The following is a 55528-nucleotide window of genomic DNA, read 5'->3' as shown; positions in this document are numbered from 1 at the left end:
GGTTCGTTCGACGCCGTCACCATCTCCTTCGGGCTCCGCAACGTCGCCGACACCGTCGGCGCGCTGCGGGAGATGCGCCGTGTCGCCAAGCCCGGCGGGCGGCTGCTCGTGTGTGAGGTCAGTCACCCTCCGAACAGGCTGCTGGCACTCGGGCACAAGGCCCACCTGAGGTTCGGGCTGCCGCTGCTGGCGAAGGTCAGCTCCAACCCCGACTCCTACCACTACCTCGCCGAGTCCACGCTCGCCTGGCCTGACCAGGCGGCCCTGGCGGGACTCGTCCGGGACGCCGGGTGGACGAAGGTCCGCTGGCGCGACCTGACATTCGGTGTTGCCGCGATGCACCACGCGGTCAATCCCGGCTGACCTGGTTCGGTCGGGGCGGTACGCCCCATTCGGACCGGTCCAGATCCGAGGCGGCCGAGAGGTACCCACAGGCCGCTCCAAAGGAATAGACTCCCCAACGGATTCTTGTGAAGTACTTCACAAGCGAACGAGCTAAGAGGAACGCTGTGACCGACTCCACCCGACAGGCAGACGTGATCGTCGTCGGGGCCGGCCCCGCCGGATCGTCGACCGCCTACTGGCTGGCCCATGCCGGTCTCAAGGTGCTGCTGCTGGAGAAGGCGACGTTCCCCCGCGACAAGATCTGCGGCGACGGGCTCACCCCCCGCGCGGTCCGGGCGCTGATCTCCATGGGCGTCGACATCGACGACCCCGGCTTCAGCCGCAACAAGGGACTGCGGATCTACGGCGGCGGCGTGAAGATCGAGCTGCCCTGGCCGGAGCTGGCGAGCTTCCCCGACTTCGGGCTCGTGCGCACCCGCATGGACCTGGACCAGCTGCTCGCCCTGCACGCCGCCAAGGCCGGGGCCGAGCTGATCCAGGGCTGCACCGTCACCGGCCCGATCATCGACGACCGCACCGACCGCGTCACCGGCGTCACCGCCCGCCACGAGGGCGAGCAGGTCGAGTTCCACGCGCCGCTGGTCGTCGCGGCCGACGGGAACTCCTCCCGCCTGTCACTGGCCCTCGGCCTGCGGCGGCGCGAGGACCGGCCGATGGGCGTCGCGGTCCGCCGCTACTACGAGAGCCCCCGCCACACCGACGAGTACATGGAGGCGTGGCTGGAGCTGTGGGACGGGCAGCGCCTCCTGCCCGGCTACGGCTGGGTGTTCCCCGTCGCCGACGGCACCTGCAACGTCGGCCTCGGCCTGCTCAACACCTCCAAGTCGTTCCAGAACGTCGACTACCGCGCCATGCTCAAGGGCTGGACCGCGAACATGCCCGAGGAGTGGCGCTTCGACGAGGAGCACGCCACCGGGCCGACCCGCGGCGCGGCGCTCCCCATGGGCTTCAACCGCCAGCCCCACTACACCCGCGGCATGCTGCTGGTCGGCGACGCGGGCGGCATGATCAACCCGTTCAACGGCGAGGGCATCGACTACGCCCTGGAGGCCGGTCACCTCGCCGCCGACATCGTCGTGCAGGCGCTGGCGCGCCGCACACCGGCGCAGCGCGAGCGGACTCTGTACGAGTACCCGCGCATCCTGAAGGACGAGCACGGCGGCTACTTCACGCTGGCGCGCGTCTTCGTGCAGGCCATCGGGGACCCCCGGGTCATGAAGTTCCTGACCGCCCACGGCCTGCCGCACCCGACGTTGATGCGGTTCACGCTGAAGCTGCTGGCGAACCTCACCGACCCCAAGGGCGGTGACGCAATGGACCGCATCATCAACGCGATGCAAAAGGTGGCGCCAGCCGCGTAACCGATCCCCGAGGGGAGTGCTATTGATCACCTTGGCTAAGGTGGCGACCCTCATCCGTGACGCCCGTCACGGATGCGGAGCCGCCGAGGCGTGCCCCCCGAACGCCCGGCCGCCGGTCGTTCGGGGTCGCGCCCCGTACAGCGACGTACGAACCGAGGAGAGGCAGTAGAGGCGATGGATCTCTATATCCCCATCATCGTGCTGGGGCTGCTGGCGTTCGCGTTCGCCGCACTCTCGGTGCTCATGGCCTCCATGACGGGACCCAAGCGGTGGAACCGGGCGCGACTGGACGCCTACGAGTGCGGGATCGAACCGACCCCGCAGCCGGTGGGCGGCGGGCGTTTCCCTGTGAAGTACTACCTGACGGCGATGCTGTTCATCGTCTTCGACATTGAGATCATCTTCCTCTATCCCTGGGCCGTCGCCTTCGACAGCCTGGGGGTTTTCGCTTTGGTGGAGATGGTCCTTTTCATCCTCACCGTGCTGGTGGCGTACGCCTACATCTGGCGGCGCGGTGGTCTGGAGTGGGACTGATATGGGTCTAGAGGAGAAACTTCCCAGCGGCTTTCTGCTGACCTCGGTCGAGCAGGTCGCGGGCTGGGCGCGCAAGAGCTCGGTGTGGCCCGCGACGTTCGGCCTGGCCTGCTGCGCGATCGAGATGATGGCGACGGGCGACCCCCGGCACGACTTCTCCCGGTGGGGGATGGAGCGCGCCTCGGCCACCCCCCGCCAGGCCGACCTGATGATCGTGGCCGGGCGGGTGAGCCAGAAGATGGCCCCGGTCCTGCGGCAGATCTACGACCAGATGACCGAGCCCAAGTGGGTCATCGCGATGGGCGTGTGCGCCTCCTCGGGCGGCATGTTCAACAACTACGCGATCGTGCAGGGCGTCGACCACATCGTCCCGGTGGACATCTACCTGCCCGGCTGCCCGCCGCGGCCGGAGATGCTGCTGGACGCGATCCTCAAGCTGCACGACAAGATCCAGAACACCAAGCTCGGCCCGCAGCGGGCCAAGCAGATCCAGGAGCTGGAAGAGGCGAAGCGCCGCCGGCTTCCGCTGCTCGGCCAGGGGACGGTGTGACATGAGCTCTCAGCATCCAGAGCAGCAGGCCGAGCAGGCCGCCGACCGGGTCCCCGCGCCGCGTGACGCGGACCCGCGCGAGCTGCCGGTCGCCCGGCGCGGCATGTTCGGGGCCAGGACGACCGGCGACACCTCCGGGTACGGCGGGCTGGTCGTGCACAAGTCCCCGAAGGCGTCCTCGCCCCGCCCCTACGGCGGGCCGGAGGGCGCCGCCGAGTCCGGGGTCTTCGACGAGGTCGCCGACGAGCTGGAGCGCGTCCTGCCGGAGTTCGGCGACGCGATCGAACGGGTCGTCGTGCACCGGGACGAGATCACGTTCCACGTGCGGCGGGAGCACCTGGTCGAGGTCGCCCGGAAGCTGCGCGACGAGCCGCACCTGCGGTTCGAGCTGTGCAGCGGCGTGTCGGGCGTCCACTACCCGGACGAGCCCGGCGAGGAGCTGCACGCCGTCTACCACCTGCTGTCGATCACCCACAACCGGCGCATCCGGCTGGAGGTGAGCTGCCCCGACGCCGACCCGCACATCCCCTCGATCGTGTCGGTCTACCCGACCAACGACTGGCACGAGCGCGAGACCTGGGACTTCTTCGGGATCGTGTTCGACGGGCACCCGGCGCTCACCCGCATCGAGATGCCCGACGACTGGGTCGGCCACCCGCAGCGCAAGGACTACCCGCTCGGCGGGATTCCCGTCGAGTACCGCGGCGCCGAGATTCCGCCGCCGGACGAGCGGAGGAGTTACGTATGAGTCCCTCGACCAAGTACACCGAGTACGACGCGTACGCCGCCGAGGAGGCGGCCGAGGGCAGGGTCTTCGACGCCGGCGGGCAGGACTGGGACCAGGTGGTCGCCGCCGCCGAGGACCTCGGCGACGAGCGCCTGGTCGTCAACATGGGTCCGCAGCACCCGTCCACGCACGGCGTGCTCCGGCTCATCCTGACGCTGGACGGCGAGACGGTGACGGAGTGCCGGGTCGGCATCGGCTACCTGCACACCGGCATCGAGAAGAACATGGAGTTCCGCACCTGGACGCAGGGCACCACGTTCTGCACGCGCATGGACTACCTCGCGCCGATCTTCAACGAGACGGCGTACTGCCTGGGTGTCGAGAAGCTGCTGGGCATCACCGACCAGATACCCGAACGGGCCCAGATCATCCGCGTGATGATGATGGAGCTCAACCGGATCTCCTCGCACCTGGTCGCCATCGCGACGTTCGGCCTGGAGCTGGGCGCGACCACGGTCATGCTCAACGGCTTCATCGAGCGCGAGTACACCCTGGATCTCTTCGAGGAGATCACGGGCCTGCGGATGAACATGGCCTACGTGCGTCCGGGCGGCGTCGCCCAGGACCTGCCGAGCGGGGCGCTCAGCAAGATCCGCGACTATCTCGACCGGATGCCGAAGCGGATCCAGGCGCTGCGCAAGCTGATGGACGCCAACCCCGTCTACCTGGCCCGGACCAAGGACGTCGCGTACCTGGACCTCACGGGCTGCATGGCGATGGGGATCACCGGCCCCGTCCTGCGGGCGACCGGCCTGCCGTGGGACCTGCGCAAGTCGCAGCCCTACTGCGGCTACGAGACCTACGACTTCGAGGTCGCCACCGAGACCAGCGCCGACGTGTACGGCCGGTACCTGGTCCGGATGAAGGAGATGGAGGAGTCCCTCAAGATCGTCGAGCAGTGCGTGGAGCGGCTGCAGTCGGTCAAGGGGCCGGTGATGATCGAGGACAAGAAGATCGGCTGGCCCGCGCAGCTGGCGATCGGCGCGGACGGCATGGGCAACTCGCCCCGCCACATCGCGCACATCATGGGCACCTCGATGGAGGCCCTGATCCACCACTTCAAGCTGGTGACCGAGGGCTTCCGCGTGCCGGCGGGGCAGGCGTACACGACCGTGGAGTCGCCGCGCGGCGAGCTGGGCGTGCACGTGGTGTCCGACGGCGGCACCCGCCCCTACCGGGTCCACTTCCGCGACCCGTCCTTCACCAACCTGCAGGCCACCCCGGCGATGGCGGAGGGCGGCATGATCGCTGACGTCATCGCGGCCGTGGCCTCGATCGACCCCGTCATGGGGGGAGTTGACCGGTGACCGACCAGCAGACCTACCAGATCACCCGGCGGACCGCCGCCGAGTACGACCCGGAGGTCCGGGCGCGGCTCGAACGGGACGCCAAGGAGATCATCGCGCGCTACCCGAAGCCGCGGTCGGCGCTGCTGCCGATGCTGCACCTGGTGCAGTCGGTGGACGGCCACATCACCCAGGCCGGGATCGACTTCTGTGCCGAGATGCTGGACATCACGTCGGCGCAGGTGACGGGCGTGGCGACGTTCTACACCCAGTACAAGAAGGCCCCGGTCGGCGAGTACCACGTCGGCGTGTGCATCAACACGCTGTGCGCGGTCATGGGCGGCGACCAGATCTGGGACGAGCTGAGCGCGCACGTCGGCGTCGGCCACGACGAGGCCACCGAGGACGGCAGGGTCAGCCTGGAGCGGATCGAGTGCAACGCCGCCTGCGACTTCGCCCCGGTGATGACGGTCAACTGGGAGTTCTTCGACAACATGACTCCCGAGAAGGCCAAGGAGCTGGTGGACGACCTGCGCGCTGGTAAGCAAGTGCTTCCTTCGCGCGGGCCGAGCCGGCTGTGCACCTGGAAGGAGGCCAGCCGCGTGCTGGCGGGCTTCCCCGACGGGCTGGCCCACGAGGGTGTCCAGGCCGGACCGGAGTCGCTGCGCGGCCTGGAGCTGGCCCGGGAGCGCGGCTGGACCGCGCCGTCCGCCGACGGCGACCGCGGGCGGCCGCACGAGCCCGTCCAGGCGGGCGAGGTGAGCGACCCGCCGCCCAACGAGCCCGGCAAGCCCATCGGCGGCGACGTGAAGCCCGGATCCCAGGAGGGCCGCAACCAGTGACGACGCTGACACCCGTTCTCACGAAGACGTGGGACCAGCCCGACTCGTTCACCCTCGCCGGGTACGAGCGGGAGGGCGGGTACCGCACGCTGCGCAGGGCCCTGGACATGGAGCCGGACGACCTCGTCCAGACGGTCAAGGACTCGGGGCTGCGCGGACGCGGCGGCGCGGGCTTCCCCACCGGCATGAAGTGGGGCTTCCTGCCGCCCGACAGTCCCAACCCGCGCTACCTCGTCGTCAACGCCGACGAGTCCGAGCCGGGCACCTGCAAGGACATCCCGCTGATGCTGGCGAACCCGCACGTCCTGGTCGAGGGCGTCATCATCAGCTCCTACGCGATCCGCTCCAACCACGCGTTCATCTACGTGCGCGGGGAGGTGCTGCACGTCATCCGGCGCCTCCAGGCGGCGGTCGCGGAGGCGTACGAGGCCGGCTACCTCGGCAAGGACATCCTCGGCTCCGGCTACGACCTGGAACTGGTCGTGCACACCGGCGCCGGCGCCTACATCTGCGGCGAGGAGACGGCGCTGCTGGACTCGCTGGAGGGGTATCGGGGCCAGCCCCGGCTGAAGCCTCCCTTCCCGGCGGTCGCGGGACTCTACGGCGGTCCCACCGTCATCAACAACGTCGAGTCCATCGCGTCGGTTCCCGCGATCGTGGAGAACGGCGCCGACTGGTTCACCTCGATGGGCACCGAGAAGTCCGCCGGGTTCGGCATCTTCTCGCTGTCGGGGCACGTGACCCGGCCCGGCCAGTACGAGGCCCCGCTCGGCATCACGCTGCGGGAGCTGCTCGACATGGCCGGCGGGATCCGCGCGGGCCACCGGCTGAAGTTCTGGACGCCGGGCGGCTCCTCCACGCCGATCTTCACCGACGAGCACCTGGACGTGCCGCTGGACTTCGAGTCGGTCGGCGCGGCCGGATCGATGCTCGGCACCCGCGCGCTCCAGATCTTCGACGAGACGGTCTGCGTGGTGCGGGCCGTGCTGCGCTGGTCGGAGTTCTACGCGCACGAGTCGTGCGGCAAGTGCACGCCGTGCCGCGAGGGCACCTACTGGTACAAGCAGATGCTCAAGCGGCTGGAGGCGGGCCAGGGCTCCGAGGAGGACCTGGAGACGCTGCTCGACCTGTCCGACAACATCCTCGGCCGGTCGTTCTGCGCCCTCGGCGACGGCGCGACCAGCCCGGTGGTGTCGAGCATCAAGCTGTTCCGCGACGAGTACGTCCAGCACTTCGAGCGGGGTGGATGTCCCTTCGATCCGGCCAGATCCACGATTTGGGCGGGAGGCGAGACCCGATGACGGTTACTGTTAGTGGTGGCTCGGCGGCCTCCGGTGCTCCCCAGAACCCTGGGGGTGAACCCGTGGAGATGGTCCAGCTGACCATCGACGGCTTCGAGATCGAGGTGCCCAAGGGCACGCTGATCATCCGGGCCGCCGAGCTGCTGGGCATCCAGATCCCGCGGTTCTGCGACCACCCGCTGCTGGATCCGGTCGGGGCCTGCCGCCAGTGCCTGGTGGAGATCCCCGACGCCGGGAACGGCCGCGGCATGCCCAAGCCGCAGGCGTCCTGCACCACCACGGTGATGCCGGGCATGGTCGTCAAGACCCAGCTCACCTCGCCGGTCGCCGACAAGGCCCAGCACGGCGTGATGGAGCTGCTGCTCATCAACCACCCGCTGGACTGCCCGATCTGCGACAAGGGCGGCGAGTGCCCGCTGCAGAACCAGGCGATGTCCAACGGGCGGGGCGAGTCGCGGTTCGTGGAGACCAAGCGGACCTTCCCCAAGCCGATCCCGCTGTCCAGCCAGGTGCTGCTGGACCGGGAGCGCTGCATCCAGTGCGCCCGCTGCACGCGGTTCTCCGACCAGATCGCCGGGGACGCGTTCATCGACCTGTTCGAGCGGGGCGCCAAGGAGCAGGTCGGCGCGGCCGAGGACAAGCCGTTCCAGTCCTACTTCTCCGGCAACACGGTCCAGATCTGCCCGGTGGGCGCGCTGACCGGCGCGGCGTACCGGTTCCGGTCGCGGCCGTTCGACCTGGTGTCGCAGCCGAGCGCCTGCGAGCACTGCGCCTCGGGGTGCGCGCTGCGCACCGACCACCGGCGCGGGAAGGTCACCCGGCGGCTGGCCGGGGACGACCCGCAGGTCAACGAGGAGTGGAACTGCGACAAGGGCCGGTGGGCGTTCACCTACGCCACCCAGCCCGAACGGCTCACCCACCCGCTGGTGCGCAACGAGGACGGCGAGCTGGAGGTCGCGTCCTGGCCGGAGGCGCTGACGATCGCGGCGCGCGGCCTGGCGGCGGCGCGCGGGAACGCGGGCGTGCTCGTCGGCGGGCGCGTCACGCTGGAGGACGCCTACGCGTACGCCAAGTTCGCGCGGGTCGCCCTCGGCACGAACGACATCGACTTCCGCGCCCGGCCCGCGTCGCGGGAGGAGGCCGAGTTCCTGGCCTCCGGCGTGGCGGGGCGGCCCATCGAGGTGACCTACTCCGACCTGGAGCGGGCCCCGGCGGTGCTGCTGGCCGGGTTCGAGCCGGAGGAGGAGTCGCCGATCGTCTTCCTGCGGCTGCGCAAGGCGTTCCGCAAGGGGAAGCTGAAGGTGTTCTCGGTCGCGCCGTTCACCACGCGGGGCCTGGCGAAGGTGGGCGGCACGCTGCTGCCGTCGCTGCCGGGCGCGGAGGCGGACGTGCTGGGCGCGCTGGGCGGCGGGGAGCTGTTCCCCGAGGTCCGGTCGCTGCTGGAGACGCCGGGCGCGGTCATCCTGGTGGGTGAGCGGCTGGCGGCCAGCCCCGGCGCGCTGTCCAGCGCGGTGCGGCTGGCGCACATCACCGGCGCCCGGCTGGCGTGGGTGCCGCGCCGGGCCGGGGAGCGGGGCGCGGTCGAGGCCGGGGCGCTGCCCGACCTGCTGCCGATCGGCCGCCCGGCCACCGACCCGGAGGCGCGCGCCGAGGTCGCCCGCACCTGGGGCGTGGCGGAGCTGCCGAGCGTTCCGGGCCACGACGCCGAGGTGTTCCTGTCCGAGGGGCGCGGCGCGCTGCTGGTCGGCGGCGTCGACCCCTACGACATGCCCGACCCGGAGGCGGTGCTGGCGGCGCTGGACGCCGCCCCGTTCGTGGTGAGCCTGGAGCAGCGGCCGAGCGCCGTCACCGACCGCGCCGACGTGGTGCTGCCGGTCGCGGCGGTCGCCGAGAAGTCCGGCACGTTCGTGGACTGGGAGGGCCGCGGCCGTCCCTTCGACGTGGTGCTGAAGTCCGTCGGGAAGATGGCGGACCTGCGGGTGCTGGACGCGATCGCCGGTGAGATGGACGTCCATCTGGGGCTGCCCGGACCGGAGGCCGCCCGGCGCGAGCTGACCGAGCTGGGCGCGTTCCGCGGCGAACGCCCGCAGCCCCCGAACGTCCCCTCGGCCGTGCAGCCGCACCCCGGCCCCGGCCAGGCGCTGCTGGCGACCTGGCGGCTGCTGCTGGACCGGGGCACCCTGCAGGACGGCGAGCCGTTCCTGGCCGGGACCGCCCGGCCCGCCGTGGCCCGGCTGTCGGCCGGGACCGCCGCCGAGATCGGCGCGGTCGCCGGTCCGGACGGCGCGGTGACGGTGGCCGGGCCGCGCGGCGCCGTCACACTGCCGCTGGAGATCACCGCCGACCTGCCCGACCGGGTGGTGTGGCTGCCGACCAACTCGGCCGGGGCCGCGCTGTACCGGGACCTGGGCGCGACGGCCGGGAGCGTGGTCACGATTTCCGCTGGAGGTAAGGAATGAGCGCGCTCGCGCGGACCGCGGAGCTGACGCAGGCCGCGGTGCTCGCCGGTCCCGCGCCGTCCGACCCCACGCTGTCCAGCTTCGGCCGGGACCCGTGGTGGCTCATCGGCGGCAAGGTCCTGGTGATCTTTGTTTTCCTGGTGCTGACCGTGCTGATGTCGATGTGGGTGGAACGCCGCGTCATCGGCCGGATGCAGCTGCGCGTCGGCCCCAACCGGTGCGGGCCGTTCGGTCTGCTCCAGGGTCTGGCCGACGGCATCAAGCTGGCGCTGAAGGAGGACATCGTCCCCCGCCAGGTGGACAAGGTCGTCTTCGTCCTGGCGCCGATCATGTCGGCGGTGCCGGCGTTCATCTCGTTCGCCATCATCCCGTTCGGCCCGACGGTGTCGGTGTTCGGGCACCACACCGCGCTGCAGGGCACCGACCTGCCGGTCGCGGTGCTGCTGGTGCTGGCGATGTCGTCGATGGGCGTCTACGGGATCGTGCTGGCGGGCTGGTCGTCGATGTCGCCCTACTCGCTGCTCGGCGGGCTCCGCTCCTCCGCGCAGGTGATCTCCTACGAGATCGCGATGGGGCTGTCGTTCGTGGCGGTGTTCCTGTTCGCCGGGACGATGTCCACCACCGGGATCGTCAACGCCCAGGCCGACAAGTGGTTCGTGGTGCTGCTGCTGCCCTCGTTCCTGGTCTACGTGATCACGATGATGGGCGAGTCCAACCGCATCCCGTTCGACCTGCCCGAGGGCGAGGGCGAGCTGGTCGGCGGCTTCCACACCGAGTACTCGTCGCTGAAGTTCGCGATGTTCTTCCTGGCCGAGTACATCAACCTGGCCACCCTGTCGGCGCTGGCCACCACCCTGTTCCTGGGCGGCTGGCGCGCCCCGGCGCCGATCTCCACGTTCTGGGAGGGCGCCAACCACGGCTGGTGGCCGGTGCTGTGGTTCATGGTGAAGCTCTGGGCGTTCATCTTCTTCTTCATCTGGCTGCGCGGGTCGCTGCCCCGCGTCCGCTACGACCAGCTGATGAAGCTCGGCTGGAAGGTCCTGATGCCGTTCTCGCTCGGCTGGATCCTGCTGGTCGCGACCATCCGGGCGCTCCGCAACGAGGGCCTGGCGATGAACCGGATCATGCTCTACTCGGCCATCGCCATCGGCGTGGTGCTCCTGGTCACCGTGTTGTGGGAGACGCTGCGCGGCGGCAAGGACAAGAAGATCGTCCCGGATCCGGCGCAGGACCGGCCCACCGACGCGGTGGGCGGATCGTCGGCCGGGGGCTTCCCCGTTCCGCCGATGGACGCGCCGCACTACCACGGCGGACCCGTGGCCGCGGTGCCGCGACGCCAGACCGAAGCTTCCCGGAAGGAGGTCGTCCAGAATGGGATTCACTGACTTCCTGAACCCGGTGAAGGGGTTCGGGGTCTCGTTCCACCAGATGTTCATGAAGAGCGAGACCGTTCAGTACCCCGAGGTGAAGAAGCCGACCGCGCCCCGGTTCCACGGCCGCCACCAGCTCAACCGGTGGCCCGACGGACTGGAGAAGTGCGTGGGGTGCGAGCTGTGCGCGTGGGCGTGCCCGGCCGACGCGATCTACGTCGAGGGCGCCGACAACACCGAGGACGAGCGGTACTCGCCCGGTGAGCGCTACGGCCGCGTCTACCAGATCAACTACCTGCGCTGCATCCTGTGCGGGCTGTGCATCGAGGCGTGCCCGACGCGGGCGCTGACGATGACCAACGAGTACGAGCTGGCCGACGACAGCCGCGAGTCCCTGATCTACACCAAGGACATGCTGCTGGCCCCCCTGCGCGAGGGCATGGAGGCCCCGCCGCACGAGATGCGGCTGGGCGAGACCGAGGAGGAGTACTACCGCCTCGGTCTCCAGCCGGAGGAGAACGCGCCGACCGTCCCGTCCGAGGGCGGCGCGCGGGCGAGCGTCACGAAGGCCACCAGGCGTGAGCGGGGTGGAAAGAAGTGAGATCGCAGGTCCTCGCGCAGGTCGCCGACGCGCAGCCGGGGGAGCCGTTCCTCTTCTGGCTGCTGGCGGCCGTGTCGGTCTGCGCGGCCCTCGGCATGATCTTCATGCGGCGGGCGGTGCACTCGGCGCTGCTGCTGGCGGTGGTGATGCTGTCGCTGGCGGCGCTGTACGCGGTGCAGGACGCGCCGTTCCTGGCGTTCGTGCAGGTCATCGTCTACACCGGCGCGGTGCTGATGCTGTTCCTGTTCGTGCTGATGCTGGTGGGCGTCGCCTCCACCGACTCGCTGGTGGAGACGATCCGGGGCCAGCGGTTCTGGGCGGCGGTCGCGGGCCTCGGGTTCGCGGTGCTGCTGGTGGCCGGGCTCGGGAACGCCGCGCTCGGCGACTCGGTCGGGCTCCAGGCCGCCAACGCCCGCTACGACGGCAACGTCAAGGGCATCGCGGTGCTGCTGTTCGGCAAGTACGTATTCGCGTTCGAGGTGACCAGCGCCCTGCTGATCACCGCGGCGCTGGGCGCGATGGTGCTGGCGCACCGCGAGCGCCCCACGCCCAAGCCGACCCAGCGGGACCTGGCGGTGGCGCGGTTCGCCAAGGGCGGCCACCCCGGCCCGCTGCCGGGGCCCGGCACCTACGCGCGGCACAACGCCGTGGACATGCCCGCCCTGCTGCCCGACGGCACCCCGTCGGAGCTGTCGGTCAACCCGGTCATCGCGGCCCGCACCGACACGGCCGAGCGCCACGCCGACCTGTACGGCGAGACCGAGGAGCACGCGCTCGAAGAGGACATCGCGGCCGTGCGGGCCGCGACGCGGGAGGGCGGGGACGCCGGGGCCGAGGGCCGCGTCGTCAAGTCCGCCACCCCCGTCGCGGGCGGCGGCGCGACCGAAGGCGAGGCGAAGGAATGAGTCCGGGGCACTACCTGGCGCTGTCGGCCCTGCTGTTCACCATCGGCGCGATCGGCGTGCTGGTCCGGCGCAACGCGATCGTCGTGTTCATGTGCGTCGAGCTGATGCTGAACGCCACCAACCTGGCGTTCGTGTCGTTCGCGCGGATGCACGGCAACCTCGACGGCCAGATCATCGCGTTCTTCGTGATGGTGGTGGCCGCCGCCGAGGTCGTGGTCGGCCTCGCGATCATCATGACCATCTTCCGAACCCGCAGGTCGTCGTCGGTCGATGACGCGAACCTGCTGAAGTACTAAAGGGGCGCGGGGTGAAGGCTGAAGGTATCCAGGCCCTGGCCTGGCTTCTGATCGCCCTGCCCCTGGCGGGGGCGGCGGTCCTGCTGCTCGGCGGACGCCGCACCGACAGGTGGGGCCATCTGCTCGGGTGCGCGATGTCGCTGGCCTCCTTCGGGGTCGGCGTGGCGATGTTCGCGCAGATGCTCGGCTACACGCCGGGCGAGGAACGGCGGCGCACCGTCCAGCTCTGGGAGCTGTTCCAGGCGGGCTCGCTGAAGGTCGACGTGGACCTGCTGGTCGACCCGCTGTCGATCAGCTTCGTGCTGCTGATCACGGGTGTCGGATCGCTGATCCACATCTACTCGGTCGGGTACATGGCGCACGACCCGGACCGGCGGCGGTTCTTCGCGTACCTGAACCTGTTCGTGGCGGCGATGCTGCTGCTGGTGCTGGGCGGCAACTACGTCGTCACGTTCATCGGCTGGGAGGGCGTGGGTCTCGCCTCCTACCTGCTGATCGGGTTCTGGCAGCACAAGCCGACGGCGGCGACGGCGGCCAAGAAGGCGTTCGTGGTCAACCGGGTCGGCGACTTCGGGTTCCTCGCGGCGATCATGCTGATGTTCGCGACGTTCGGGTCGGTCGGGTTCGAGCAGATCCTCGGCACCGGCGCCGAGCACGTCGGCGGGGCGTCCCAGCTGAGCTCCGGCACGGCGACCGCGATCGGCCTGCTGCTGCTGGTCGGCGCGTGCGGCAAGTCGGCGCAGCTCCCGCTCCAGTCCTGGCTGCTGGACGCGATGGAGGGCCCGACCCCGGTGTCGGCGCTGATCCACGCCGCGACGATGGTGACCGCGGGCGTCTACCTGATCGTCCGCTCCGGTCCGATCTTCGAGATGTCCCCGACCGCGCAGCTGGTCGTGACGATCGTCGGCGCGGCGACGCTGCTGGCCGGTGCGATCATCGGTTGCGGCAAGGACGACATCAAGAAGGCCCTGGCCGGTTCGACGATGTCGCAGATCGGCTACATGACGCTGGCGGCGGGGCTCGGCCCGGTCGGGTACGCGTTCGCCATCGCGCACCTGATCGCGCACGGCTTCTTCAAGGCGGGCCTGTTCCTCGGCGCCGGGTCGGTCATGCACGGCATGAACGACGACGTGAACATGCGGCACTACGGCGCGCTGCGCGGCCTGATGAAGATCACCTGGGCGACGTTCGGGCTGGGCTACCTGGCGATCATCGGGTTCCCGGGGCTGTCGGGCTGGTTCACCAAGGACGGCATCATCGAGGCGGCGTTCAGCAAGGAGGGCACCTCCGGGATCATCCTGGGGTCCTGCGCGCTGGTCGGCGCGGGGATCACGGCGTTCTACATGTCGCGGGTCATGTTCATGACCTTCTACGGCACCAAGCGCTGGGAGGAGGGCGTCCACCCGCACGAGTCGCCGAAGGTGATGACCGTTCCGCTGATGATCCTGGCGGTCGGCTCGGTCTTCGGCGGCGGGTTCCTCATCCTGGGCGGGTTCTCCGACTTCCTCGCCCCGGTCGTGGGCGAGCCCAAGGAGCACCACGGCTTCAACCCGGTCACCCCGGCGGGCATCGCCACGTTCGTGCTGATGCTGGTCGGCGTCGGGCTGGCCTGGCGCCAGTACGGCGCGCGGGCCGTTCCGCGCGAGGCCCCCAAGGGCTCGTTCGTCACCGTCGCGGCCCGCAGGGACCTGTACGGCGACGCGCTCAACGAGTCCCTGCTGATGCGGCCCGGCCAGTGGCTGACCCGCCTGGCGGTGTGGTTCGAGGGCCGCGGCGTCGACGGCCTGGTCAACGGGCTCGCGGCCGGGGTCGGCGGGACGTCGGGCCGGATCCGCCGCGTCCAGACCGGCTTCGTCCGGTCCTATGCCCTGTCCATGTTCTTCGGCGCGGCGCTCGTCGTGGCGGCCTTGCTGGTGGTGAACGTATGAGAGCCCTGTCCATGCCGTGTTCTCGTGATGCCGCGGTCATCGTGGCGGCGCTGCTGGTGGTGAACGTCTGATGCAGGACTTTCCCTGGCTGAGCCTGCTTATCGCGCTGCCGTTGCTCGGCGCGGTGGGCGTGGCGCTGCTGCCGCGCGGGCGCGAGGCGCTCGCCAAGCAGACGGCGCTGGGCGTGTCGCTCGTGGTCGGGGCGCTGGCCCTGACGATGGCGGCCGCGTTCGACCCCGACGGCGAGCGGTTCCAGTTCACCGAGCAGTACTGGTGGATCAAGCAGTTCGGGGTCCACTGGGCGGTCGGCGTGGACGGCGTCGCGCTGACGATGGTCGCGCTGTCGGTGATCCTCGTCCCGCTGGTCATCCTCGCCTCCTGGGACGGGGCGGGCCGCTCGGGAGGCGTGGACGCTCCGGCCAGGAGCGGCGTGAAGACCTACTTCGCGCTGCTGCTGACGCTGGAGGCGATGATGATCGGCGTCTTCGCGGCGACCGACGTCTTCCTCTTCTACGTCTTCTTCGAGGCGATGCTGATCCCGGTGTACTTCATCATCGGGTACTACGGCGGGCCGCGGCGGTCCTACGCGGCCGTGAAGTTCCTGCTGTACTCGCTGTTCGGCGGCCTGCTGATGCTGGTCGCCGTCATCTGGCTGTTCCCGCTGTCGGCCAAGCCGGTCGCGCAGGGCGGGCTCGGGCAGGGCACGTTCCTGTTCACCGAGCTGGCCAGGATGAACATCGACCCGACCACCGCCAAGTGGCTGTTCCTCGGCTTCTTCGTCGCGTTCGCGATCAAGGCGCCGATGGTGCCGGTGCACACCTGGCTGCCCGACGCGGCCCAGCAGTCCCCGGCGCCCGCCCTGGTGCTGATCGTCGGCGTGCTGGACAAGGTCGGCACCTACGGCATGCTGCGGTTCTGCCTGGAGCTGTTCCCGGGGGCCGCGAAGTGGGCCGCGCCGGTCGTCATCGCGTTCGCGGTGCTGAGCATCGTCTACGGCGCGATCCTGGCGATCGGGCAGGTCGACCTCAAGCGGCTGGTCGCCTACACCTCGGTGTCGCACTTCGGGTTCATCGTGCTGGGCATCTTCGCGATGACCACCGCCGGGCAGTCCGGCGCGGCGCTGTACATGGTGAACCACGGCTTCGCGACCGGCGCGCTGTTCCTGGTCGTCGGGTTCATGATCGCGCGGCGGAGGTCGGCGCGGATCCCGGACTTCGGCGGCATGCAGAAGGTCACGCCGGTGCTGGCCGGGACGTTCCTGGTCTCCGGCCTGGCCGGACTGTCGCTGCCGGGCCTGGCGCCGTTCGTGTCCGAGTTCATGGTGCTGACCGGGACGTTCACCCGCCACCCCGTCCCGGCGCTGATCGCCACCTCCGGCGTCGTGCTGGCCGCGATCTACATCCTGTGGACGTACCAGCGCACCATGGGCGGCCCGGCCGCGGAGAAGGTCCAGGGCCTGCCCGACCTGTCGGCCCGGGAGAAGTGGGCGGTCGGCCCCGTCATCGCGTTGATCGTCGTGCTGGGCTTCGCCCCGCAGCCGGTGCTCAACGTGATCAACCCGTCGGTGAAGGTGACGCTGGAACGCGTGGACCAGCGCGACCCGCAGCCGAAGATCGGCAACGTCGCTGAGAACGGAGCCCGTCCGTGAGTCCGCTGAATCAAGGAGTGCTGGCGGCGGAGATCCCCGCCCCGCACATCGAGTACGGGCAGCTCGGCCCGATGCTGCTGGTGTTCGGCGTCGCCGTCGCCGGGGTGCTGGTCGAGGCGTTCGTCGGCCGCACCTGGCGCAACACGGTCCAGATCCCGCTGGCCGTGCTCGGTCTGCTCGGCGGGTTCGTCTGGACGATCGCCCTGGCCTGGCGGGGGACGCCGTTCCACGTCGCCGCCGAGGGCGCGCTCGGCGTGGACGGCCCCACCCTGTTCCTGCAGGGCACCATCCTGGTGCTGGCGCTGGTCAGCCTGCTGCTGATCGTGGAGCGGCGGCAGAGCCACTTCACCGCGCAGGCGTCGGCGCTGCCCGGCAGCGACGCCGAGCAGGAGACCATGGCGGCGGGCATCACCCAGACCGAGGTGTACCCGCTGATGATGTTCGCGGTCGGCGGGATGCTGATGTTCCCGGCGTCCAACGACCTGCTCACCATGTTCGTCGCGCTGGAGGTGCTGTCGCTGCCGCTGTACCTGCTGTGCGGGCTGGCGCGGCGGCGCCGCCTGCTGTCGCAGGAGGCGGCGGTCAAGTACTTCCTGCTGGGCGCGTTCTCCTCGGCGTTCTTCCTGTACGGCGCGGCGCTGCTGTACGGCTACGCCGGCTCGGTGCGGCTGTCGGTGATCGCCGCGCAGATCACCCGGGACGCCGGCAGCGAGACGCTGCTGCTGGCGGGCGTGGCGCTGCTGAGCGTCGGCCTGCTGTTCAAGATCGGCGCGGTGCCGTTCCACATGTGGAAGCCCGACGTGTACCAGGGCGCCCCGACGCCGGTCACCGCGCTGATGGCGTCCTGCACGCTGGTGTCGGCGTTCGGCGCGCTGCTGCGCGTCTACTACGTCGGCCTGGAGAAGATGGAGTGGGACTGGCGGCCCGCGATGTGGGGTGTGGCCATTCTCACAATGGTGATCGGCGCCGTGATCGCGATCACGCAGACCGACATCAAGCGGCTGCTGGCGTACTCGTCGATCGCGCACGCGGGCTTCCTGCTGACCGGTCTGGTCGCCACCTCCCGCGAGGGACTGTCGAGCACGCTGTTCTACCTGGTGGCCTACGGGTTCACCACGATCGGCGCGTTCGCCGTGGTGACCATGGTCCGGGACTCGGGCGGCGAGGCCGCGCACCTGTCGCGGTGGGCGGGGCTGGGCAAGCGCAGCCCCGTGGTGGCGAGCGTCTTCGCGTTCTTCCTGCTGGCCTTCGCGGGCATCCCGCTGACGAGCGGCTTCACCGGCAAGTTCGCGGTGTTCAAGGCGGCGATCGAGGGCGACGCGACCCCGCTGGTCGTGGTGGGCGTGCTGTCGTCGGCGATCGCGGCGTTCTTCTACGTCCGTGTGATCGTCGTCATGTTCTTCAGCGAGCCGGAGGCCGACGGGCCGACTGTGGTCGCCGCCCCGGCGACCGCGGCTGCGGTGGCGCTCGGGCTGACGGCTACTGTGGTACTCGGCGTGCTCCCCCAGCCTGTCCTGGACCTGGCGGGGACCGCCACGTCACAGATGTTCGTCCGGTAGGCCCGGTAGGGGGTTTGGGTGAGTAGCGCTTCCGCGGAGCAGGCGACGGGGCCGTTCGGATTGCCGATCGACGCGTCCCTGGCGGCGGACGTCCGCGTGGGACTGGACTCGGTGGAGCGGGTGCTCCTGGAGGCGGTCCAGAGCGAGGACCCGCTGCTCACCCAGGCCTCCAAGCACCTGGTCGAGGCGGGCGGCAAGCGGTTCCGGCCGATGCTGGTGCTGCTGGCCGCCCAGTTCGGCGACCCGGCCGCGCCGGGCGTGGTCCCGGCCGCCGTCGTCGTCGAGCTGACCCACCTGGCGACGCTGTACCACGACGACGTGATGGACGAGGCCCCGGTCCGCCGGGGCCAGCCGTCCGCCAACTCGCGGTGGACCAACACCGTCGCGATCCTCACCGGCGACTACCTGTTCGCCCGCGCCTCCGACCTGCTGGCCGACCTCGGCCCGGAGGCGGTGCGCATCCAGGCCCGCGCGTTCGCCCGCCTGGTGCGCGGCCAGATCCAGGAGACGGTCGGCCCCGCCGGGGACGCCGACCCGCTCAAGCACTACCTCCAGGTGATGGCCGACAAGACCGGCTCGCTGATCGCGGTGTCGGGCCAGTTCGGCGCCCTGCTGTCGGGGGCGGACCAGCGGATCGTGGACACGGTCACCTCCGCCTGCGAGAAGATCGGCGTCGCGTTCCAGCTGTCGGACGACATCCTGGACATCGCCTCGGAGGCCGAGCAGTCCGGCAAGACCCCGGGCACCGACCTGCGCGAGGGCATCCGCACCCTGCCGATGCACCACGTGCTGGCGGGCGTCGGCTCCGGACCCGACGACGCCCGGCTGCGCGAGCTGCTGGTCGCGGACCTGACCGACGACGCCCTGCACGCCGAGGCCCTGCGGCTGCTGCGGGCCCACCCGGCGATGGACCGCGCCCGCGCGGACCTGCGGGGCTGGGCGGAGGACGCCCGCGCCGAGCTGCTGACCCTGCCGGACATCCCGGCACGGGCGGCGCTGGTCGGCCTGTGCGACTACGTGGTGTCGCGCACCGGCTGATCCCCTGACCGTGACCGGCCCCCGCCCCGTACGGGCGGGGGCCGTCGTCGTGTCCGGGGCGGTCAGGCCTCCTGGGGCTCGGGCGCCAGGCCCCGCGTCTTCATGGCGTGCAGCACCATGGTGATGAGGATCTCCTTGCAGGACTCCAGGCTGCGGGCGTCGCAGAGCATCACCGGGACGTTCGGTCCCAGGTTCAGCGCCGCCTGGATCTCCGCCAGGTCGTACCGCCGCGCGCCCTCGAAGCAGTTGACCGCCACGACGAACGGCGTGCCGCGCCGCTCGAAGTAGTCGACCGACGGGAAGCAGTCGGCCAGGCGGCGGGTGTCGGCCAGCACGACCGCGCCCAGCGCGCCGAGCGCGACCTCGTCCCACATGAACCAGAACCGCTCCTGCCCGGGGGTGCCGAACAGGTACAGGATGTACTCGTCGCGGATGGTGATGCGGCCGAAGTCCATCGCGACCGTGGTGGTCGACTTGGCCTCGACCCCGGAGACGTCGTCCACGCCGACGCTCGCGTCGGTGAGGATCTCCTCGGTGCGCAGCGGCCGCGTCTCCGACACCGTGCCGACCATGGTGGTCTTGCCGACGCCGAAACCGCCCGCGATCACGATCTTGACCGCGGTGGGGATGCGCGGCCCGTCGGCCGGCCTAGAGCGCCCGAAGCCCATCGATCACCGCCTTGTAGAGCTGGAGGTCGTGCATGTCCGCCTCGGGTTCGGGTTCCTGGAGGGCGATGAGCCCGTGGTCGAGCAGGTCGCCCAGCAGCACCCGGACCGTGGCGACCGGCAGGTCGAGATGGCCGGTGATCTCGGCGACCGACAGGACCTGCTGGCACAGCCGCCAGATCGCCAGGTGCTCGGGGCCGAGGCCGACGGAGCTCTCCGGCTCCGGGCCGGTCGCGAGCACCAGCGTGATCAGGTCGAACTCGCCGCGGGTCGGCTCGATGCGGCCGCCGGTCATCACGTACGGGCGGAGCATCGGGCCGGCCGGCTCGTCCGGCGGCCCCTCCGGCTCGGGGGGCTCGAACGCGTTCGGCTCGTACGCGCGCTGCTCGAACGCGGGGAGGTCGGGGGCCGGGCGCTCCCGCCACTCCGGCGGGGTCTCGGGCCACCGCTCGCGGTCCGGCGGGGGGTAGGGTGTCGGATCCTCCGGCGGCATCATGAGACGGGCCGCTCCGTGTCCGCGATCTCGGCGCGCGTCGGGGTGGACAGGTGCTCGCCCATGCTGTTGACCAGCACCGCCATCTCGTAGGCGATCAGGCCCACATCGGCCTCCGCGTCGGCCAGCACCGCCAGGCACGCGCCCTTGCCGGCCACGGTGACCAGCAGGAACGCCGACCGCATCTCGACGATGGTCTGCCGGACCGGGCCGCCGCCGAACCGCGTCCCGGCGCCCTTGGCCAGGCTCTGGATGCCCGCGGCGACCGCCGCCAGGTGTTCGCCGTCGTCGGCGCTCATGCCGGCCGACGCGGCCATCAGCAGGCCGTCGGCCGACAGGACGACGGCGTTGTCGGCGTGCGGGACCCGGGCGACCAGGTCGTCCAGCAGCCAGCTCAGGTCCGCCGACGCGCCCGTCTTCTGCATCACTGATCGTCCTCGCCTTCCGGAGTGGTGGTGCCCTGGAACGGGCCGGAGTCCGCCGCGCGGCGGGCGGCGGACCGGCCGAGACGGGTGCCGCGTTGGTAGGAGCCCATGATCCGCCGCACCTCGGCGGGGGAGCGGGGCGGTTCGGCCTCGGGCTCGGGCCGCGCGGCGGTGAGCGGCTCGTCGGTGCGCAGCGCCGGCGCCAGGCCGGCCTGCGGCACCCGGACGGGCAGCCCGGAGGGGGTGGAGTCCTGGGGCACGGGTGACCGCGTCTCCTCGGCGTCGGGGTGCTCGACCCGGTGTGGCCCGGTTCCGCACGACCCGGTCCCGTGCCGCGCGACCCGGCGGGACGGCCCGCCGGGGGTGGTGGGCCGGACGGGGCCGGGGCGGTGCGCGCGCCGCGACGGGACCGCTCCCCCGCGCGGGGTCACCCGGGCCGCGGACGTCCACGGGACGCTCGCCGACACCGGCGGCACCGTGCCCTTCGCCCGCGGTCGGAAGTCGCGGAAACACATCGCTTTTCGCCCCAACGAATTGTCATGGTGTCGGCGCGCGGCGGGTGGAACCGGTTGCGAGACACGTGGCGGCGGGGTGGGGGCGCGGCGGCGATTCACCGCATTCGCGCACCGATGAACCTTACCAACGGGATCATTCCGTCTCAAGGCGAATGGTTACGCCACGTGTCCCGGTAATGCGCGTTTGTGAAAACGTCGCTTCCCTTCCGCCTCGCGTTCAGATGATTCTTCCTCCCAGCCGCAGCGCCCCCAGAACGGCGGCCCGCACGATCGCGAGAGGCCGGTAGAGGTCCTTGTCGTGCCACAGCGGCGGCCGGTCGGCGTCGATGTCGCTGGTGAGCGGGACCGCGCGCAGGAACGCCGTGCCGGACGCGACCGCCTTCCGCACCGCCCGCCGGGCCCCGGCGGGGACGCCGCGCGCGAGCGACAGCGTCTGCACGGCGTAGGCGGTCTCCTCGGCCGACCCGCCCCGGACGCCCCAGGACCCGTCGGCGTTACGGGTGTCCAGAATCCAGCGGACGGCGCGTTCGACCGCCGGGGCCGCCGCCGCGCCGCCGAACCCGTCGAGCGCGAGCGCGACGCAGAACGTCGCGTAGTACGGCGAGACGTGCCAGCGGTCCTGCCAGCGGCCGTCGTCCTCCTGCGCCGAGCACAGCCAGGAGGTGACCTTCGCGACCGTCGCCGCGTAGTGGGCGGCCGGTTCCCCGCCGCCGGTGCTGCGCAGGTAGTGGCCGAACGCCTCCAGCACGTGCGCGTTGGTCGTGACCGACCGGCCGTTCTCGCCGCGCCAGGTGAAGAAGTGCGTGTCGGTCTCGTAGTTCCACAGCAGGTCGGGCGGGTGCGGGGAGCCGAGCAGCGACAGCGTGTACAGCAGCCCCGAGGAGGAGTCGGCGTCGTGGGGCAGCCCCGGACCGCCGGGGGCGCCCGCCGGGCCGAGCGCCGCCCGCATCTCGGCGACCAGCGCGGCGGGCACCTCCACCGGGAACCCGGCGCGGACCAGCCAGCCCAATACCCAGCCGCGTTCGAAGTGGGTGATCGGGGCGGCGACGGGCACCGGGCCGCCGTACGGGCGGACGCACTCCTCCAGATAGCGCAGCGCGGCGGGATCGGGCGCGGCGGGGTCGAGCCAGGCGGCGGTCGCCGCCGGGGACGCCCCGACGCTCGCGGCGGCCGCGCCGGGGCCCGGCCCGCACGGCACCGGGCGCACCGCGAGCGCGCCGCGCGCCGCCGGACCGCCGATCTCCAGGGCGTGCAGCAGCTTGGCGGGCGGTTCCGCGCCGTGTCCCAGCAGGTCGGCCACGACGGGCAGCATCGCGCCGGTCATCCCCGGCGGCGGGGCCAGCGGCGCGGCGGCCGGCTCGGGGAGCGCGGCCAGATGCTCGTTGATCCGGGCGACCAGCATCGGGGTGATGTGCTCGATCGCGGGCATGTCGGGGATGCGCGCCAGGCGGGGCATCAGGTCGGCGAGCGCCCGCAGGCCGCGCGCGGCGCACCCGGTCAGGGCGGTGCGGGCCACGCCACCGGTGGCGCCGGCGCGCAGGACGTTCAGGACCGCCTCGACCGCGCTCAGCGACGGGGCCAGCGCGTAGCCGGGCGCGGGCGCGGGCCAGAGCCCGTCGGGGCCCTGGGTCTCCAGCAGGAACCGCAGCCGTTCGGCGTGCCCGGTCAGCCACGGGGCCAGCGACGTCAGCCGTCCGGTCTCGTACACCGACGGCGTCTCCTGGCCCCAGGGCAGGGTGACCAGCTCGTCGACCAGCGCGTTCGCGACGGCGTCGAGCGCCAGGTCCTCGGTGAGGACGGTCACAGCGGCCCCCGGCGCTCGACGGCCCGCGGGCCGGGCAGGCTCATGCGGCCCGTCCGCGTGGAGTGCGGCGCGCGGCGGGGGCGACGGTCTTGCGCGGAGGTGCCATGCCGACGTCAACAGTCATTCCTGGTGCCCTTTCGCGGGGTCTGGGCGTGTCGATCCGGCCGGCGGAGTCCGTCGGCTCTCTGTTCTATTTGTCCCTATTAGGGGTTGTCGGAGACGAGCGGCAGTGTGGCACGCTGAAAAAGCGCTATCAAGCGCGAGGTCACCGTGTATTTCACACTTCAACTGTGACAATCGTCACAGTCGGCAAATGTCTCGGCCCCTGAGATGCCTTACCGCCAGAAAATGATGGCGCAATTAATGCGAAACGTCCGCCCGGTGAACGGACGGACGTTCATGATCGTGAAAGTCGGGGGCGCAGGTCAGGGGGTGGGCGAGGCCGGCGGGCCGAGCGGGGACGGCAGCAGGCTCGGCCACGCTCCCTTCCCCACCACTCGGATCTTGCCGGTCGCCGTCCGGCCGCCGCAGTAGGCGGTGACCTTGTAGGTCCCGACGGTCAGCTTCCGCTTCAGGGTGGCGGTGCCCGCGCCCGCGTCGCCCTTGCCGCCCAGCGTCACGTCCGAGGTGAACGCCTTCGACCGCGCCCAGTGCCGCTTCGGGCCGACCGAGCAGTTCGGCACCCGCAGCTCCACCCGCTGTCCGGCCGCCGCGACGCTCGGGGTGACCGTGACGCGTCCGCCCGCGGCGGCCGTCGCCTCGCTCGCCACCGTCGAGGCCAGGCCCGTCGCGACGAGGGCCGCTCCCAACGCGGTGATGCTCAACAGGCGCAAGGGGGACTCCCGGGGTGAAGAGTGGCGGGGTGAGTGTGATGCTCGGCACTGTAACGGTTCGAAGTGCTTCACTCTAGAGATGTCGGGAAAACCCTGAAGGTTGCCTGAAACTAGGCGGAACTTCCCTCCGTGACCGGCAGGACGCGCTCCGGGGCCGTCCGGCGGGCCCGGTGGGAGGCGCGCAGCCCGTCCAGCGTCAGCATCGCCAGCGCGACCCACACCAGCCCGAACCCGATCCACCGGCTGGCCGGCATCGCCTCGTGCTGCACCAGCAGCCCGATCAGGAACTGCAGCACCGGCGCCAGGTACTGGAGCATCCCGATCACGCTGAGCGGGAGGCGCACCGCCGCCGCGTTGAACAGCATCAGCGGGATCGCCGTCACCACCCCGGCCCCGGCCAGCAGCACCGCGTGCCCGGCGCCCGAGTGCCCGAACGCCGCCTCGCCGCCGCCCTCCAGCATCAGCGCGAAACCGAGCGCGGGCACGAACAGCACGGCCGTCTCGACCGCCAGGCTCTCCGCCGACGGCATGTTCGCGAACTTCTTCAGCAGCCCGTAGACGCCGAACGAGAACGCCAGCACCAGCGCGATCCACGGCGGCCGTCCGTAGTCGACGGTCAGCACGCCCACCGCGACCGTGCCGAGCCCGACCGCCGCCCACTGCCAGGGGCGCAGCCGCTCCCGGAAGATCACCACGCCGAACAGCACGCTGATCAGCGGGTTGATGAAGTAGCCCAGCGAGCCCTCGATCGTGTGCCCGGAGTTGACCGCGTAGATGTAGGTGCCCCAGTTGACGGTGATGATCACCGCCGCGACCGTCAGCAGCGCCAGCCGCCGCGGGGTCAGCGCCCGGATCCACCGCCAGTTGCGCAGGAACGCCAGGATCGCCAGCACGGCGAGCAGCGACCACATGATCCGGTGCGCGAGGATCTCCACCGCCCCCGCCGGCTTCAGCAACGGCCAGTACAGGGGGAACAGGCCCCAGAGCACGTAGGCGGCAAAGCCGCATACCATCCCACGACGGTTCACCACGAACATCACGCTACCAGGACGTAATTACTCAAAGTGGGCCATGCTGCTGACCGGGGGACGAGGATGAGCGCGCGCGACAGCTACGACGAGGTGGCCGACGTCTACGCCGAACGGATGCTGGACGAGCTGGCGGGCAAACCGCTGGACCGCGCCCTGCTGGACCTGCTGGCCGACCGGGTGGGAGCCCTCGGCCCCATCGCCGACCTCGGCTGCGGCCCCGGCCAGGTGGCCCGCCACCTGCACGAGCGGGGCACGGCGACGCTGGGCGTGGACCTGTCGCCGCGCATGGTGGAGATCGCCGCCGCCGCCCATCCGGGGATCGGCTTCCATGTGGGGGACATGCGGGCGCTGCACGTTCCCGACCGGGCGTGGGGCGGGATCGCGGCGTTCTACTCGATCATCCATCTGTCCCCGGCGGAGGTGCCGGCGGCGTTCGCCGAGTTCCACCGCGTCCTGCGGCCGTCGGGCTCGCTGCTGCTGGGCTTCCACCTGGGCGACGAGGTCCGCCACCTGGACCGCTGGTGGGACCGCCCGGTCAACCTGGACTTCCAGTTCTATCCGCGCGCCGAGCTGGAGACCGCCCTGGAGGACGCGGGCTTCACCCTGGACGCCTACGTCGAACGTCCGCCCTATCCCGGCGAGGCCGAGACGACCCGCGCCTACCTGCTGGCCCACCGCTGACAAAATCCCCCAAAAATGACCTTGGACACTGCTTGCGTCCAACCAGCCACGGGTAGTGACCCCCTGAAATCGTGCGATTCCAGGGGGAGGAAACGCCATGACAACCCGCGAGCACCACCTTGTCGGCAGGCGCCTGGTCGGCAGCGACGGAGAGGAGCTCGGCACCGTGACCCGCGTGGTGCACGCCGAGAACTCCGAGGCCCCCGAGTGGCTGGTGATCCGCTACGGCCTGTTCGGGATGCGCGAGCGCCTCGTTCCCTATGCCGGGGCCCGCACCACCGAGGAGGAGATCTCCGTGCCGCTGGACCGGGAGATGGTGCGTTCCAGTCCCGACGTCGATCTGGAGCAGGGCCTGACCACCGCCGACGAGGAGGCCCTGGCCCGCCACTACCACCGGGGCCCGCACGGCACGCTGCCGGGATCGCCGCCCCCCGCGTCGTTCGAGAAGCACCGGATGACCGAGGCGAAGGCGACGGCGGACGGCACGCCCCCGCCGCAGGCCCGGCCCATGGCCACGGAACGCCCGGCGGCGACACCCCCGACGCCGAAGGCGGACAGGCCCGTCGCCGGCCAGCGCCAGTGGAAGACGGAGGAGACCCGCCCGTCCGCTACGAGCGACGACAGCACACCACGCCCCGAGAACGCCCGCACGGAGAACATGCGGGCCGAGAACATGCGGGCCGAGAACCGGGGGCAGGTCCGGCAGCCCGCCCCGGAGAAGCCGACGGCCGGGGAGCGCGACGGGAACGAGGTCGAACTGACCCGCTACGAGGAGCGGCTCAGCGTCGACAAGCGCGTCGAGGAGGCCGCCCGCGTCAAGATCCGGCGTGTCGTCGAGCGCCAGGAGCACGACCAGACGGTCGCGGTGCTGGCCGACGACTACGACATCGTCCGCCAGCCCATCGAGGGCGGCAAGGCCGAGCAGCACGCGATGGGCGAGGACGAGCAGGAGCTCATCCTGTACCGCGAACGGCTCGTCGTGACCAAGGTGGCCGTTCCGGTGGAGCGCGTCGTGCTGCGCCGCAAGAAGGCCGAGAAGCGGCAGACCGTCCGCGAGACCCTCGCCAAGGAGCGCATCGAGGTCGAGAAGGTCGACGTCCCGGTGCAGCCCGCCCAGGAGCGGGCCCGGGCCGGTGGACGGACCGCGCGGTGAACGAGGTTCCGGCCCCCGGCGTGCCCGCCGGGGGCCGCGCATGTGCCAACCGGGCGCGCGGCGCATAGCCTGCAAGTGTGTTCGGATTCGCGAAGACCGAGATGGTCTCACCCGACAAGGCGCTGCCCGGCCGTGACGAGCCCATGCCCGTCCCGCCCCGGCACGAGGTCCTCGGCGGCCCGCTGGCGCCGCCCTACCCCGACGGCGTCGAGGTCGCGGAGTTCGCGCTCGGCTGCTTCTGGGGCGCCGAGCGCAAGTTCTGGCAGACCCCCGGCGTCGTCTCCACCGCGGTGGGCTACGAGGGCGGGTACACCCCGAACCCCACCTACGAGGAGGTCTGCGGCGGCCTGACCGGTCACACCGAGACCGTCCGCGTCGTCTACGACCCGGTCGAGGTCTCCTACGAGACCCTGCTGCGCGTCTTCTGGGAGGCCCACGACCCCACCCAGGGCATGCGCCAGGGCAACGACGTCGGCACCCAGTACCGTTCGGCGATCTTCACCCACGACGAGGCCCAGCGAAAGCTGGCCGAGGCGTCCCGCGACGCCTACCAGAAGGTCCTGACCGCCGCCGGCCACGGCAAGATCACCACCCAGATCACCCCGGCGACGGACTTCTACTTCGCCGAGGACTACCACCAGCAGTACCTCTCAGACAATAAAAACCCGGGAGGCTACTGCGGCCTGGGCGGCACGGGCCTGTCCTGCCCGGTCGGCGTGGCCCCCGCCGAATAGAAGTCAACCAAGGTACGGGGAGTCCCGTCCTTCGAGGTAGTGAGCGATCCTGAGGCGCTGCGTGTGATGCATGGGCAGCGCCTCAAGCTCGTCTTCGGGCACCCACCGCACCTCTAGCGACTCGTCGCTGACCCGCAGCTCGCCACCCACCAACCGGGCGCGGAAGCAGACGTTGAACTGCCTCCGAACCTCACCGTCCGAGTAGGCGATGACATGGCGCGGGTCGGTGTAGGTCCCGATCAGTCCGGTGATCTCGACGTCGTACCCGGTCTCCTCCTTGACCTCGCGAACGGCCGTCCCCGGTAGGGAGTCGCTCATCTCCATCCCGCCGCCCGGCAGTGCCCAGAGCCCCGAGTCGGCGCGGCGCTGCATCAGGACGTCGCCGTTCTCGTTCGTGACCACTGCGGAGGCCGCGACGACGAGCGAGTTGGGCGTGGGCGCCTCCGGATCGTCGTAGTACTCGGTGCGGGCCATCTGATCACTCCTTGGTCGCCGGACGGGAGAGCGCCCACACTGCCTCGAAGCTCTCGGCGTATCCATCGAACACACCGCCCTCGGTCTCCTGCCTGAGATGCCAGAGCGGGGCGCCGTAAGCGTTCATCCCGAAGACGTGGGCGTTGACCAACATCTGATCATCGCCGCGATAGATCGAGTTGTAGAGCGTCGTCGCGTGGAGGTGCACCTCGATCCCCGGCGTTCCGATCAGCTGGGCATAGTGCATCAGGGCCACCCGGCATCGGCTCTCGATGCCGTGGCCGTAACTTCTCCTCTTCTCCTCGCTCGCTGACCGCAGCAGCGTCGGCGTCGCCCAGGAGGACGCGCACTCGGCATCCGGCGGCGGCCTTCACCTGCAAGAGGTCGTTGAAGTCGGGCCACTGCTCGTGCAGGAACACGGCTGCGTAGGCCAGGATCTCGATCCGCTCGTGAGCCTTCGTGAAGAGCGTTCGCCAGAGGTCGAACGGGGCGTCCGCACGAGTGTCGTGCAGCGCGATCAGCTCCGGGTGAAGCCCCCGTCTACGCCGTCCCTGCTCCAGCGATGGCCAGAGGTAAGCCATGTCCTCGCGTAGGGCACGGGCCGCCTTGTATGCCGTCGTTCGATGTGGCGTCCTGCCCGTGCTCACCCACCGCTCGGCGGTCTTGGGGTCCACTCCTACCGCCTCGGCGAACTGGGCGTAGTTGAGTCGCGCGTACGAGTGCGATGCGAGGTCGCTCGTTGGACGTGCTCGTGGACCAGGGCGGCCATGACCGGCCTGTGCGTCGGATGGGGATTTCAGTAGTATCGGCCGCTAACGGTCCTTACAGGAGTTCCCATGGCGCTGCTCGAACCTCCCTACATCGCCGTCTACATCACCTCGACACTCTCCGACGACCTGGACGGCTACGACGAGTTGAACGACCGGATGGTGAAGCTGTCCGAGGAGCAGCCCGGCTACCTGGGGCGCGAATCGCTGCCCGGCAAGGGGAACGAGGAACGCGTCGTCATCTACTGGGCCGACGAGGAGTCCCTCAAGGGGTGGCGGCTGCACCCCGAGCACCAGGTCGCGATGCGCGCCGGCCGCGAGCGTTACTACCTCTCGTACGACATCCGTGTCGCTCGGGTCGAACGCGAGTACGGATTCCGCGGCGCCGCGGCCGGTTGAGATCGGACATCCAGCGTCCCGGCCGGAGTCTCGCAGCTCGTGCGTGGATTCTTCGGGGCCGCTCAGGAACGTGAGGGTGGCTGAGCGGTCCTCGGGTGGGCCCGGCTGGACGGAGACCGTTCCCTCGGTGGCCTCGCCGCCGGGTTCGGGGCCGTACGCGCCGCCGCCGTCCAGGTCGTCGGTCGCCTCGACGGTCAGCCCGTGGTGGCCGTTCAGCACCCGCATCGTCGGCCCCTTCCCGATCAGCGGCCGACCTTGCAGGCCGGGTCGCGGCTGCTCACGATCACCCAGTAGAACGTGACCTTGTCGTTGGTCTTGATCGTGCGCTTCCCACCGCCCTTGGCCCGCTGGGAGTCGACCTTCGCGGCCGGGTGGTCCCGGCTGCCGGTGTACTTCTTGTTGCCGGGGGTGGTGAAGAACGCGCCGCCGCTCACCGGGACGCGGCCTGGGCGGGCCCGCAGTCGCACCGAGCAGCGTGGCGGTGTGGCGTTGAGCGATCACGGTTGCTTCCATCGTTCGTCGGGAGGTTCCGGGTCGGTTCAAGATCCGTAACGGCTCTGCCCGAAACCCGAGGACCATGGCGGCGAGGAGGTGTCAGGGGCCCGTCAATTTTCCGGGCGCCCCGGCGGCCCGGTCGTCGTAGTCTCCGCGAATAGACGAACAGGGTTGGTACGGAGTCCGCTGCGTCTTCCGCTGGCCGCGCGACGACGAGCAGCTTTACGAGGAGAACGTCACCGTCTGGCGGGCCGCCTCGTTCGATGGGGCCATCGCGAAGGCGGAGGTCGAGGCCCGCGAGTACGCGGCGACGTGTGACGGGCGGTACCTGGAGTTCGCCCAGGCGTACTTCATCGGCGAGGACGAGTCGATCGCCGAGGGCGCGGAGGTCTTCTCGTTGGTGCGCAGGAGCGGCCTCGCGGCCGACGACTACGTCACCAGGTACTTCGACACGGGTGGGGAACGCCAGCGGGACCTGACCGGGAACGGGGACGCCGGGGGTGAGATATCTCTTGGCCGGTAACGGCCACCACCGGCTGAGCCTTCCGCGACCTCTCCGTCCAGGGAGTGAGGAGACGCTTTCCTCTTGATTGCATGCGGAGACGCGGCTGGCCGGGCTGTGTCGGATCGCAGCGAGAGGTCAAGCCGTGGAGATATCTCCACGGCTCCTATGGCTATCTCTAGGCACTCTTGGGCATCTCATTAGAGGTACAGGGGTAGCTCAGGAGGAGTTCGGAATGTTGGACGTCACCGTGAAGGTGCCCGAGGAACGGCTGGCGGAGTTCTATGCCATGTACGCGCGTTGGCTGGCGGGGCCGGAGGTCCGGGAGGAGACCGGAGGTTCAGGCGGTCGGGAGCTGGCCGAGTGGACCGCCGCGGACGTGGAGCTCGCCGAAGAGGTCTGGGAGAAGTTCAGTGGAACGGCCAAGACCCTGTTCTCGGTCCTGATCGATGAACCGGAGCGCAGGTTCACCGGGGATGAGCTGGCGCGGATGCTGCACATCGAGAAGGGGCGGCACGGCATCGCCGGCGTGCTGGGGTGGCCGGGGCGGCACTGTGCCGCCGTCGGCCGCCATTACTGCTGGTGCTGGGAGTACGGGGATGAGGGGGCGCCCGTCATGTACTGGATGACCGATGAGGTCGCCGGCCTGTTCGGGCGGGTGCGCGACCGGAACGGGTGATCCTGGCCGATCCGGCGGTTCGCGGATGACGGTACGGACAAATGTCGATCCTTACGGCGTGTGCCGATGATCTCCGGGATACGCTCCCGAAACGATGGTGAGCGGGCCACGGCGCCCGGCCGAGCCGATCGGAGGAGGGGAGTGGGCATGACGGAGGACTCGGTGCGGTTCTGCTGCGAGCTCATGGCCGAGCAGGTGGAACACGAGTGCGAGCATCACCCCGACCGGTTCACCTGTCCGGACGCGCTGGTCTACTACAGCGCCAAGTTCGACGAGTACGGCCTGATCATCCATGACGGGTCGAGCTCGGTGAGCCGGATCCGCTTCTGCCCGTGGTGCGGCGCGAAGCTGCCGCCGTCCCAGCGCGCCGCCTGGTTCGCCGCCCTGGAGAGCCGCGGCATCGACCTGTGGAAGGACGAGGTCCCGCCCGAGTTCGAGACCGACGCCTGGCGCAGGTCGGTCATACCGTCGAACGGCAACCGCTGAGCCGCTCGCACAGCGCCCAGACGGCGTCGCGGGCGCGTTCGTCCAGGACGCTCTCCGGCCAGGAGCGCGGGCGGCGGTCCTGGCCGAAGTAGGTCCCGGTCGTGTCGGCCACCTCGGGGGAGGCGGCCAGATGGACGCTGGACCGGGCGGGCCTGGCCAGGTCGCCGAACAGGACCGGGGCCAGCAGCTTCACCAGGGGCGCGACGGGCCGGTAGGCGTAGGGGAACGCGCGGACGGTCACCGCCCGGTTCATCGGGGTGTGGCCGTGGCCGGGGTAGACGACGTTCACGCGGACGCCGTGCGGGCGCAGGCGTTCGGCGAGGCGGTGGCTCATCGCCATCAGGGCCGTCTTGGTGTGGTTGTACTGGCTGAACGTCCAGCCCAGGAAGCGCCGCTCGGCCTGGAGGTTGGCCGGGTCGATCGGGCCGCCGGGGATGCCGCCGGTGACGTTGACGACGCGGGCGCCGGGCGGCATGCGGTCCAGCAGCAGGTGCGTGAGGGCGAACGGGGCCAGGACGTGGGCGGCGAACATCCGCTCCACGCCGTCGGCGGTGGTCTCGCGCCGCGCCGTCATGGCGCCGACGTTGTTGACCAGGACGTCGATCGGGCCGGTCGGGCGGGCGGCGAGGGCGTGCAGGCCGGCGAGTGAGGTCACGTCGGCGGTGAACGCCTCGATCCGCGGGTTCCCGGTGTCGTCGGCGAGTTCGGCGGCGGCGGAGCGGGCCCGCCCGGGGTCGCGGCCGACGATGAGCACGCGCGCGCCGAGCCGGGCCAGGCCGCGCGCGGTCTCCTTGCCGATGCCCCCCGTGCCGCCGGTGACGAGCATCGTCCGGTTGCTGAGATCCATGCCCCGAACGTGTCACTCGGTGACACGTTTGTCAACGGGTGTAGGATGCGGGCGTGACAGGGTTGCGGGAACGGGCCAGGCAGGCGGTGCGGGCCGAGCTGACCGAGGTGGCGCTGCGGCTGTTCGCCGAGCGCGGCTTCGAGGAGACGACCGTCGACGACATCGCCCGCGAGGCCGGGATGTCCAAGCGGAGCTTCTTCCGGTACTTCCCGGCCAAGGAGGACGTCGTCCTCGGCGGGGTGGACCTGATGGGGGAGCTGATCGTGGCGGAGCTGGCCGCCCGGCCCCCGGCGGAGGACCCCTGGTCCTGCCTGCACGCGGTGCTGCGGGGCTGGGCGGAGCGGATCGACGCCGAGCAGCGGGCGCTGGAGAGCCTGCGGCTGATCGAGGCGACCCCGGCGCTGCGCGCCCGGTTCCACGCCAAGCGCGAGGAGACGCGGCTGCTCGTCGCGGACGCGCTGGTGGAGCGCGGGGTGGAGCCGTTCACCGCCGACCTGCTGACGGCGGCGGCGGGGGCGGCGCTGGAGTGCGCGTCGCGGGCGTGGGCGGGTTCGGACGGCGCGGACCGGCTGGCCCTGGTGGACCGCGCCTTCGCCGAGCTGCGCCCCGCCCGCTGAGGTCACTCCGCGACGTTGGTGTTGTGGAGGGCCGCGATCCACCAGGCGCCGTCCCGCCGGGTCACCACGGCGGTGCCGTGGTTGGCGAACGCGGAGTCCGGCGTCGTCATGCGCTGCTCGAACAGGACGACCGCCAGGTCGGGGGTCAGGGGCCTGATCTCGGTCACCGCGACGGCGATCCGCCAGTCGGCGGCCGCGTTGGCCAGGCGCCCGGTGTGGTAGGCGAACAGGGCGTCCCAGCCGCGGATGACGGTTCCGTCGGGAACGGTCACCACGGCGTCGGCGGTGAAGCCCCCGTCGAGGACCATCGGGTCCTTGGCGTTGAACCCGGTCTCGATCGTGGCGATCAGCTCCCTGATCAGCACGGTGTCCTTGTCGCTGGCAGAGGCGGTGTAGGCGGTGGGGCGCTGGGACATCTCGGTCTCCTTTCGACATCCCTCACGCTAGGGACGCCGCGGGCCCCGGGAATCCGTCGGCTGACTGGGACCGTGTCCTAGATTGGGGACATGGAGATCGGGTCGCGGGGTGTGGTTTCCACCGTCGTCGGGGAGGCGGACACCGCCCGGGAGCTGGGGAGCGGGGACGTCCCCGTACTGGGAACGCCCCGGCTGGTCGCGCTCGCGGAGGCCGCGACCGTCGAGGCGCTCGCCGGGCGGCTCGGGGAGGGGCGGACCTCCGTGGGGACCCGGGTCGAGATCGCGCACCGGGCGGCGAGCGCCGTCGGGACGCGCGTCACCGTCACCGCCGAGATCGTCGAGGTGGACGGGCGGCGGGTGGTGTTCTCCGTGTCCGGCGTCGACGAGCACGGGGTGAACGTCGGTGACGGCCGGATCGAACGGGTCGTCGTCGAGCGGGAGAGGTTCCTCGGACGCCTCTAGCCGGGGCGCCGCCGGCCGTAGACGTGGACCCGGCGGCCCCGGTAGGCGGTGTCGCGCAGGTGGCGGTGGCCGATGCGCTCCGCGACCGCCGCCGAGCGCGCGTTGCCCGGCAGGATCAGCGAGACGACCCCCGGGGCGTCCAGGGCCTCGAAGCAGTACGCCAGGGCGGCGCGGGCGGCCTCGGAGGCGTAGCCCTTGCCCCAGTGGGCGCGGGCCAGGCACCAGCCGACGCCCAGGCCGGGGAAGCCGTGCGGCCGCCAGGGGCCCGCGCGGCCCACGAACGCGCCCGTCCCCCTCTCCTCCAGCGCCCAGTGCGAGTAGCCGCGGATCTCCCGGTGGCCGATGAACGTCGCCAGGCTGCGCCACGGGTCCGCGACCGGTTCGGCCAGGCCGTCGGCGACCTCGGGGTCGGCCAGCATCGCGGCGTAGTCGTCGAAGTCGTCCCCGGTGAGCGGGCGGAGCAGCAGGCGGGGGGTCGTCAGGGTCGCCGAGCCGGACGGTTTGGGGGAGTTATTCATTCTTTGTCCGTTCTTTTCCGGTGAACGGAACCGGCGGCGGTCCGGATCCGGCCAGGCGGTCCACCATAGGGCACCGTCGGTGACGTGACCTGGACCACTGGAGGCCGCCCATGCCGTTGCGACCCTCTCCCGCCCGAGCGTGGGCGCTGCCGCTGTGCTGGGCGGCGGTGCTGCTGGACGGCTTCGACGTCGTGGTGCTGGGCACCGTGCTGCCCGTGCTGCTGCGCGAGCACGTGTGGGGGCTGACGCCGGGGACCGCGTCGGTGGTCACCACCGTGGGGCTCGTCGGGATGCTGCTGGGCGCGCTGGTGATCGGGTCGGTCACCGACCTGATCGGGCGGCGCCGGGCGCTGATGATCTCGGTGGCGATGTTCTCGGTGTTCACGGCGCTGTGCGCGGTCGCGCCGTCGGCGGAGACGTTCGGGGCGCTGCGCTTCCTGGCGGGGCTCGGCCTCGGCGGCTGCATGCCGACCGCGCTCACCCTGGTCGGCGAGCACGCGGCGGACGGCCGCAGCGGCCGCGCCACCACCATGATCATGACCGGGTACCACGTGGGGGCCGTCGCCACCGCGCTGCTCGGCATCGTCGTCATCCCGGACCTCGGCTGGAAGGCCATGTTCGTGATCGGGGCCGCGCCCGCGCTGGTGCTGCTGCCGCTGATGTTCCGCTACCTGCCCGAGTCCACCTCGTTCCTGGAGGGCCGGCGGGCCGAGAAGGGCGTGGCGGTCCGCACGCTGTTCCAGGGCGGGATGCTGCGGGCGACGCTGGCGTTCTGGGTGGCGTCGTTCATGGGTCTGCTGCTGGTCTACGGGCTCAACACCTGGCTGCCGGAGATCATGCGGCAGGCCGGGTACCCGCTGGGCGCGGCGCTCGGGCTGCTGCTGACGCTGAACGTCGGCGCCATCGTCGGCCTCGTCGTCGCGGGCCAGGTGGCCGACCGGTTCGGCGTCCGGGTCTCGGGGATCGGCTGGTTCGCCGGGGCCGCGGTCTTCCTGGCGCTGCTGAGCGTCCGGCTGCCCACGGTGGGGCTGTACGCGGCGGTGTTCCTCGCCGGGTGCTTCGTCTTCAGCGCCCAGGTGCTGGTGTACGCCTACGTGGTGCACGCCTACCCGGCCGTCAGCCGGGCGACGGCCATGGGCGGCGTCGCCGGGCTCGGGCGGATCGGGGCCATCGTCGGGCCGATGGTGGGCGGGATGCTGCTGTCGGCGGGGCTGGCCTACCCGTGGGGCTTCTACGCGTTCGCGGTCGTGGGCGCGTGCGGGGCGCTGGCGGTGGTGGCCGTCGGGCGGCGGGCCGGGCGGGCCGCCGAGGCGCCCGCGCCCGTCCGGGCCTGAAACGCGGCGGGGCCCGCCCGTGGGCAGGCCCCGTCCGGAGGTCGGTCGGTCTAGTACGGCAGGACTCGGCCGGACGGCGTCCGGAGGTCGATCGGGCTCGGTTGACGCGGTGGTCTCGGGCGCTTGATGAGCTGCTGCCGTGCCATGTGTGATCATCTCCCCCGTCGGACCGGGTCCTCAAACCCGGAGAGCGAGCGATGTCGGGCTCTTTTACGTTCGACGTGTCCGCCGAGCGCGAGGTTCGCTGAGCTTATGCGACATCCTCGGCCCGTTCGACCGTTTTTCGGGATGAGATCTCACTTTGGGTAGCGGTGACGGGCCCGCTCAGGAGACCACGTCCCGCCCCTGGAAGCGGCGGAACGCCAGCGCGAACAGCACCAGCGCGTACGCCACCGAGATCGCCGTGCCCTTGGCCATGCCGGTCCACTGGATCTGCGGCTGGAGCGCGTCCATCCACGAGTACATCCAGTGGGTCGGCAGGAAGTCGCGCCAGGAGCCGAGCGCGGTGACCGCGTCGAGGATGTTGGAGACGATCACCAGGCCGACCGCGCCGCCGACCGCGCCCAGCGGCGAGTCGGTGGTGACCGACAGCAGGAACGCCAGCGCCGCCACGACCAGCTGGCTGACCAGCGCGTACCCGATGACGATGCCCATCCGGCCGAGGGCGGTGCCGACCTCGACCTCGCCGCCGGTCGGCAGCCGCACATCGTCCCAGCCGAACGCGACCGTGCCCGCCACCAGCGACATCAGCGGCAGGCTGACCACCGCGACCACCGCGTAGCCGAGCGCCACGACCAGCTTCTGCCGCAGCAGCCGGGCGCGGGGGACGGGCGCGGCCAGCAGGTACCGCAGCGACGACCATCCGGCCTCGCTGGCGACGGTGTCGCCGCAGAACAGCGCCACCGCCACCACCAGCAGGAACCCCGTGGAGACGAACAGCGCGAACAGCGCGAAGTTCATCGCGCCCGACGTCGCCACGTCCACCAGGCTCGGGAACCCGTCCGGCTCCGGATCGCCGCCGATCTTGAACGCGGCCACCAGCACCCACGGGAGCAGCAGCAGGATCGCGAACGCCACCAGCGTGCGCCGCCGCCGGAACTGCCGGATCGCCTCGACCCGCAGCGGCAGCGTGCGGCCGACGTCGTAGCCCGCCGCGCCGCCGTCGGCGCGCGGATCCCCCGGCGGCCGGGGGCGGTCGCCGTTGAGTGCGGCCCCCGTGGTGAGCCCCGTGCTCATGGCGTCCCCTCTCCGATGATCTCCAGGAAGGCGTCCTCCAGCCGCCGCCCGGCGCCGGTGATCTCGGCGACCGGGCCGGTGGCGACCTGGTGGCCGCGCGACATGACGACCGCGTGCGTGCAGGACTGCTCGACCTCCGCCAGCATGTGACTGGAGACGATCACCGTGCGGCCCGTCGCGGCGTACCGGACCAGCACCTCCCGCATCTCGCGGATCTGGGGCGGGTCGAGCCCGTTGGTGGGTTCGTCGAGGACCAGCAGGTCGGGCAGGCCCAGCATGGCCTGCGCGATCGCCAGGCGCTGCCGCATGCCCTGCGAGTAGGTGCGCACCGGGCGGTCCAGCGCCGCGCCCAGCGCGGCGATCTCCAGGGCCTCCTCCAGGTGCGCCTCGTCCGGGCGGCGGCCGATCGCGCGCCAGTACAGGTCGAGGTTGTCGCGCCCCGACAGGTGCGGCAGGAAGCCCGGCCCCTCCACGAACGACCCCAGCCGCGACAGCACCGGAGCGCCCGGCGTGACCCGGTGTCCGAAGATCCGGATCTCGCCCTCGTCGGGCAGGATCAGGCCCATCAGCATCCGCAGGGTGGTGGTCTTGCCCGCGCCGTTCGGTCCGAGCAGGCCCAGGACCTGGCCCTTCTCGACGCGCAGCGACAGGTCCGACACCGCTCGGTAGCCGTTGGAGTAGGCCTTGGTGAGCCCGGTGATCTGGAGCGGCACGTCGGCCAGCTCCGGGTCGAACGCGTCGGCGGAGCGCCCGCGCCGTCCCCGCCCGGTCAGCACCAGGGCGGCGGCGACGACCAGCGCGACGCCCGGCAGCGCCCACACCCACGCGGGCAGCGGCGCGGCCTGCGTCCGCAGCTCCGGAACGGTCGGCACGGTCAACCCCGACACCGCCGCGACCCTGTAGGAGGCGGGCTGCGGCGGGGTCGCGAAGCCCATGTCGGTCGTGGTCAGCACCAGCCGCAGCCGGTGCCCGGCGTCGAAGCGGTAGTCCATGGCGGGCAGCGTGACGGTGACCTCGCGGCCGCCGTCGGCCCGGTCGACGCGCAGCGGCGCGGCGATGCGGCGGGCGGGCGACCCCTGGCCGCGCGGCCCCGGCCCCACGTCGTACAGCTTGGCGAACAGCGGGATCTCGCCCCGGCCCGTCACCCTGATCTTCACGGTGGTCGCGCCGGTGATCCGCAGCGGCTCGGTCAGCGGCGCGGTGTCGAACGCCGCGGCCTGCCCCGGCATGTCCACCGGCAGCCCCTCGCCCAGCGAGCCGCCGCCGAGGTCGCCGAGGTTGCCCAGCGCGCCCAGTCCGGGCAGCGCGGAGATCGACGCGGGGGATCCGCCGGCCGGGTTGTGGATCGTCTGCTCCGCGCCGGTGAGCGGGAGGGTGCGGGGCCGGTTGCCGAGCCCCGGGTAGCGTCCGGTGGTGGCGGCCTCGATGTTCACCGCCTGGGTGGAGGAGTCGATGCCGCCCGCGCGGGTCACGGTGAACGCCGGGTCGCCGCCGCCCTTGCCGTCGAGCCGCCGGTCGAAGAACGACCGCACCAGGCCCCGGACGCGGGTGGTCTCGCTGTCGCCGCCGTCGTGGCCGCCCTGGTGCCAGACGACCGAGACGGGGGCGCCGTTGCGGGCGATGGCGCGGGCGTTGGCGTCGCCGTGGTCCAGCGGGAACAGCGAGTCCGACTGCCCCTGCACGATCAGCGTGGGCACGCGGATCCGGTCGGCGAACGTCGCCGGGCTCGACCTGCGCAGGGTCTCGACCGCGTCGGGCGTGGCCCGCCCCTTCTCGGCGATCTCCTGGTACATGTCGCACAGCGACGGCAGGAACCGCCCGCAGGCGGTCTTCCCGGCCCCGTCGGTGAAGAAGAGCCCGGCCCACAGCTTCTTGAACACGCCCTTGTCCGGGCCCTCGCCGGTCGCGTTCGGGAACAGCGCGTCCGGCAGGCTGTTCCAGGTGATCTGCGGGGCGATGGCGTCGATCCGCCGGTCGTGCGCGGCGGTCATCAGCGCGATGGCCCCGCCGTAGGACTCCCCGGCCATCCCGACGCGGGGGTCGCCGGGCGCGTCGAGCCGCACCTCGGGCCGCTTGGCGACCCAGTCGACGAGCTGCCGGACGTCCTTGACCTCGTAGTCCGGCGAGTTCAGCGCGATCTCGCCGCCGCTGCGCCCGAACCCGCGCGCCGACCAGGTCAGCACCGCGTACCCGGCCCGCGCCAGCTCCTCGGCCTCGCTCCGGACGTCGTCCTTGGACCCGCCGAACCCGTGCCCGAGCAGCACCGCCGGGGCCCTGTCGCGCCCGACCGGCCGGAAGAACGTGGTGTCCAGCGTGACCCGCTGGTCGTCCTTCGGCCCGTCCACGACCTCGATCCGCTGCTGGACGGCGCTCACCGGCGGTTTCCCGTCGGCCGCGGCGCCCCAGGCGACGCCCCCGGCGGCCAGCACGGCGAGCGCCCCGCCCGCGGCCGTCCACCGGGTGGCCCGGCCCGCCGCGTCCCACCTCTCTCGGAGCTTTCGCGCTCCCCCCACCCTCATGCGGATCAGCCTATGTGGCGGGAAGTCGCGGTTTCTTCCGTCCCGGCGAGGATCACGGCTGCGCCCGGCGCGGTACGCCGCCCGCCCCGCATCCGCCGGACGGAGTACCCGGCCGCCGCGCCGCGGCCCCTCACCCGTTCGGAGGAGCCCGGCGCGGCCGGTTTATCCACATGGCTGTGGACAACTTCGTGGAACGCCGCCCGGCGGCGTCCTCCTCGCGGGGGAGGGGCGGAGCCCCGTCTGCCGCGGGAAGGAGCGGAGAAGTCCGATCCCCGGGGGAGGTCCGGCGGCCGTCGCGGGCGGAGCATCGATGTCATGGACCGCACCGACGCGAACCCGGGCGCCTCCCTCGCCGGCGAGCGCGACCCGGTGGTGGCGGCGCTGTCGGCCGTGCTGTTCACCAGCGACCTGCCGACCGGGGCGCGGCCCGCGTTCCCCGGGGCGCTGGCCGAGATCCGCGCGGCGGCGCGCCGGCACGGCGGGGTGGGCGGCTGCATGGAGCGTGCCGCCGACGGCGGGCGGGACTCCGCCGAGGCGCGGCGGCGGATGGAGTGGGCGCGGGAGTACGCCCGCTGGTTCTCCGCGCGCTGCCCGCGCCGGGCCCGGCCCGCCTGACGCCCTCAGGGAGGCTCCGCCCCGCCGGTCACGGGCGCAGGGCCGCCTCCAGCATCGCGGTCAGGCGGGAGGTGAGGTCCTCGGGGTCGGCCGAACGCAGGTCGGCCAGCCCCAGCAGCCGCCGCACCGGCCCGCCGCCCATGACGACCAGCGCGGCGAGGGTGGCGCGGGCGCGGGCGTCCCCGCCGGTCAGCTGGGCGGCGAGCGGCTCGACCAGCACCCTCTCCATGTGCTCGCCCAGGATGGCGCTCACCTCGGGGTTGCCCACCGAACGGTCCAGCATGCGCGGCAGCGGCAGGGGCGGGCCGTGGACCTGCCGGACGACGTGCTCGGCCAGCCGCCGGGGCAGCGGCGGCCCCGCCGTGTCCTCGATCACCCCCCGCATGGCCGACTCGCCGGCCAGGACCTCCGCGAACAGCGCGGCCTTGGTGCCGAAGTAGCGGTTGACCAGCGCGACGTTGGCGCCGGCGGCCGCGGCGATCATCCGGACGCTCACGCCGTCGTAGCCGTGCTCGCCGAACAGGTCCCGCGCCGCCTCCAGCAGCCGCCGCCGGGTCGCCTCCCGGTCGCGGCGCGGCCGCGGCGGCGGTCCGGTCCCCGTAGCGGCCGGATCCGTGTCCCCGTCAGCGCCCGCGTCCGCCCTGGCGTCCGTCCCGACCGATGTCTCCACGCGCACGATCGTGCCATGCCCTTCCCGTCGCGGGTGCCGCCCGAAATACCTGTGGGTTGCAAGTAAACGGATGTCTACATAGGATATATGCAAAACACAGGTAATTGATGGGGCGAGACATGGGGGCTCAGTGGCACAACCCAGCGTGGTGACGGGCGGGAAGCCGGGCGGGACGGGAGGACCCGGGCCGGCGGCCCCGGCGGTGCACTACACGCACCGGCAGATCCTGGAGATCCTCTCCGGCCTGATGATGGCGATGCTGACCGCCATGATCTCCACGTCGGTGGTCGGCACCGCGCTGCCGACGATCGTGGGAGACCTCGGCGGCCAGGACCAGCTGTCCTGGGTGGCGGCGGCCACCATGCTCACGATGACGGCCTCGACCCCGCTGTGGGGCAAGCTGTCGGACATCTTCGGCCGCAAGCTCATGTTCCAGAGCGCGCTGCTCATCTTCGTGCTGGCCTCGGTCGGCGCGGGACTGTCGCAGAACATGGGCGAGCTCATCGCGGCCCGCGCCGTGCAGGGCCTCGGCGTCGGCGGCCTGTCGGCGCTCGCCCAGGTCATCCTCGGCGACGTGGTGCCGCCCCGCGAGCGCGGCCGCTACTCCGGCTACATGGGCGCCGTGTTCGGCGTCGCGACGGTCGCGGGCCCGCTGCTCGGCGGGTTCATCGTGGACGCCGACGGCCTCGGCTGGCGCTGGTGCTTCTACGTCTGCATCCCGCTCGCCGTGGTCGCGTTCGCGGTCATCCAGAAGGTGCTGAAGCTCCCGAAGATCAAGCGGAACACCAGCCTCGACCTGTTCGGCGCGTTCACCATCACCGGCGCGGCGGCGCTGCTGATGCTGGTGCTGACCCTGGGCGACAAGGAGTTCGAGTGGAACTCCCCCTGGACCTACGGGCTGTCGGCGGGCGCGGTCGTGCTGCTGGCGCTGTCGGTGCTCGCCGAGCGGCTCGCCAAGGACCCGATCCTGCCGCCGCGGCTGTTCCGCAACCCGACGTTCGTGCTGACCTCGATCGCCTCGCTGCTGGTCGGCGTGGTGCTGTTCGGCTCGATGATCTACCTGCCGCAGTACCTGCAGATCGTCAAGGGCATGAGCCCGACCGCCTCGGGCCTGATGACCCTGCCGATGGTGCTGGGGATGTTCGTCACCTCCACCGTCTCCGGGCAGCTGGTCACCCGCACCGGCCGCTGGAAGATCTACCCGGTCGTCGGGCTGCTGTTCGTCGCCGGGGCCATGTACCTGCTGTCGCAGCTGCACGTGGACTCCAGCAGGACCGTCATCGGCGTGGACGTCGCCGTGCTGGGCTTCGGCCTCGGCCTGGTGATGCAGATCCTCATCCTGGCCGCGCAGAACTCCGCCGACCTGACGGACCTGGCCGCCATCACCTCCGGTGTCTCCTTCTTCCGGAACCTCGGCAGCGCGATCGGCGTGGCCGCGTTCGGCGCGATCCTCAACAACCGGCTCAAGGACGAGGTCGCCGAGGGCATGGCCGCCGCGCACATCCGGCCCCAGGGCGACGGCGAGCTGTCGCTCGGCACCCCCGAGGCGATCCACGACCTGCCCGAACCGCTCAAGGGAATCATCCTCAACGGGTTCACCAGCGCGCTGGAGACCGTGTTCATGGTCGGCATCCCGGTCGCGGTCGCGGCCTTCCTGGTCATGCTGTTCGTGAAGGAGCTGCCGCTGCGCGGGGCCCGCGCCGCCGCCGACGGCCCGGCCCCGGCGGGCAGGCACAGCCGCGGCGCGGAGCCGCGGCCCGCCACCGCGACGGCGACCGCTCCCGCCGCGGTCGCGTCCGTCCCGGCCGGGCCGCCGGCGACCCCGCAGGGCGGCGCGCCGATCAGCGGCCGCGTCACCAGCGGCGACGGCACCCCGGTCGCGGGCGCCGCGCTCACGCTGATCGACGTCGGCGGGCACCAGCTCGGCCGCGCCCTCACCCGCGAGGACGGCGGCTACACGCTGGCCACGCCCGGCCCCGGCACCTACGTGCTGATCGCCGCGACGGGCGAGCACGAACCGCAGGCCGCGACGCTGGTCGTCGGGGACCGGCCGGTCGACTTCGATCTGCTGCTGGCCGGCAACGGCGGCCTCGCCGGCGTCGTCCACGCCCCGGGCGGGGCCCCGATCGAGGGCGCGATGGTCGTGGTCACCGACGTGCGCGGCGAGGTCGTCGGCACCGTCCGCACCGGCTCCGACGGGACCTACCTGGTCAAGGACGTCACCGCCGGGGCCTACACGCTCGCCGTCAGCGCCCCCGCGTTCCGCCCGGCCGCGCTGCCGGTCGAGATCCCCGGCAACGGCCAGCTCCGTCAGGACGTGGAGCTGCCGCCCGGCGCGAAGGTGCGCGGCGTCATCCGCAACCGGGCCGGGCAGGCGGTCGCCGACGCGCGCGTCACGCTGATCGACGCGGCCGGGAACGTGGTCGCCGCCACGGTCACCGGCCCCGACGGCGAGTACGCGTTCGGCGACCTGACCGGCGGCCAGTACACGGTCACCGCCACCGGCTACCCGCCGGTCGCCGCCGCCCTGTCCCTGACGGACGGCGACAGCGACGGCAACGACCTGGTGCTCGGCCACCCGGACGAGTGACGGGGGGAGACATGGAAGGGCTGCGCGGAAGGGCGCGGACCAGGGACGGCTGGTCGGTGCCGCAGGCGATCGTGACCGTCACCGACCTGATGGGACGGCAGGTCGCCCGCGTCCGGGCCGACGCGAACGGCCTCTGGCGCGGCGGCCCGCTGCCCGCCGGGACCTACACGGCGATCGTCACGGCGGTCGGGTACCAGCCCGCCGCCCGCACGCTGATGGTGACCGGCTCGGGCGCCGCCGACCTCGGCGACACCGTGCTGGCCCGCGCGGGCGGCGCGGAGCTGCCCCCGCCCGGACCCTGGACCATCGACCCGGCGCACTCCAGCGTCGGCGCGGTCGCCCAGCACCTCGGCCTGTCCAGCGTGCGGGGCCGGTTCGGGACGTTCGGGGGACGGCTCCGGATCGCCGAGCCGGTGGAGCGGTCCGGCGTCGTCGCCCGCATCGACGCCGGGTCGATCGACACCGGCAACGCCATGCGCGACGACCACCTGCGTTCGCCCGACTTCCTGAACGTCGCCGAGCACCCGGTGATCGAGTACGCGGGCGACGGCCTGACCGCGCGCGGCCCCGGCCGCTGGACGGTCCACGGCCACCTGACCCTCAACGGCGTCACCCGCCCGGTGGACCTGGACCTGGCCTACCTGGGCACGGGCCCGGACCCGTGGGGCGGGGTGCGCGCGGCGTTCCGCGCCACCGCCGAGCTGCACCGCCGGGACTTCGCCATCAGGTACAACCAGATCCTGGAGGCCGGGATCTCGGCGGTGGGCGAGAGCCTGCGGGTCGAACTGGAGATCCAGGCGGTCCAGGGGGAGACCCTCCCCGGAGCCTGACCGCGCCCGCGCCGCGCCGCGTCCTCACCCCGCCCGAGGACGCGGCGCGTTCGCGTGTCCGGGCGGATTTCCGGAACGCCCCGCCAGCCCGGTCACCAACTGCTACTCATTGACTACGTACAGTCCTCGACCGGGAGCGTCGTCATGAAACGGACCCTCGCCCTCGCCGCCCTGCTGGGCGCGCTCGCCACCCCCGCCCTGACCGGCACGGCCACCGCCGCCGCCTGCCCCGACACGTGCGTCTGCACCAAGGAGTACGCCCCCGTCGTCGGCAGCGACGGCAAGGTCTACTCCAACGCGTGCCAGGCGAGGTGCGCCGGTGCCGAGCCCGTCGGCCCGGCCGCCCTGCGCGACTGATCCGGATCACTCCGGCCGGTCGCCGGCGCGGGCGGTCCGCTGGAGCTCCGCCAGCAGGCCGCCCAGCGCCGGGTCCCGGTCGCCGGACCGCCACAGCAGCGACCACTCGTACAGCGGGACCGGGTCCACCAGCGGGACGACCCGCACGCCCGCGTCGCCGGGGACCGGCAGCGCGGCGGGCAGCAGCGACACCCGGTCCGGGTGGTCGCGCAACCACTCCAGGAAGTAGGGCAGCCCCAGGTTCACCCCGCCGAACTCGCCGGTCAGCCCGTGCTCGGCGCAGAAGTCCCGCAGGAAGTCCAGCTTCTCGATCGCGGCCGGGAACCACATCGTCGTGGCGCGCAGGTCGGCCGGGCGCAGCCGTCCGGCCCCGGCCAGCGGGTGCGCCGCGCCCATCACCGCCGCCATCGGCTCCCGCCGCACCACCCGGCGCGCCAGCCCGTCGGGCGGCGGCCCGTGCACGCGCCCGAAGCCCGCGTCGGTCTCCCCGGCGCGCAGCGCCGCCACCGCCGCGTCCGGGCCGCGCCGCAGGTTCAGCTCGATCGGCAGGTCGGGACGGCGGTCCACCGCCTCCCGCAGGATCCGCATCGGGTCGAACAGGTGCCCCCACACGTCCAGCCGCAACGGCCGCCGCTCGTCCCGCGCCGCCGCCACCGCCGCGTCCGCCGCCGCCAGCGCCCGCCGGGCGGGCTCCAGGAACCGCTCCCCGGCCGGGGTCAGCCGCACCGCGTGACCGGTCCGGTCGAACAGCCGCACGCCCAGCGACTCCTCCAGCCGCGCGACCCGCTTCGACAGCGCCTGCTGGGTCAGGAACAGCTCCCCGGCGGCCCGCCCGAAATGCAGGTGCCCGGCCGTCACCACGAACGCCCGCGCCTGCCCCAGATCGAGTTCCACGCCGTTCACCTTGCCCGACAACCGGCGGGTGTCAAAACGGCCGAACGGTTGTTGGACGCCCGCTCTGACCTGCGGCTTTCCTGGTCCTGGCAAGGAGAGGGGATCATGAAGGCGTTCACACCGACCGGACGGGCGCACGAGCCCGTCGCGCTCGCGGAGCGGGACGTGCCCGTTCCCGCCCCGGACCAGGCGCTCATCCGCGTCGCGGCCTACTCGGTCAACCGGGGGGAGACGTTCAAGCTGGAGGACCCGGACGGCTGGCTGCCCGGCAAGGACGTCGCCGGGACCGTCGTGCGGGCCGCCGCCGACGGGACCGGCCCGGGGGAGGGGGAGCGCGTCGTCGCGCACCTGCCGGGCGGCGGCTGGGCCGAGTACGCGGCGGCCGCCACGGCCGACGTCGTGCCGCTGCCCGGCCACGTGGGGTTCACCGAGGCGGCCGCGCTGCCGCTGGCCGGGCTCACCGCCCTGCGGCTGCTGCGCGCGGCCGGGTCCCTGACCGGCCGCCGCGTGCTGCTCACCGGGGCGTCCGGCGGCGTCGGGCACTACCTCGTCGAGCTCGCCGCCGCCGCCGGAGCGGAGATCACCGCCGTGTCCGCCACCCCCGAACGCGGGCGGCGGCTCATGGAACTGGGCGCCGAGGCCGTGGTGTCCGACGTCGCCGCCGCGAACGGGACCTTCGACGTCGTCCTGGAGTCGGTCGGCGGCCGGTCGCTGCCCGCCGCGCTGGCCCGGCTCGCCCGGCACGGCACGCTGATCTGGTTCGGCCAGGCCAGCCGCGAGCCGGTCACGCTGGACTTCTTCGACTTCTTCGCCGGGCCCGAGGGCGCGACGATCCGGCACTTCCACTACGCCGACCCCGCCGACCCCCACGGCCCCGACCTGGCGACCCTCGTCGGCCTGGTCGCCTCCGGCCGCCTGCACCCGGAGATCGGCCGCGTCGCCGACTGGGCCGACACCGCCCGCGTCCTGACCGACCTGCGCGAACGCCGCGTCGTCGGCAACGCCGTCCTGACCCTGGGAGGGAACCCGTGACCGACCTGACCTACTTCCGGGACGCCAACCGGTCCCGCGTCACCGCCGCCGGAATCGACACCTTCCGCTACGAGCGGGTCACCGGCCGCCTGGACGCGCTCGACGAGTGGACCCCCGCGTTCGTGCGGACCGCCCGCGAGTGCCTGGCCGAGGCCGAGAACGCCGCCGGTCCCGTCTCCGCCGGGGACGCCTACCGGGAGGCGGCCCTGTGGTTCCACTTCGCGGCGATCCTGCCCGACCCGGACGCCCTCGCCGCCGAGGCCGAGGCCGACCGGGCGCTGGAGAGGGCGTTCGCCCTGCTGGAACCCACCGCCGAACGCGTCACCGGCGCGGACTTCACCGGCTGGCTGCGCCGCCCGGCCACCCCCGGACGCGCCCCGCTCGCCGTGGTCGTCCCCGGCATGGACTCCAGCAAGGAGGAGTTCACGCCCGTGGGCGACGCGCTGCTGCGCCGCGGCCTCGCCGTGCTGGCGATCGACGGCCCCGGGCAGGGCGCGCTCGCCACCGCGGGCCGTCTCGAACCCGACTACCACGAGGTCGTCGGCCGCGCCCTCGACGCGGTCTCCGGGCGCGACGACGTCGACGCCGACAACGCCGGTGTGATCGGCCTCAGCCTCGGCGGGTTCTACGCGGCCGTCACCGCCGCCCGCGAACCGCGCGTGCGGGCCGCCGCCACCGTCAGCGGCCCCTACCGCCTGACCTGGGACGACACCCCGGCATTCGTGCACGCGACGCTGACGCTGCGGGCCGGGGGCGAACGCGCCGCCCGCGCGTTCGCGGGCCGCGTGGACCTCGCCGGGACCGCCGCCGGGATCGGCGTCCCGCTGCTGGTCGTCGAGGGCGGCACCGACGTGATCCCCGGCGTCGTCAACGGCGCGCCGCTGGCCGCCGAGGCCCCGCGCGGCTCCTACCTGCTGGTCCCCGAGGGCGACCATCTGGTCGGCAACGTCCGCCACCGCTGGCTCCCGGCCGCCGCCGACCATCTGGCGAACGGGCTCAGCGGCCCCGCAGCTCCCTGATGATCCGGTCGGCGTCGGCGCGGGTCTGCGGGCCGGTGATGGCGACCTTGCCGTCGTTGATCGGCATCTCCACGCGCGGCGCGGTGACCAGCCGCTCGCGCACCACGAACGCCAGGTCGCGGCCCACCATCGCCCCGGTGAGCTGCGCGAACGCCTTGCGGTCGGCGGTGCGCAGCGTCACCGCCACGTCGTAGCCGTTGCCGCTGCGGGCCCGCTGCACCCGCAGGTCGGAGACCTGCCGGATCGCGATGCCCTGGTTGAGGTGGTAGCAGGTCGGGCCGGTCCCGGCCTGCGCGGAGATGCCCTGCGTCCCGGTCGGGCACTGCCCGGGCGTGGTCTGCGCCACCGGGTAGACGTGCAGCGGCGCGGCCAGCGTGACCGGCCGGGTCCGCATCGACGAGGCGATCATCCCGCCGGTCACCGCGACCGCCGCGATCAGCAGCCCCAGCGTGAGGATCATGGTGAGCATCGCCGCCCGGTGCTCGCGCGCCGACTCCTCCCGCCGCGTCTGCCGCACCCGGCCCCGCCGGTGCGCGGCACGGGCCCGCTTGAGCTCGGCCGCCGCGCGCTGCCGCTCGGCGGCCCGCGCCCGCCGCCGCTGCGCCTCGTCCATCGGCGGTGCGGCCTCCGCGGCGGGCGCCCCGGCGGACGCCGAACGCGCCGCCTTCCGCGCCTTCCGCCGCTCCCGCCGCCCCGGCTTCTTCCCGACCTTCTCCGGCGCGGCCTTCGCCTCCGGCGTCTCGCGCTCCGGGCTCTTGGCGTCTTCCCGGGAGGCGGGTGCCCTCGACCCCGCGGCGGGCTGGGGAGTCGCCGCCTGCTGAGCTTCGCGTCCCGGGCTTTTCACGGTTCCCCCGGACGCGGGTGTCTTCGACCCGGCGGCGGGCCGAGGGCCCGTGGTCTCCGGCGTCTGGCGTTCCGGGCTCCTTGCGGTCTCCCCGGACGCGGGCGGTGTCTGCGGCCCCGCGGCGGGCCGAGGGCCCGCGGCCTCCGGCGTCTCGCGTTCTTCCCGGCGTTCGGGGTCCTTCGTGGCCTTCTCGGGCGCGGCGGCCTCGTCGGCGGGCGGGGGGCTCGTCGCCTTCCGCGCCCTCCGGCGTTCCCGGCGGCCCGGTTTCTCCGGCGCCGGCCTCGTCTCCGGCACGGCCTTCGCCTCCGGCGCGGGTTCCGACGCGGGCTCGGGAACGGTCCGCGGCGCGGCGGCCTCCCGCTCCTGACGATCCTTGCTACGGCGCGGCACGACCCGCATCGTCACCTCCCCGGCGGCATGATCTACAAGTGTTCCAGCAACGGGCGGTCCCACGCACGGTGCGACCGGCCGAAGCCGGACACCGCCGGCTCCGGAGGGGAGACGCGCGAGGGCCCGGTTCCGTTGATCGGAAACCGGGCCCCCGAGGGTCGGGCCTGACAGGTCAGTCGATCCGCCAGGTGTCGCCGCTGCTCAGCAGCGCCGCCAGATCGCCCGCGCCCTGCTTGGCCACGGCGTCGTCCATCTGCGCCCGCATCTCCTCGTCGTAGGAGGGGCGGTCCACGTTACGGAAGACGCCGATCGGGGTGTGCGTGAACGCGGGCTGGTCCAGCCGCGACAGCGCGAACGCCTGCGACGGGTCCGGGTTGCCCGCGTCGTGCACCGCGATCTCCGACGGGTCCACGTCGGCGACGTTGACGACCTCGAACGCGCCGGTGCTGGTCCGGCGCAGCGCCTTCTCGCCGTTCGCGCCGAACACGATCGGCTGGCCGTCCTCCAGGCGGATGGTGACGTCGTCGCGGACCGCGGCGTCCTTCAGCGGGTCGAACGCCCCGTCGTTGAAGATGTTGCAGTTCTGGTAGATCTCCACCAGCGCGGTGCCCTCGTGCTGGGCGGCCGCGCGCAGCACCGACTGCAGGTGCTTGCGGTCGGAGTCGATGGTGCGCGCCACGAACGTGCCCTCCGCGCCGATCGCCAGCGAGATCGGGTTGAACGGCGCGTCCAGCGAGCCCATCGGCGTCGACTTGGTGATCTTGCCGACCTCGGAGGTGGGCGAGTACTGGCCCTTGGTCAGCCCGTAGATCCGGTTGTTGAACAGCAGGATCTTCAGGTTGACGTTGCGGCGCAGCGCGTGGATCAGGTGGTTGCCGCCGATCGACAGCGCGTCGCCGTCCCCGGTCACCACCCACACCGACAGGTCCGGCCGGGACGTGGCCAGGCCGGTCGCGATCGCGGGGGCGCGGCCGTGGATCGAGTGGAACCCGTAGGTGTTCATGTAGTACGGGAACCGCGACGAGCAGCCGATGCCGGACACGAACGTGATGTTCTCCCGGCGCAGCCCCAGCTCCGGCAGGAACGACTGCACGGCCGCGAGGATCGCGTAGTCACCGCAGCCGGGGCACCAGCGGACCTCCTGGTCGGTCTTGAAGTCCTTCAGCGTCTGCTTGGCGTCGGTCTTCGGCACCAGCGAGAGCGCCCGGTGGCCGTGGCCGTTCACGCCGTTCACGCCGTTCTCACTCACTGTCGATCACATCCTGGATGACGCCCGCCAGCTCCTCCGCCTTGAACGGCAGGCCGCGGACCCGGTTGTAGCCGATCACATCGACCAGGAACCGGCCGCGCAGCAGCAGCGCGAGCTGGCCCAGGTTGATCTCCGGCACCACGACCCTGTCGTAGGAGCGCAGCACCTGCTCGATGTTGGCCGGGAACGGGTTGAGGTGGCGCAGGTGGGCCTGCGCGACGTGCTGGCCGGACCGGCGCACGCGCCGCACCGCCGCCGAGATCGCGCCGTAGGTGCCGCCCCACCCCAGGACCAGCACCCTCGCCTCGCCGGACGGGTCGTCCACGGCGAGCGGCTCGATGTCCCTGGCGATGCCGTCGACCTTGGCCTGGCGGAGCCGGACCATCCGGTCGTGGTTGGCCGGGTCGTAGGAGATGTTGCCCGAGCCGTCGGCCTTCTCCAGACCGCCGATCCGGTGCTCCAGGCCGGGCGTGCCCGGGATCGCCCACGGCCGCGCCAGGGTCTCGGGGTCGCGCTGGAACGGCTGGAAGTCCTCCTGGTCGGCGGGTGCGAAGTCCGGCTCGATGCGCGGCAGCGCCGCCACGTCCGGGATCTTCCACGGCTCCGAGCCGTTGGCCAGGTAGCCGTCCGACAGCAGGATGACCGGGGTGCGGTACTTGACCGCGATCCGGCCCGCCTCCAGCGCCGCGTCGAAGCAGTCCGCCGGGGACCGCGGCGCGATCACCGGGACGGGGGCCTCGCCGTTGCGGCCGTGCATGGCCTGGAGCAGGTCGGCCTGCTCGGTCTTGGTGGGCATGCCGGTCGAGGGACCGGCGCGCTGCACGTCCACCACGACCAGCGGCAGCTCGGTCGCCACCGCCAGGCCGATGGTCTCGCTCTTGAGCGCCAGCCCCGGCCCGGAGGTGGTGGTCACGCCGAGCGAGCCGCCGAACGAGGCGCCGAGCGCCGCGCCGACCGCCGCGATCTCGTCCTCGGCCTGGAACGTCCGCACGCCGAACCGCTTGTGCCTGGACAGCTCGTGCAGGATGTCGGAGGCCGGGGTGATCGGGTAGGAGCCCAGGTAGATCGACAGGCCGCTGAGCTGGCCGGCCGCGACCAGGCCGTAGGCCAGCGCGGTGTTGCCGGTGATGTTGCGGTACAGGCCCGGCTCGTGGTCGGCGGGCTTGATCTCGTACTGGACCGAGAACGCCTCGGTCGTCTCACCGAACGACCAGCCCGCCTGGAACGCGGCGATGTTGGCCTTCATGATCTCGGGCTTCTTCGCGAACTTCTTCTCCAGGAACGCGAGCGTGCCCTCGGTCGGCCGGTGGTACAGCCACGACAGCAGGCCCAGCGCGAACATGTTCTTCGCGCGCTCGGCGTCCTTCTTGGAGATGTCGAAGTCCTCGAGGGCCTTCACGGTCATCGAGGTGAGCGGCAGCGCGTGCACCCGATACTCGCTGAGCGACTCGTCCTCGACGGGGTTGGACGCGTACCCGACCTTGGCCAGGTTGCGCTTGGTGAACTCGTCGGTGTTGACGATCAGGTCGGCGCCGCGCGGCAGGTCGCCGAGGTTGGCCTTCAGCGCCGCCGGGTTCATGGCCACCAGCACGTTGGGCGCGTCGCCGGGGGTCAGGATGTCGTGGTCGGCGAAGTGGAGCTGGAAGCTGGAGACGCCGGGGAGGGTCCCTGCCGGGGCGCGGATCTCGGCGGGGAAGTTCGGCAAGGTCGACAGGTCGTTGCCGAATGCCGCCGTCTCCTGGGTGAAGCGGTCACCGGTCAGCTGCATGCCGTCACCGGAGTCACCGGCGAAGCGGATGATGACGCGGTCGAGTTGCTGGACCTGTTTGGTCACAGAGGATGACCTCCTCGACGCGCAGCGTCCGTCCTGGGGGAGGCACCCAGGATCGTGGCGCTACTTAGGCTTACCTTCATTAGGTTACGTCCGGGAACGAATGCTCTTATCGGGGAACGGGAACTCCGAGGGTCCCCGGTGGTGAGAGGGCGAGGCGGGGCGGCGGCTCGCGGGCACCGCGTCCGGTGCGCGTCGCCGTGGCTGGTGTCGTGGCGCGGCGGTAAGGCGCCGCCGTGGCCGGTCGTTCCGCCCGTCATGTCGACGTCCCGCTTCCAGCGAGTCGTAACCCCGTACTTCCAGAGGTATCACCTCAAAAACGAGTTCATGCGTCTCGCCGGAATTCGGGCGGGTCCTATCGGGTGGTACGACCTGTGCGGCCCCTGCCGTTCATGCCGGTCCCGCGCCGTGGCGGGCACGGCTCGTCACGGGCACGGGGTCACTGCGGGCACGGGGTTCACTACAGGCACGGAGTTCACCGCGGGCGCGGGCTCACCGCGGACACAGGCAGCTCGCGAGGCGGCACAGGTCGACGTGCAGCCGGCGCACGAGCCGCGGGTGGACGCGCGAGAAGCCGGAGCCTCCCGGGGGGACGGTGTTCACGCGACGAACGATAGCGAGGCCGAAACCCGTCGCGGCGCACCGCCCCCCGGCACTCACGGTCGCCCTGACGTGGGAACGGAAGTGGGTACTGACGCGCTCGGGGTGGGACGCGCGGTCCCGCCGCCCGCCGCGGTCCGTTCCCTGTCGACCGCCGCGACCAGCCTGGCGACCTCGCCGGGCGCGACGGCCTCGCCCAGCACGCGGGCGCTGGCCTGGTAGGCGTGCCTGCCGGGCTCGTCCATCGCCCGCTGCATCCAGGCGCGCCAGCCCGGGCCGACGACCGTGCAGCGCAGCGTCACCGACCGGCCCTCGGGCACCTCGCCCGACGTCCGGCAGCGGCCCAGCGCCCGCCCGTCCGCCGTGATCGTCACCCACAGCCCCGCCCGCGCGCCGGACGGCACCCGGCCGGTGGGGGCGGTGAGGGTGGCGGGGACGCTGACGGTGCAGCCGTTGACGTTCTCGTTGCAGTTCACGAAGGTCGGCTTGCCGGGGGCGAAGCGCAGCGCCGGGTCCACGGCCCCGCCGAGCGCCCGCGCCCTCGGGCGCGCCTCGGCCAGGAGCGGCCCGGCGTCGGTGAGTTCCGTCACGTCGAACCGGGGGTCGCCGGGTCCGGCGGTCTGCACCCGCAGCAGCCGGTGCGGCGCGGCCGTGGCGAACAGGTAGTCGGCGCGCGGGGTCTTCACGCGGTAGGCGGGGGTGCCGCCGACGTTCTCGGCGGCGGGCCCGGCCGGGGCCTTGGCCAGCAGCCTCGCGATGGCCTTGGGGCTCAGCAGGTCCCGCACGTCCACGCCGAACAGCGCGGCCGGGGCCTTGGTCCAGCGGCCCGCGTAGTCCCCGGCCCGGGTGGGCTCGCCGCCCTGGTCGCGCCAGAACGCCTGGCCGGCCTTCACGTACGTGGCCCCGCCCGCGGTGACCAGCAGCGCCGTCGCCGGCCCGGCCGTGAGCGATCCGCTGGCGACGCCCTCCCGCGACACCCGCAGTCGCAGCCGCAGGGACCGGCCGTGGGCGGTGACGGTGCCGGAATAGGCCAGTCCGGGATCGGCCAGCAGCCGCTTGCCCGCCGCCACCGCCCATCCCGACGGCGCGACGGTCTTCGGCCTGCGCTTCTCCTCGCCGCCGGTCAGCACCACGGCCCCGGCGACCGCGCCGGCCAGCACGACCACGGCCCCGGCGGCGATAGCGATCTTGGGCAGTGGCCGCTTCCCGGGCGGCTCGCCCGGCCCCGCCGTTCCCGGACCCGGCATGCCCGGCCCCGCCGTTCCCGGACCCGGCATGCCCGGTCCCGGCGCACCCGGTCCCGGCATGCCCGGCGATCTCGGCGGCCCGCCCGGCCCCGGCGCGACCGGCGGTCCGCCGGACGCGAGCCGCCCGGCCACCGGAACGTCGCCGTGCGGAACGCCCGCCCCCCGCGCGGGAGGAGGACCGACGGGCGGACCGTCCTGTTCAACGCTCACTGAACCCTCACAGTGCTCTACGGGATCCGGGACACCGCTTCGGGAAACGGTCCCGGACACAAAAGAGTGCCGGACGGGAGGCGATGGTGTTGCCACAACGCGCTCTCGTCCGGCACCCGTAGCCGGGATCACGTCCCGGAGATCACTCCTGGCTCAGGCCGTTCTGCAGGGACTGGATCTCCGAGTCGGACGCGCCGCTGACCTTGAAGTCGGCGTTCTGGTAGTAGCTGCGGCTGCCGCTGCGCGACCAGCTCGACCAGGCTCCGCCGGACACCCGGCACTCCGCCCACACGCCCTCCGAACCGCGCAGCGTGACGTCGGTGGTGCAGTTGCCCAGGTCCCGTCCGGTCGACGACCCGGCGGTCAGCCGGAACCGGACCTCCACCTTCACCGACTCCGCCGAGGAGGACAGCATCCGCACCTTGCCGCGCACCCGGCAGCTGGAGCTGTTGGTCTGGCACAGGCCCTTGGCGTACTCCGCCACCATCGGCCGCACCGACGCGTCGAAGGAGTCCTTCAGCTCGCCCGCCCGGGTCCGCATCTCGCTGATCTCCGAGGACGCGTCGCCGCCGCTCCGGGTGGTGATGTCGGCCGACACGCGCGGCAGCGTGCTCTCGTAGCGCAGCAGCTCGGGGTCGTCGGAGTCGCTGAGGTAGAACGTCCCGCCGAGCACCCCGGAGATCCGCTTGGCCTTGCGGCCCGACACGGTCGTCTCGGTCGCCTTGGGCTTGTACCGCGCCGCCTGCCGCAGCTTGGACGCCAGCGTGCCCGGGGTGAGGTCCTTGAAGTCCAGCGTGAGCTTGCTGGTGCCGAGCTTGCCCCACTGCGGGCCGCTGCCGAGGAAGTAGGGCTCGTTCGCCGAGAGCGTCTGCCGCTTCCAGTAGGTGCCGTCGGCCTTGACGTACAGCTTGCCGTCGGCCGACAGCAGCGTGACGTCGTCGCCGTTCCACGACACCTGGCCGGAGGCGCGGGCGCCCTTGGTCACCGACAGCTCGCCGTTCAGGGTGTCGCCGCCGCCGCTGACCGACCCCTTGTACGACACGACCCGGGCCGCGTCGATCTTGGCCGCCGCCGCGGTCAGCAGCTGCTCGGGGGTCTTGCCGCCGCCCGCCAGCGCCACCACCACGATCGCGATCAGGATGATCACGACCAGGCCGCCGCCGACCAGCGCGGCGATCAGCGCGCCGTTCGACCGCTTGGGCGGCATCCCCAGCGGCGCGCCGGGGGGCGGCGGGAACGGCGGCTGGCCCATGCCGGGACCGCCGAAACCGGGGCCTCCGGGCGGCGGCGGGGGCGCGCCGGGGCCGCCGAAACCGGGCCCACCGGGAGGCGGCGGGCCATAACCCCCAGGAGGGGGAGGCGTACCGGGAGGCGGCGGGCCATAACCCCCGGGAGGGGGAGGCGTACCGGGACCGCCACCGCCCGGCGGCGGGGGCGGCGGCCACGAGGGGCCTGCTGGGGGCTCCCAGCCCGGGGGTGGCGGGGTGTTGCTCATCCGGTCACGTCCTTCCAGGTCAAAACGACCTCAAATGCCCTATCCAGTGTGCATTAAAGGAACGACAGTGTGATCCCTGATCTGACGTAACCGGGGAGGGCGGCGTTCCGGGGGATACTTGACGGGAGGCGTGCGGGCGGCTCCGCGCGCCAGGGAGGTTCGGGTGCAGGACTACTTCGACAAGTACCTGGTGGTGCTGGCGTTGCTCCTGGTGGGCGGCGGTATCGTCGGCGGCGGGCTGGCCGCCAACCGGCTGCTGCGCCCGCACCGTCCGACACGCGAGAAGCTCACCACCTACGAGTGCGGCGTCGATCCGGTCGGCGCGCACTGGGCGCAGTCCTACGTCCGCTACTACGTGTTCGCCTACCTGTATGTGATCTTCGCGGTGGACGCGGTGTTCCTGTTCCCGTGGGCGACGGTCTTCGCCGCGCCCGGCTACGGCATGACGACGCTGGTGGAGATGTTCGTCTTCCTGGGCTTCCTGGCCACGGGCCTGCTGTACGCCGGGAAGAAGGGCGTGCTGTCCTGGGTGTGACGGGCCTGTAAGAATGCTCGGGTGAGCACTGTCGATCTGCCCCCGCCGAGCGTCGGCCCGCTGTCGCGGCTGGCGCCCAAGCCGGTCAAGTTCGTGCTCAACTGGGGCCGCCGGTACTCCCTGTGGGTGTTCAACTTCGGGCTGGCCTGCTGCGCGATCGAGTTC

Annotated in this window: 57 protein-coding genes (2 of these 57 only partly in view); 34 read left to right on the top strand and 23 right to left on the bottom strand. The window is 72.2% G+C overall.

Going from position 1 to position 55528, the window contains the following annotated elements; genetic code table 11:
- The 17 genes from HNR61_RS27955 to HNR61_RS27875 form a co-directional block, all read left to right on the top strand.
- Positions 1-363: the 3' portion of a demethylmenaquinone methyltransferase gene (locus tag HNR61_RS27955; RefSeq protein WP_182846174.1), read on the top strand. The gene continues 339 nt to the left of window position 1, outside the view; the window shows 363 of its 702 coding nt (coding positions 340-702); its start codon lies off the left edge, out of view; its stop codon occupies positions 361-363.
- 146 nt (positions 364-509) lie between these two features.
- Positions 510-1766, top strand: coding sequence for a geranylgeranyl reductase family protein (locus HNR61_RS27950; protein WP_182846173.1), 1257 nt, complete (start codon positions 510-512; stop codon positions 1764-1766).
- Positions 1767-1940: 174 nt separating this feature from the next.
- Positions 1941-2300 (top strand): NADH-quinone oxidoreductase subunit A, encoded by a 360-nt coding sequence (locus HNR61_RS27945; RefSeq protein WP_182846172.1) that lies wholly within the window; start codon positions 1941-1943, stop codon positions 2298-2300.
- A gap of 1 nt (position 2301) precedes the next feature.
- Positions 2302-2850 (top strand): NuoB/complex I 20 kDa subunit family protein, encoded by a 549-nt coding sequence (locus HNR61_RS27940; RefSeq protein WP_182846171.1) that lies wholly within the window; start codon positions 2302-2304, stop codon positions 2848-2850.
- A 1-nt stretch (position 2851) separates the two neighbouring features.
- Entirely contained in the window at positions 2852-3598 is a 747-nt protein-coding gene (locus tag HNR61_RS27935) for an NADH-quinone oxidoreductase subunit C (RefSeq protein WP_182846170.1), read from the top strand.
- A complete protein-coding gene (locus HNR61_RS27930; protein WP_220509893.1) occupies positions 3595-4944 on the top strand; it encodes an NADH-quinone oxidoreductase subunit D in 1350 nt (449 codons plus the stop codon). The genes HNR61_RS27935 and HNR61_RS27930 overlap by 4 nt, the downstream gene beginning before the upstream one ends.
- Positions 4941-5765 (top strand): NADH-quinone oxidoreductase subunit NuoE, encoded by an 825-nt coding sequence (gene nuoE / locus HNR61_RS27925; RefSeq protein ID WP_376770280.1) that lies wholly within the window; start codon positions 4941-4943, stop codon positions 5763-5765. Before HNR61_RS27930 ends, nuoE begins: the two co-directional genes overlap by 4 nt.
- Complete coding sequence (gene nuoF, locus HNR61_RS27920; protein WP_182846169.1) at positions 5762-7066, top strand: NADH-quinone oxidoreductase subunit NuoF; 1305 nt, start codon at positions 5762-5764, stop codon at positions 7064-7066. The genes nuoE and nuoF overlap by 4 nt, the downstream gene beginning before the upstream one ends.
- The gene (locus HNR61_RS27915) at positions 7063-9525 is read left to right on the top strand and encodes an NADH-quinone oxidoreductase subunit G (protein ID WP_182846168.1); all 2463 of its coding nucleotides are present in this window, start codon (positions 7063-7065) and stop codon (positions 9523-9525) included. Before nuoF ends, HNR61_RS27915 begins: the two co-directional genes overlap by 4 nt.
- Positions 9522-10910: an NADH-quinone oxidoreductase subunit NuoH gene (gene nuoH, locus HNR61_RS27910; protein WP_182846167.1), complete on the top strand. Its 1389-nt coding sequence runs from the start codon at positions 9522-9524 to the stop codon at positions 10908-10910. Before HNR61_RS27915 ends, nuoH begins: the two co-directional genes overlap by 4 nt.
- On the top strand, positions 10897-11496 hold the full coding sequence (nuoI, locus tag HNR61_RS27905; protein WP_182846166.1) for an NADH-quinone oxidoreductase subunit NuoI: 600 nt from the start codon (positions 10897-10899) through the stop codon (positions 11494-11496). The genes nuoH and nuoI overlap by 14 nt, the downstream gene beginning before the upstream one ends.
- A complete protein-coding gene (locus HNR61_RS27900) occupies positions 11493-12401 on the top strand; it encodes an NADH-quinone oxidoreductase subunit J (protein ID WP_067824921.1) in 909 nt (302 codons plus the stop codon). Before nuoI ends, HNR61_RS27900 begins: the two co-directional genes overlap by 4 nt.
- Positions 12398-12697: an NADH-quinone oxidoreductase subunit NuoK gene (nuoK, locus tag HNR61_RS27895; protein WP_067824924.1), complete on the top strand. Its 300-nt coding sequence runs from the start codon at positions 12398-12400 to the stop codon at positions 12695-12697. Before HNR61_RS27900 ends, nuoK begins: the two co-directional genes overlap by 4 nt.
- A gap of 11 nt (positions 12698-12708) precedes the next feature.
- Complete coding sequence (gene nuoL / locus HNR61_RS27890; protein ID WP_182846165.1) at positions 12709-14625, top strand: NADH-quinone oxidoreductase subunit L; 1917 nt, start codon at positions 12709-12711, stop codon at positions 14623-14625.
- A 70-nt stretch (positions 14626-14695) separates the two neighbouring features.
- Positions 14696-16273: an NADH-quinone oxidoreductase subunit M gene (locus HNR61_RS27885; RefSeq protein ID WP_182846164.1), complete on the top strand. Its 1578-nt coding sequence runs from the start codon at positions 14696-14698 to the stop codon at positions 16271-16273.
- Positions 16270-17832: an NADH-quinone oxidoreductase subunit NuoN gene (nuoN, locus tag HNR61_RS27880; RefSeq protein ID WP_376770279.1), complete on the top strand. Its 1563-nt coding sequence runs from the start codon at positions 16270-16272 to the stop codon at positions 17830-17832. The genes HNR61_RS27885 and nuoN overlap by 4 nt, the downstream gene beginning before the upstream one ends.
- 18 nt (positions 17833-17850) lie before the next feature.
- Positions 17851-18870, top strand: a complete 1020-nt coding sequence (locus HNR61_RS27875; protein ID WP_312898129.1) for a polyprenyl synthetase family protein — start codon at positions 17851-17853, stop codon at positions 18868-18870.
- A gap of 62 nt (positions 18871-18932) precedes the next feature.
- Here the strand turns inward: HNR61_RS27875 and HNR61_RS27870 are convergent, their stop codons facing one another.
- From HNR61_RS27870 to rarD, 7 genes are all read right to left on the bottom strand, one after another.
- On the bottom strand, positions 18933-19538 hold the full coding sequence (locus HNR61_RS27870) for a GTP-binding protein (RefSeq protein WP_182846163.1): 606 nt from the start codon (positions 19536-19538) through the stop codon (positions 18933-18935).
- Positions 19519-20031, bottom strand: coding sequence for a DUF742 domain-containing protein (locus tag HNR61_RS27865; RefSeq protein ID WP_182846162.1), 513 nt, complete (start codon positions 20029-20031; stop codon positions 19519-19521). Before HNR61_RS27865 ends, HNR61_RS27870 begins: the two co-directional genes overlap by 20 nt.
- The gene (locus HNR61_RS27860) at positions 20028-20453 is read right to left on the bottom strand and encodes a roadblock/LC7 domain-containing protein (RefSeq protein WP_182846161.1); all 426 of its coding nucleotides are present in this window, start codon (positions 20451-20453) and stop codon (positions 20028-20030) included. The genes HNR61_RS27865 and HNR61_RS27860 overlap by 4 nt, the downstream gene beginning before the upstream one ends.
- On the bottom strand, positions 20453-20920 hold the full coding sequence (locus tag HNR61_RS27855; RefSeq protein ID WP_182846160.1) for a hypothetical protein: 468 nt from the start codon (positions 20918-20920) through the stop codon (positions 20453-20455). The genes HNR61_RS27860 and HNR61_RS27855 overlap by 1 nt, the downstream gene beginning before the upstream one ends.
- A 265-nt stretch (positions 20921-21185) precedes the next feature.
- Positions 21186-22772 (bottom strand): prenyltransferase/squalene oxidase repeat-containing protein, encoded by a 1587-nt coding sequence (locus tag HNR61_RS27850; protein ID WP_182846159.1) that lies wholly within the window; start codon positions 22770-22772, stop codon positions 21186-21188.
- Between the two features lie 425 nt (positions 22773-23197).
- Positions 23198-23605 carry a hypothetical protein gene (locus HNR61_RS27845; protein WP_182846158.1) on the bottom strand — a complete coding sequence of 136 codons (408 nt, stop codon included), beginning with the start codon at positions 23603-23605 and terminating at the stop codon, positions 23198-23200.
- Positions 23606-23715: 110 nt separating this feature from the next.
- Positions 23716-24618 carry an EamA family transporter RarD gene (gene rarD / locus HNR61_RS27840; protein WP_182846453.1) on the bottom strand — a complete coding sequence of 301 codons (903 nt, stop codon included), beginning with the start codon at positions 24616-24618 and terminating at the stop codon, positions 23716-23718.
- A gap of 81 nt (positions 24619-24699) precedes the next feature.
- Between rarD and HNR61_RS27835 the strand changes: the two genes are divergently transcribed.
- The 3 genes from HNR61_RS27835 (at position 24700) to msrA (ending at position 27204) form a co-directional block, all read left to right on the top strand.
- Positions 24700-25317 carry a class I SAM-dependent DNA methyltransferase gene (locus tag HNR61_RS27835; protein ID WP_182846157.1) on the top strand — a complete coding sequence of 206 codons (618 nt, stop codon included), beginning with the start codon at positions 24700-24702 and terminating at the stop codon, positions 25315-25317.
- A 97-nt stretch (positions 25318-25414) separates the two neighbouring features.
- The gene (locus HNR61_RS27830) at positions 25415-26470 is read left to right on the top strand and encodes a DUF2382 domain-containing protein (protein ID WP_182846156.1); all 1056 of its coding nucleotides are present in this window, start codon (positions 25415-25417) and stop codon (positions 26468-26470) included.
- Between the two features lie 77 nt (positions 26471-26547).
- Positions 26548-27204, top strand: a complete 657-nt coding sequence (msrA, locus tag HNR61_RS27825) for a peptide-methionine (S)-S-oxide reductase MsrA (RefSeq protein ID WP_182846155.1) — start codon at positions 26548-26550, stop codon at positions 27202-27204.
- A gap of 3 nt (positions 27205-27207) precedes the next feature.
- On the opposite strand, the gene HNR61_RS27820 is transcribed toward msrA, so the two are convergent.
- Positions 27208-27678, bottom strand: coding sequence for an NUDIX hydrolase (locus tag HNR61_RS27820; protein ID WP_182846154.1), 471 nt, complete (start codon positions 27676-27678; stop codon positions 27208-27210).
- 4 nt (positions 27679-27682) lie between these two features.
- A complete protein-coding gene (locus tag HNR61_RS48295) occupies positions 27683-27925 on the bottom strand; it encodes a hypothetical protein (protein ID WP_246443866.1) in 243 nt (80 codons plus the stop codon).
- Positions 27926-28514: 589 nt separating this feature from the next.
- Here HNR61_RS48295 and HNR61_RS27810 point away from each other — a divergent pair.
- Entirely contained in the window at positions 28515-28844 is a 330-nt protein-coding gene (locus HNR61_RS27810) for an antibiotic biosynthesis monooxygenase family protein (protein WP_182846153.1), read from the top strand.
- A gap of 242 nt (positions 28845-29086) precedes the next feature.
- Here the strand turns inward: HNR61_RS27810 and HNR61_RS27805 are convergent, their stop codons facing one another.
- Complete coding sequence (locus tag HNR61_RS27805) at positions 29087-29311, bottom strand: hypothetical protein (RefSeq protein WP_182846152.1); 225 nt, start codon at positions 29309-29311, stop codon at positions 29087-29089.
- A gap of 765 nt (positions 29312-30076) precedes the next feature.
- Here HNR61_RS27805 and HNR61_RS27800 point away from each other — a divergent pair.
- Positions 30077-30520: a DUF6416 domain-containing protein gene (locus HNR61_RS27800; RefSeq protein WP_182846151.1), complete on the top strand. Its 444-nt coding sequence runs from the start codon at positions 30077-30079 to the stop codon at positions 30518-30520.
- A 147-nt stretch (positions 30521-30667) separates the two neighbouring features.
- Positions 30668-31006: a DUF6980 family protein gene (locus tag HNR61_RS27795; protein ID WP_067830539.1), complete on the top strand. Its 339-nt coding sequence runs from the start codon at positions 30668-30670 to the stop codon at positions 31004-31006.
- On the opposite strand, the gene HNR61_RS27790 is transcribed toward HNR61_RS27795, so the two are convergent.
- Entirely contained in the window at positions 30981-31853 is an 873-nt protein-coding gene (locus HNR61_RS27790; protein WP_182846150.1) for an SDR family NAD(P)-dependent oxidoreductase, read from the bottom strand. The two genes, HNR61_RS27795 and HNR61_RS27790, sit on opposite strands and share 26 nt — an antisense overlap.
- Positions 31854-31906: 53 nt before the next feature.
- Here HNR61_RS27790 and HNR61_RS27785 point away from each other — a divergent pair, with 53 nt between their 5' ends.
- Positions 31907-32470: a TetR family transcriptional regulator gene (locus tag HNR61_RS27785; protein WP_220509892.1), complete on the top strand. Its 564-nt coding sequence runs from the start codon at positions 31907-31909 to the stop codon at positions 32468-32470.
- 2 nt (positions 32471-32472) lie between these two features.
- Here HNR61_RS27785 and HNR61_RS27780 read toward each other — a convergent pair whose 3' ends face one another.
- Complete coding sequence (locus HNR61_RS27780; protein WP_182846149.1) at positions 32473-32886, bottom strand: SgcJ/EcaC family oxidoreductase; 414 nt, start codon at positions 32884-32886, stop codon at positions 32473-32475.
- Between the two features lie 90 nt (positions 32887-32976).
- Between HNR61_RS27780 and HNR61_RS27775 the strand changes: the two genes are divergently transcribed.
- Complete coding sequence (locus tag HNR61_RS27775) at positions 32977-33348, top strand: thioesterase family protein (RefSeq protein ID WP_182846148.1); 372 nt, start codon at positions 32977-32979, stop codon at positions 33346-33348.
- On the opposite strand, the gene HNR61_RS27770 is transcribed toward HNR61_RS27775, so the two are convergent.
- Positions 33345-33866 (bottom strand): GNAT family N-acetyltransferase, encoded by a 522-nt coding sequence (locus HNR61_RS27770; RefSeq protein WP_182846147.1) that lies wholly within the window; start codon positions 33864-33866, stop codon positions 33345-33347. The genes HNR61_RS27775 and HNR61_RS27770 overlap by 4 nt on opposite strands.
- A 110-nt stretch (positions 33867-33976) precedes the next feature.
- Here HNR61_RS27770 and HNR61_RS27765 point away from each other — a divergent pair, with 110 nt between their 5' ends.
- Entirely contained in the window at positions 33977-35200 is a 1224-nt protein-coding gene (locus HNR61_RS27765) for an MFS transporter (RefSeq protein ID WP_182846146.1), read from the top strand.
- 324 nt (positions 35201-35524) lie between these two features.
- Here the strand turns inward: HNR61_RS27765 and HNR61_RS27760 are convergent, their stop codons facing one another.
- Complete coding sequence (locus HNR61_RS27760; RefSeq protein ID WP_182846145.1) at positions 35525-36436, bottom strand: ABC transporter permease; 912 nt, start codon at positions 36434-36436, stop codon at positions 35525-35527.
- A complete protein-coding gene (locus HNR61_RS27755; protein ID WP_182846144.1) occupies positions 36433-38955 on the bottom strand; it encodes an alpha/beta fold hydrolase in 2523 nt (840 codons plus the stop codon). The genes HNR61_RS27760 and HNR61_RS27755 overlap by 4 nt, the downstream gene beginning before the upstream one ends.
- Before the next feature lie 315 nt (positions 38956-39270).
- On the opposite strand from HNR61_RS27755, the gene HNR61_RS27750 reads away from it, so the two are divergent.
- Positions 39271-39570 (top strand): hypothetical protein, encoded by a 300-nt coding sequence (locus tag HNR61_RS27750; RefSeq protein ID WP_182846143.1) that lies wholly within the window; start codon positions 39271-39273, stop codon positions 39568-39570.
- Positions 39571-39598: 28 nt separating this feature from the next.
- Here the strand turns inward: HNR61_RS27750 and HNR61_RS49420 are convergent, their stop codons facing one another.
- Positions 39599-40240, bottom strand: coding sequence for a TetR/AcrR family transcriptional regulator (locus HNR61_RS49420; RefSeq protein WP_182846142.1), 642 nt, complete (start codon positions 40238-40240; stop codon positions 39599-39601).
- 130 nt (positions 40241-40370) lie between these two features.
- On the opposite strand from HNR61_RS49420, the gene HNR61_RS50115 reads away from it, so the two are divergent.
- The 3 genes from HNR61_RS50115 to HNR61_RS27730 all read left to right on the top strand — a co-directional run bounded on the left by HNR61_RS50115 (position 40371) and on the right by HNR61_RS27730 (position 44017).
- A complete protein-coding gene (locus HNR61_RS50115) occupies positions 40371-42830 on the top strand; it encodes an MFS transporter (RefSeq protein WP_220509891.1) in 2460 nt (819 codons plus the stop codon).
- An 11-nt stretch (positions 42831-42841) separates the two neighbouring features.
- Complete coding sequence (locus tag HNR61_RS27735; protein WP_182846141.1) at positions 42842-43660, top strand: YceI family protein; 819 nt, start codon at positions 42842-42844, stop codon at positions 43658-43660.
- Between the two features lie 144 nt (positions 43661-43804).
- A complete protein-coding gene (locus HNR61_RS27730; RefSeq protein WP_182846140.1) occupies positions 43805-44017 on the top strand; it encodes a Kazal-type serine protease inhibitor family protein in 213 nt (70 codons plus the stop codon).
- A 6-nt stretch (positions 44018-44023) separates the two neighbouring features.
- Here the strand turns inward: HNR61_RS27730 and HNR61_RS27725 are convergent, their stop codons facing one another.
- Positions 44024-44911: a LysR family transcriptional regulator gene (locus tag HNR61_RS27725; RefSeq protein WP_182846139.1), complete on the bottom strand. Its 888-nt coding sequence runs from the start codon at positions 44909-44911 to the stop codon at positions 44024-44026.
- 105 nt (positions 44912-45016) lie between these two features.
- Between HNR61_RS27725 and HNR61_RS27720 the strand changes: the two genes are divergently transcribed.
- Positions 45017-45943: a zinc-binding dehydrogenase gene (locus HNR61_RS27720; protein ID WP_182846138.1), complete on the top strand. Its 927-nt coding sequence runs from the start codon at positions 45017-45019 to the stop codon at positions 45941-45943.
- Positions 45940-46962 (top strand): alpha/beta hydrolase family protein, encoded by a 1023-nt coding sequence (locus HNR61_RS27715; protein ID WP_312898127.1) that lies wholly within the window; start codon positions 45940-45942, stop codon positions 46960-46962. Before HNR61_RS27720 ends, HNR61_RS27715 begins: the two co-directional genes overlap by 4 nt.
- On the opposite strand, the gene HNR61_RS27710 is transcribed toward HNR61_RS27715, so the two are convergent.
- The 6 genes from HNR61_RS27710 to HNR61_RS27690 form a co-directional block, all read right to left on the bottom strand.
- Positions 46940-47806, bottom strand: coding sequence for a SecDF P1 head subdomain-containing protein (locus HNR61_RS27710; protein ID WP_182846137.1), 867 nt, complete (start codon positions 47804-47806; stop codon positions 46940-46942). The genes HNR61_RS27715 and HNR61_RS27710 overlap by 23 nt on opposite strands.
- 562 nt (positions 47807-48368) lie before the next feature.
- Entirely contained in the window at positions 48369-49445 is a 1077-nt protein-coding gene (locus tag HNR61_RS27705) for a 2-oxoacid:ferredoxin oxidoreductase subunit beta (protein WP_312898126.1), read from the bottom strand.
- The gene (locus HNR61_RS27700; protein WP_182846136.1) at positions 49438-51279 is read right to left on the bottom strand and encodes a 2-oxoacid:acceptor oxidoreductase subunit alpha; all 1842 of its coding nucleotides are present in this window, start codon (positions 51277-51279) and stop codon (positions 49438-49440) included. Before HNR61_RS27700 ends, HNR61_RS27705 begins: the two co-directional genes overlap by 8 nt.
- A gap of 489 nt (positions 51280-51768) precedes the next feature.
- Positions 51769-51879 carry a putative leader peptide gene (locus tag HNR61_RS50530; protein WP_376770278.1) on the bottom strand — a complete coding sequence of 37 codons (111 nt, stop codon included), beginning with the start codon at positions 51877-51879 and terminating at the stop codon, positions 51769-51771.
- Positions 51880-51932: 53 nt separating this feature from the next.
- Complete coding sequence (locus HNR61_RS27695) at positions 51933-53123, bottom strand: LolA-like protein (protein ID WP_182846135.1); 1191 nt, start codon at positions 53121-53123, stop codon at positions 51933-51935.
- A 352-nt stretch (positions 53124-53475) separates the two neighbouring features.
- On the bottom strand, positions 53476-54585 hold the full coding sequence (locus HNR61_RS27690) for a hypothetical protein (RefSeq protein ID WP_246443863.1): 1110 nt from the start codon (positions 54583-54585) through the stop codon (positions 53476-53478).
- Between the two features lie 406 nt (positions 54586-54991).
- On the opposite strand from HNR61_RS27690, the gene HNR61_RS27685 reads away from it, so the two are divergent.
- Both HNR61_RS27685 and HNR61_RS50715 read left to right on the top strand, forming a co-directional pair.
- Positions 54992-55363 carry an NADH-quinone oxidoreductase subunit A gene (locus HNR61_RS27685; protein WP_083998863.1) on the top strand — a complete coding sequence of 124 codons (372 nt, stop codon included), beginning with the start codon at positions 54992-54994 and terminating at the stop codon, positions 55361-55363.
- A 21-nt stretch (positions 55364-55384) separates the two neighbouring features.
- Positions 55385-55528, top strand: partial view of an NADH-quinone oxidoreductase subunit B gene (locus HNR61_RS50715; protein WP_182846133.1) — the start only. It continues 969 nt past the right edge of the window; only the first 144 of its 1113 coding nucleotides appear in the window; its start codon is at positions 55385-55387; the stop codon falls past the right edge of the window.

This window comes from Actinomadura kijaniata (assembly GCF_014138665.1).
Classification (GTDB): Bacteria; Actinomycetota; Actinomycetes; order Streptosporangiales; family Streptosporangiaceae; genus Spirillospora; species Spirillospora kijaniata.
The sequence above is the reverse complement of the archived record's forward strand: the minus strand, read 5'-3'. Positions and strand labels throughout refer to the sequence as shown.

What these genes read in the sequence shown, in the direction of transcription:
- HNR61_RS27695 (WP_182846135.1), bottom strand. Translation starts at nt 53,123, where the DNA reads ATGCCGGGTCCGGGAACGGCGGGGCCGGGCGAGCCGCCCGGGAAGCGG.
- HNR61_RS27945 (WP_182846172.1), top strand. Translation starts at nt 1,941, where the DNA reads ATGGATCTCTATATCCCCATCATCGTGCTGGGGCTGCTGGCGTTCGCG.
- HNR61_RS27790 (WP_182846150.1), bottom strand. Translation starts at nt 31,853, where the DNA reads ATGGATCTCAGCAACCGGACGATGCTCGTCACCGGCGGCACGGGGGGC.
- HNR61_RS27770 (WP_182846147.1), bottom strand. Translation starts at nt 33,866, where the DNA reads ATGAATAACTCCCCCAAACCGTCCGGCTCGGCGACCCTGACGACCCCC.
- HNR61_RS48295 (WP_246443866.1), bottom strand. Translation starts at nt 27,925, where the DNA reads ATGCACTATGCCCAGCTGATCGGAACGCCGGGGATCGAGGTGCACCTC.
- HNR61_RS27935 (WP_182846170.1), top strand. Translation starts at nt 2,852, where the DNA reads ATGAGCTCTCAGCATCCAGAGCAGCAGGCCGAGCAGGCCGCCGACCGG.
- HNR61_RS27885 (WP_182846164.1), top strand. Translation starts at nt 14,696, where the DNA reads ATGCAGGACTTTCCCTGGCTGAGCCTGCTTATCGCGCTGCCGTTGCTC.
- HNR61_RS27750 (WP_182846143.1), top strand. Translation starts at nt 39,271, where the DNA reads ATGGACCGCACCGACGCGAACCCGGGCGCCTCCCTCGCCGGCGAGCGC.
- HNR61_RS27870 (WP_182846163.1), bottom strand. Translation starts at nt 19,538, where the DNA reads ATGGGCTTCGGGCGCTCTAGGCCGGCCGACGGGCCGCGCATCCCCACC.
- HNR61_RS27810 (WP_182846153.1), top strand. Translation starts at nt 28,515, where the DNA reads ATGGCGCTGCTCGAACCTCCCTACATCGCCGTCTACATCACCTCGACA.
- HNR61_RS27730 (WP_182846140.1), top strand. Translation starts at nt 43,805, where the DNA reads ATGAAACGGACCCTCGCCCTCGCCGCCCTGCTGGGCGCGCTCGCCACC.
- HNR61_RS27780 (WP_182846149.1), bottom strand. Translation starts at nt 32,886, where the DNA reads ATGTCCCAGCGCCCCACCGCCTACACCGCCTCTGCCAGCGACAAGGAC.
- HNR61_RS27765 (WP_182846146.1), top strand. Translation starts at nt 33,977, where the DNA reads ATGCCGTTGCGACCCTCTCCCGCCCGAGCGTGGGCGCTGCCGCTGTGC.
- HNR61_RS27755 (WP_182846144.1), bottom strand. Translation starts at nt 38,955, where the DNA reads ATGAGGGTGGGGGGAGCGCGAAAGCTCCGAGAGAGGTGGGACGCGGCG.
- HNR61_RS27775 (WP_182846148.1), top strand. Translation starts at nt 32,977, where the DNA reads ATGGAGATCGGGTCGCGGGGTGTGGTTTCCACCGTCGTCGGGGAGGCG.
- nuoI (WP_182846166.1), top strand. Translation starts at nt 10,897, where the DNA reads ATGGGATTCACTGACTTCCTGAACCCGGTGAAGGGGTTCGGGGTCTCG.
- HNR61_RS27800 (WP_182846151.1), top strand. Translation starts at nt 30,077, where the DNA reads ATGTTGGACGTCACCGTGAAGGTGCCCGAGGAACGGCTGGCGGAGTTC.
- HNR61_RS27860 (WP_182846161.1), bottom strand. Translation starts at nt 20,453, where the DNA reads ATGCAGAAGACGGGCGCGTCGGCGGACCTGAGCTGGCTGCTGGACGAC.
- rarD (WP_182846453.1), bottom strand. Translation starts at nt 24,618, where the DNA reads ATGGTATGCGGCTTTGCCGCCTACGTGCTCTGGGGCCTGTTCCCCCTG.
- HNR61_RS27760 (WP_182846145.1), bottom strand. Translation starts at nt 36,436, where the DNA reads ATGAGCACGGGGCTCACCACGGGGGCCGCACTCAACGGCGACCGCCCC.
- HNR61_RS27795 (WP_067830539.1), top strand. Translation starts at nt 30,668, where the DNA reads ATGACGGAGGACTCGGTGCGGTTCTGCTGCGAGCTCATGGCCGAGCAG.
- HNR61_RS27930 (WP_220509893.1), top strand. Translation starts at nt 3,595, where the DNA reads ATGAGTCCCTCGACCAAGTACACCGAGTACGACGCGTACGCCGCCGAG.
- nuoK (WP_067824924.1), top strand. Translation starts at nt 12,398, where the DNA reads ATGAGTCCGGGGCACTACCTGGCGCTGTCGGCCCTGCTGTTCACCATC.
- HNR61_RS27865 (WP_182846162.1), bottom strand. Translation starts at nt 20,031, where the DNA reads ATGATGCCGCCGGAGGATCCGACACCCTACCCCCCGCCGGACCGCGAG.
- HNR61_RS27940 (WP_182846171.1), top strand. Translation starts at nt 2,302, where the DNA reads ATGGGTCTAGAGGAGAAACTTCCCAGCGGCTTTCTGCTGACCTCGGTC.
- HNR61_RS27735 (WP_182846141.1), top strand. Translation starts at nt 42,842, where the DNA reads ATGGAAGGGCTGCGCGGAAGGGCGCGGACCAGGGACGGCTGGTCGGTG.
- HNR61_RS27835 (WP_182846157.1), top strand. Translation starts at nt 24,700, where the DNA reads ATGAGCGCGCGCGACAGCTACGACGAGGTGGCCGACGTCTACGCCGAA.
- HNR61_RS27915 (WP_182846168.1), top strand. Translation starts at nt 7,063, where the DNA reads ATGACGGTTACTGTTAGTGGTGGCTCGGCGGCCTCCGGTGCTCCCCAG.
- HNR61_RS27830 (WP_182846156.1), top strand. Translation starts at nt 25,415, where the DNA reads ATGACAACCCGCGAGCACCACCTTGTCGGCAGGCGCCTGGTCGGCAGC.
- HNR61_RS27820 (WP_182846154.1), bottom strand. Translation starts at nt 27,678, where the DNA reads ATGGCCCGCACCGAGTACTACGACGATCCGGAGGCGCCCACGCCCAAC.
- nuoH (WP_182846167.1), top strand. Translation starts at nt 9,522, where the DNA reads ATGAGCGCGCTCGCGCGGACCGCGGAGCTGACGCAGGCCGCGGTGCTC.
- HNR61_RS27690 (WP_246443863.1), bottom strand. Translation starts at nt 54,585, where the DNA reads ATGGGCCAGCCGCCGTTCCCGCCGCCCCCCGGCGCGCCGCTGGGGATG.
- HNR61_RS27720 (WP_182846138.1), top strand. Translation starts at nt 45,017, where the DNA reads ATGAAGGCGTTCACACCGACCGGACGGGCGCACGAGCCCGTCGCGCTC.